Source organism: Paenarthrobacter sp. NCHU4564 (assembly GCF_052156435.1).
GTDB lineage: Bacteria > Actinomycetota > Actinomycetes > Actinomycetales > Micrococcaceae > Arthrobacter.
On the sequence record NZ_JBQLIS010000001.1, the window covers coordinates 286,319 to 343,989 of the forward strand.

Consider the following 57,671-nt stretch of genomic DNA (forward strand, 5'->3'; position numbering starts at 1 on the left):
CATCGTCGTCGGCGTCATCGCCTGGTTCTACCTCGCTGACAACCCCTCCAAGGCCAAGTGGCTGACCGCCGAGGAAAAGACCTGGCTGACCGGCGCCTTGGAAAAGGAAAAGGCGCAGACCGCAGCCAGCAACAAGCACGTCAGTGTCCGCACCGTGTTCGGCAACGGCCGCGTCTGGATGCTCTCCCTGATCTACTTCGGCTTCATCTACGGCCTCTACGCCTTGGGCTTCTTCCTTCCGACCATCATCGCCGGCTTCGAAGGCCTTTACGGCGCCAAGTTCGACGTCTTCCAGAAGGGCCTGATCACAGCCATCCCGTACCTCCCGGCAGCGTTCGCCCTGTACTTCTGGTCCAAGGACGCCACCAAGCGGGGCGTGAAGACCTGGCACATCGCCCTTCCGGCACTCATCGGCGGCCTCAGCATCCCGCTGGCCCTCTTCGCAGGCTCCCCCGCAGCGACCATCGCCGTCATCACCATCACGGCCATGTCCATCTTCGCGGCCCTGCCGAACTTCTGGACCGTACCCACCCAGTTCCTCACCGGCGCGGCAGCTGCCGCAGGCATCGCCCTGATCAACACCGTGGGCAACCTGGCAGGGTTCAGCGCCGGCTACATCACCGGCTGGCTCAAGGACTTGACCGGCAACTACACGGTTCCCATGTTCGTGGTGGGCGGCTTCATGTTGCTCTCCTCGATCCTCATGGTGGTCCTCAGCCGCCAGGGCAAGACTTCAGAGGGTGTAGCCGCCGAGGCCCTGGATCCCCAGGGCGCCGGGCACCACGTCGAGCCGTAGCCGCCCCACAAGCCGGGGCGCCCTCCCGAAGGGCGGGCGCCCCTCTCCAACCACACGCATTTTGCAGACCAAGAGCTCCAGGAGCCCCGCATGACCCGCTTGTTCAATGAACCCGCAGCTTTTGCTGACGAGATGATCGAAGGGTTCGTCGCATCGCACGGCCGTTGGGTGCGTCGCGTCTCAGGTGGTGTCGCCCGGAGCACGCGTTCGACGCCGGAGACGGTCGCCTTGGTGATCGGGGGCGGCTCCGGGCACTACCCTGCGTTCGCGGGTTTGGTGGGTCAGGGTCTGGCCCACGGCGCTGCGATGGGGAACCTGTTCGCCTCCCCGTCCGCGCAGCAGGTGTACAACGTGGCCAAGGCCTCGGATAACGGCGCGGGTGTTTTGCTCGGTTACGGCAACTACGCCGGCGACGTCCTGCACTTCACCCAGGCCCAGGACAAGCTCCGGGCCGAGGGCATCGATTGCCGCAGCATCGCCGTCACGGACGACATCTCGTCGGCACCACTTGCGGAGAAGCACAAGCGCCGCGGGATCGCCGGCGACCTGACCGTGTTCAAAGTCGCCGCCGCGGCCGCCGAGGCCGGCCATTCCATGGACGCCGTGGTGGAGATCGCCCAACGCGCCAACGACCGGACCCGGTCCTTCGGTGTCGCCTTCACCGGTTGCACGTTGCCGGGCGCGGACCAGCCGCTCTTCTCCGTTCCGGCGGGGCGAATGGCGGTAGGCATGGGCATCCACGGCGAACCTGGCATTGGAGAGACCGACATCCCGACAGCGGATGAGCTCGCCGAACTGCTGGTCAAAGACCTCCTGGCCGAGGTCCCGGAGGGCGTAATCGTCCAAGGCGCCCGGGTGGTGCCGATCCTCAACGGCCTGGGCAGCGTGAAGTACGAAGAACTTTTTGTGGTCTACCGCCGCGTGGCCCAGCTGTTGGCGGAAGCCGGGATCGAGGCGGTGGACCCGCAGGTCGGCGAGCTCGTGACCAGCTTCGACATGGCCGGAACTTCCCTGACCCTGTTCTGGCTCGACGCCGAACTCGAGGAACTGTGGCTGGCCCCGGCGGATGCCCCGGCTTTCCGACGGGGTGCCATCACCGCAAAGGCGCTCGACGCCGACGAACTCGCCTTCGACGCTGAGCAGCTGGCCGTGATCCCTGAGGCCACGGACGAATCCCGCTCCGCCGCCCAGTCCGTGCTGGCCGCCCTGGATGCAGCCAAGGCCGTGATCGATGCGAACGTGGCCGAGCTGGGCAGGATCGACGCGATCGCCGGCGACGGTGATCACGGTATCGGCATGGAGCGCGGCATCCACGCCGCATCAGCTGCCGCGGCAGACGCCGTCGTACGCGGTGCCGGCGCCGGAACCGTACTTAACCTGGCCGCCGATGCCTGGGCCGACAAGGCCGGTGGCACCTCAGGTGCGCTGTGGGGCATGGCCCTGCGCGCAGTCGGAGCCGCCGTCGGTGATCACGAGGCACCGAACGCCACCGCGGTCGCCGCCGGAGTGGCCGAGGCGAAGCGCTCCATCATGGACTTCGGTAAGGCCAAGGTGGGCGACAAAACCTTGGTGGACGTGCTGTCACCGTTCAGCGATGCCCTCACTGCACGGGTGAACGACGGCGGCTCCCTCCGGGACGCGTGGGGCGCAGCCGCGACCATTGCCGAACAATCCGCCGAAGCCACAGCGAACCTGCTGCCCCTTATGGGCCGGGCACGCCCGCACGCGGAAAAGAGTCTGGGAACCCCTGACGCCGGTGCCATCTCCATGGCGCTGATCGTCCGGGCGATCCACAACACCCTCATTGGTGAAACCACCGCTAAGAACACTGTTAAGGAGAACGCATGAGCGCCGCACTGCGCCTGGTCATCGGATCGGACGATGCCGGATTCGAGTACAAGGAAGCCCTCAAGGCTGATCTGGAAGCGAACCCGCTGGTTGAATCGGTAACCGATGTTGGGGTGGACGCGACCTCCCACACCCCATACCCGTCCGTGGCCATCGCCGCCGCTGAACTGATCGCCGCCGGCAAGGCTGACCGTGCCCTGCTGGTCTGCGGCACCGGGCTCGGTGTGGCGATCGCAGCGAACAAGGTCCCCGGTGTCCGCGCCGTCACCGCCCACGATTCCTTCTCGGTGGAGCGTTCCATCCTTTCCAACAACGCCCAGGTCCTCACCATGGGCCAGCGCGTCATCGGCCTCGAACTCGCCCGCCGCTTGGCCAAGGAATGGCTGACGTACACGTTCGACGAAAGCTCCGCCTCGGCAGAGAAAGTCACCCTGATTAAGGACTACGAGGGTGTCACGTCCTGCTAACGCTGTAGCTGCAAAAGCGGTGATCGGCGTGAGCCTGAAAATGTACTTCGGGTATCAGCGCTCCGTGGATTACTGCCGCGATATCGCCACGATTGCCGTGAGGCACCCGGCCGTGCAGAGCGGTGACATTGAGCTGTTCGTCCTGCCGATCCTTCCAGCCCTCCCCGAGGCCGCCCGTATCCTGGGCTCTGCGCATGTGGGCACGGGAGCGCAGGACATCTTCTGGGAAGACGAAGGCGCCTACACCGGCGAAGTCGGCGGCAAGACCGTCGCCGAGCTTGGCGGACGGTACGTGGAAGTGGGGCACGCGGAACGTCGCCGGATCTTCGGCGAGGACGATCGCGTGATCGGACTCAAGACCGCGGCGGCCTACCGCAACGGCCTCACCCCGGTGCTTTGCGTCGGCGAACTGACTGCGGGCTCACCCGAGGAAGCCGTCGCACAGTGCATGGCCGAGATCGACGCCGCGATCAACCGCGCCGGATCCCTCGGCCCCACCGGCCGGACCATCGTGGCCTACGAGCCGCAATGGGCCATCGGCGCACCCGAACCAGCCACCCCGGAGTACATCAGCGCGGTCGTCCGCGGCCTCGATGAGCACCTGAAGTCCCTCCCGGGCCAGGAAAACAGCCGGGTCATCTACGGCGGCAGCGCCGGACCGGGCCTGATCACGGAACTGGACACCGCCGTCGCCGGTTTGTTCCTGGGCCGCTTCGCGCACGACCCCGCAGCGCTGAAGACCATCCTGGACGAAACCGCCGCGCGCCTCGCCGCGCAGGAGGTGGCGGCATGAACGGCGCTTCCCAAAGCAAAATAGGGCTCAGCAGCTACGCCTTCTTCTGGCAACTCTCGGACCAGGTCAGCACGCCGCTGAGCATCCACGACGCCCTCCGCCGGGCCGCGGAAATGGGGGTGGACCTCTTCCAGATCTGCGACTACGCACCGTTGGAGGACATGAACGACGCCGACCTCGCCGCCGTCCGCACGACGGCCGACGAGCTGGGCATCACCCTGGAAGTCGGGACCAAGGGCATCCGCCCCGAACACCTGCGGAAGTTCCTGCACATCGCACACCTTCTGGGTTCGGACCTGCTGCGGACCATGTTCAACGTCCCCGGCCACGCCCCGGACAACGACGAAGCCGTGGGGATCTTCACCGATGTGCTTCCCGAATTCGAAGCAGCCGGGGTGCGGATCGCCGTCGAGACCTATGAACAGGTCCCCACGGAACGGATCCTGGACGTCGTCAAGCGCGTCAACAGCCCGTACCTCGGTATCTGCAGCGACCCCGCCAACACCGTGGCGGCGCTGGAGATGCCGCGTGAGGTGATTGACGCCGTCGGGCCGTATGTCCTGAACATGCACATCAAAGACTTTGCGTTCAGCCGCAAGCAGGGATGGGTCGGGTTCACGTACTCGGGCGCACCCCTCGGCGAGGGCCTTCTCGACTACGACTACATGGTCGGGAAGATCCAGCCCAAAACCAGAAACATCAACCAAATCGTCGAGCACTGGCTGCCGTGGCAGGACTCCGAAGCGGAGACCATCCGCCTCGAAAACCAGTGGACCCAACAAAGCCTCGATTTCCTAAGGAGCAAGTGAAATGTCAGCAGAAACTTTGACCGTCGCCGTTATCGGAGCCGGTGGCAAGATGGGGATGCGCGTTTCGCGCAACCTCCAGAAGTCCAATCACACCGTCTTCTACAGTGAGAACTCCCCCGCCGGCCAGGAACGCATCCAGGCCGAAGGCCGCGAAATCACCGCAACCGACGACGCCGTCAAGGGCGCCGACGTCGTGATTCTCGCCGTGCCGGACACCGTCCTGGGCATCGTCTCCGAGGGCGTGGTCCCGCAGATGAAGGCAGGCTCCATCCTCCTGACCCTTGACCCGGCCGCCGCCTACGCCGGACTGCTGGCCAAGCGCGAGGACGTCGTCCAGGCCGTCGCCCACCCGTGCCACCCCTCCGTGTTCCTGGAGCGCACCACCAAGGAAGAGTGGGCCGACACCTTCGGCGGCGAAGGCGCACCGCAGAACGTGGTCGCAGCCATCGACGACGACGCCCCCACCGCCACCCGCGATGCAGCCGAAGCCGTCATCCGCACCATCTACGCACCCGTCATCGACGTCCACTGGGTCACCGTCTACCAGCTCGCCGTCCTCGAACCCACCCTCGTGGAAACCGTGGCCTGCATGATCGGAACCCTCCTCAACGAAGCACTGCACGAGACCGTCCACACCGTCGGCGTGCCCGAGGAAGCTGCCAAGGCCATGCTGTTCGGCCACGTCCAGATCGCCCTCACCAACGCCCTGCGCGGTTCCAACCCGTTCTCCGAAGCCTGCGAAATCGCCATCCAGTACGGCAAGGACACCATCATCAAGGACGATTGGAAGAAGATCTTCGACGACTCCGAACTCGACAACGTCATCGCCAAGATGCTCAAACTGGAAGCTGTTAAGCGCTGATAGTGCCCATCCAGACGTAACGAGAGCGGGCCGCGGCGATTGCTACGGCCCGCTCTTGAAGTCCCCACGATGGTCAGCTGAGTTTCGGGTGAGGAACTGCGCGAGGATGACCCGAACCTGCCACGGTCCAGGCTACTCACGTCAAGGGAAGCGGGGCCTTCGTGAGTTCTCGCGTCAGCTCCCAGATTCGCCGCCCGTCTCCAGGGCTTCGCAAGCTGGAGAACAGTTTCCGTTCCACGGGGAGTCCGCCAAGCCCCCCGATGCCCCGCGGGCCGAAGAGCTTGCCTCCGTGTTCGCCCGGTGTAGTGGCGGCCATAAGGGCGGACTGGCCGGCGCTCACAACTGTGCCCAGGATGCCGAGTCGGGAGAGAGCGCTGATGAGCCGGCGTGCGGGCACAGCGTCAACGCGGCCGATCTCGGGGCGGGCGGCGAGCAGGTTGGTGGGAGCGACTCCGGGGTGGGAGAGGTTGGCGGTTATGCCCCAGCCCTCGGCTTTGCTGCGTCGGTCCAGTTCCAGGCCGAACAGGCCGTAGGCAATCTTCGAGTGAGAATAGGCGGCCATGCCGTCGTAGGAGCGCTCCCCATTCAGGTCGTCCCAGTTCACCGCACCGCGGTTAGCGGCGATGCTGAGCTGCAGCGTAACGCGCGCGCGTCCTTCCTGGAGCAGCGGCAGAAGATGACCGATCAGCGCTGCATGGCCTAGATGGTTGGTGCCGAATTGCAGCTCGAACCCATCGACGGTGGTCTGCCGGACGGGCGGATTCATGACACCGGCGTTGCCGATGAACACATCGATTGGCTTGCCTTCCTCACGCAGCGTTGCACCCAGTGAGGCAACGGATTCGAGCGAGGAAAGGTCCAAGGAGCGAAGTGAGACATCGGCTTGCGGAGCCCACACACGGATAGCTGCGAGGGCTGCCTCGCCCTTTTTGGGGTTCCGGACAGGGAGGACGAGTTCGGCTCCTGCAGCGGCGAGCCGGGTAGCAATGGAGAGTCCCATGCCGTCGCTGCCGCCGGTGAGGACGACGCGTTTGGCGCTGAGATCGGGGACGGTGATGTCGTTGGGACGGCGTACCACGATGGCTTGCTCCTTTTTCCAGGTAAAGAGGTCTGCACCCAGCATCAGGCATACCTCCTGAACCTATCCACGGCCTGACGATCCGTGGCTCAGAGTCATTGGCTACGGTACAAAGGGTGTAATAAGGAGGGGCATATGCTGATCGATAGGGCCGGGCTGGCGGCGTTCCTCCGCCACCGACGTGCGGCACTTCAACCTGAAGACGTGGGGCTTCCTCGCGGGCAGCGCCGGCGAGTCGAGGGACTGCGTCGCGAGGAGATGGCGGCGCTGTGCCACATGTCGACCGACTACTACGCCAGACTCGAACGCGGCCGCGGCCCGCAACCCTCCGAACAGATGATGGCAGCGATCGCCCTGGGTTTGCATCTCGGGCTCACCGAACGTGACCACCTGTTCCGGCTGGCTGGGCATTTGCCGCCGGTCCGCGGTGCATCGCGGGAGGAATACATTGCCCCGGGGTTGCTGCGAATCCTCGACCGCCTCGACGACACGCCGGCTGAGATCGTCACCGAGCTCGGTGAGACGCTGCGCCAAACACGGATGGGGGTTGCCCTCACCGGCGACCTGACCAGCTTCCGTGGCCCCGCCCGAAGCATGGGCTACCGATGGTTCACCGACCCATCCACCCGAGACCGGTACGCGCCAGACGACCATGACCAGCTCTCAAGGGTGTTCGCCTCGGGGCTGCGTGAGATCGTCGCCAAGCGGGGTACCCGATCGCAAGCGGAACGCCTCGCAGGACTGCTGCTCAAGGAAAGCGAGCTGTTCCGCAAATACTGGGATCTGCAGGAAGTGGGGGTCCGGCCTTCGAAGGGGAAGCGCTTCCTTCATCCGGAGGTAGGACTGCTCGAACTGGAGTGCCAGACACTCCTTGACCCCGACGAATCCCACACCTTGCTCGTCTACACCGCAGAGCCCGGCGGCGACAGCTACGAGAAGCTCCAACTCCTCTCCATCATTGCGGGCTCCCTGCCCTGAGCCACACCAATGCGGTGGGGGTTAGCTTCCTTGGGCATCCTGCCGGGCTGTCCCGGCCCTTGAAGTCCAAACTGCTCCCAAGCGGCCCGTTGCTGTCATGCGCAGTCTCTGCGGCGACAGTCACCTGCCCGTCAGGCTGGTGGCGCTCCGGTGGGCGGGGTTCCACCCGATCCGCCGCCTGGTGGCATTCCCCCACTTGGGGGGCCGCCAGCGCTTGGGGTGGTGGCTGTATCTACGGGGGCGGTGAGTGCGACGTGGTAGCCGGAAGAGGTGTCGCCGGTAACCTGCGCGAGTTGCAGCGCACCCCCATCGTCGCCGAAGACGTTGTCCGAGGTCAGGAGATTCTGAAGCTCGTCGCGGACTTTCAATTCCCGCACATCCGCGATCAGCTCATGGCCGACTTCCCCGGCATCGACGAACCACCCGAACACGTGCACTTCGCCCTAACCAATACAGGACCAAGCTGGTCACGCATCGAATGGGCTAAACAACTACTCACCCATGCCTACACCCTGACGCGTCCGGAGCACGCTGCCCCCATTCTCACCGCCATCGGCTACATCAACTGGTGGGAAGGCCGAGGATCCAAAGCCCACCAATACCTCCAACTCACCCTCGTCACCGACCCCGGCTACCGCTTCGCACGCCTCACCGACCACATGCTCGGCGCCGGCATCATCGCAGGCTGGAACACCAACAAAAACACCGCATACAAAACCAACCTCAACATGCCGTGACACCTCGGCAAGGCGGCGTCAGCCGATCTTCCGTGCGTTCCTCTCCTGCGATCAGACGCTGTTCCGGTCCGACGCATCGTCCAGATGAAGCGGCTGTCGGCGGCCATCGGGACACCCCTGTCAAGACGGGCCGTCGAAGACATAGTGGGAACTTCGGCGGCCCACCGCACCGGCTAGAGCCGGACGGTGGACGACGCCTGATCGTAGATGTCCAGGGCCGCTTCGATTTCTTCGGCAGTGACGACGGCGGGTGGGCAGCAAATCACCGGACTCTGCCGGTTCCGCTCATTGTCCGGCGTTTGCGGGGAAGACCAGGACAGGGCGTTCAGGAGGCGGCTACGCCCCGGAAAAACCCCGCCAGCTAAAACGGATTGCGCTCGTCCGACCCGGCGCCGTTCTGCTCCGCTGCCGGGCGTCATGCCTGCTACGTCGGCGGGCTTCGTATTTCATCTCAGCCGTTAGCTCGTCTGCCCTCCTGACGTCTTCGACCGGAACCTTCGAGAACCACGCTCGTGAAGCGTCACGCCACGACACTTGACGGCACTAACAGGTAGCGAACTATCAAATTTCGCCGCCAACGGCTCCGACGCCACTACGGCGGCGCTCCGGCACCTAAAACACACGGAATGAGGGAAAGATGCGGGGAACGAACTGTTTCAGCAAGAAGACGAATCGCAAGAAGGTGCTGTTGGCCGGCCTAGGGTTCGTGCTGGCTTTGGCGCTTATGACTCCAGTGCCGGCAACGGCTGCCACGCATGAGGCCACATCACCGGGGGAATCCCGAGCCAAGGCTTCCAACGAAGGCACCGCGTATCTCTCCTCCTCTATGGAGACGATCCAAGGCCAAAAAGTCATTCGATTGAGCGCCATCCGCGCGAAGTTCGACATAGCCTCAGACGGGACGCTGCTCGCAAGAGATGCCCGGGGCAATGTTCTGGAAAGGACCAGCGCTAAGGCTAGTGTGGCCGGCGTCGACTACACGTTGTCGTTCAAGCTCTCATCGAACCGGAAACAAGTAGATGTCTACTTTCAACCCGCCAATGGCGCATCCCCCGAAGTCCCAACGCTCAGGATTAATCAGGGATGTGCTTTCAATAACCTCCTCTGGGGGCTGTGTACTGGAGCCCTCACCGGGGCTGGCGCGGGAATCCCTGGGATGTTTATTGGCGGTTTGACCGGAGCAATCTTCTCTGGAATTCAAAGTGCAACAAGCTGTTGAGATGTCCGACCGCGGCACGAACATGGCGAAACAGCGTGCGCTCTGGCTTGGTTTCGGGCTCCTCGTGGGATTAATAAGCCTCGGAATCCGATACTTGCTCGGGGACTCGCAGAACACGCTCAGCGCCACAATAACTGTGCTGATTCCCGTAGTCGCTGCGCTCTTCGCGTCGTTCATCGTGAGGAACACCGACCGCTAGAAGCGTTGCAACGGCCTCCAAACAAGAACAGTAAGCGGTGCCGCCCGGCTTGGGCCTCATGAGTTCTGGGGTCTCGCCAGCGGGCCATGAAGGACTGGGATCCGTCCTTTTTGGTTCGTGTGGAGATGCTGGCCATGCATAAACGCTACGCCGCAGAACACGCTTTAGGGGCTTGTCCCCAGTCAGGGGCCATATAGGCCCCTGACCTGCAACAACGTCGTGCCCGAGGTGGGACTCGAACGGGATTCCAAGGCTTGCAAACACTGGGAAGTGGCGGAAACATGCGGAATCCGGGCCAGTTCAACGGGTGTACGCGGCAGTCCGAGGTGGAAAGGGTGGACATTGTCCACACCTCCTTTTGCCCCTGTCGGCGGTTGTCGGGTCGCCGTCCACGGCTGAGGAAACGAAATGCAGAACGCAGCAGGCGCCGGGCAACCCCCCTAGTCGGAAGTGCCTGCGTGCACTGACAAGACTTCATGAATTCCTCCTTTCTAAACCTTCATGAATTTTCGAACAGGGGCCGACATGACTTGCAGTGACCGGGTACCGCCCATTAGTCAGAATGATGGAGCGGGATCCGCTGATCGGCGGTTTTGACCTTTCGGAGCACCTGCATTGTTGGGACGAGCTCAGACATCCTCAAACTTCAGCATGACCATTCCGGCACCTGTTCACCTCGCGGACGAACGAGGCAGCCGCGATGGCAGGGGCGCTTCTGACAAGAAGCTTACAGAGAGGAGGAACTCTAGATGATGCGGTTCTGGTTCTGTCCTCGATCTACTGCACCAGTTCACCCTCAGGTTCACCGCTTGCGCCTTCGTGTTCGGACATCACTGAGCGCGCGGTACGCGGGTCGCCTTGTCCATCTTGATAAGAGAGCTTCTCAAGTACTAACAGGCCGTCAAGGCGCGTCTTGAATTCCTCGTATTGAGCAACCTGCTCTTGAGGCCTCCGACCATCCAACTCAAAGTCCCGTTCGATAGAGCGAACATCCATAGCGATGGAGTCTGAGTACTGTGAGTCACCAAGAGCAGCCTGGATCTCTTGTAGTAGTCGTTTGGCTTTGAACTGCATGACGCCACCGGGAAAGTCCCGTTTAAAGGATGAGACAAGTCGCTTGATTTTGTTGTCGCTCCGGCGTTGATCCTCATCCTGTTTGGCCGCACGAAGAGTCTGGGCCAAGTGTCGAGTCAGCTGTCCGAACCTGTCCAAGAACAATACCGACTGCGAATCTTCTGGATTCTCCGCAACGCGCCGTATTACCTCCCGAGCCAAACCAACCTTCTCTATGTGTTCGCCGACAAAGGCAGTTTGATAAGTGGCGCTAAGACCCTCCCAAGCATTTCCGTTCTTAGTCCCCACCGATTTGATCACGGCGTCCAGCGAAAGTGCGTTCACATCGATCTCCTCTGGCGAAAGAAAGCGCTCCACATAAGCTAAGGCAGCTTCGCGTAGCAAAGGGATAGGGACCAGATCCTCGATCTCACTGAAAACCACCCCATCCTCGGCCACGAGACCGGCCGAGCTCGCCCATGAAGCGATCTCCACGATGCAGGCGTCAGGCAGAACCCGCTTCTTTCGGGCCTCCCCACGACGAAGAACACGGGCCGCCTCTTTGCCGGCATTGTCTCCATCGAGCAACGCGACGCAAGGAGGCTTTACAGAGTCACGCCCTCGCGCAAGGTAGACCATGTAGGGAATTGAATCCGCCGAGCCCGCAGCCACGATCGTGACGGTATTGAGATCGAGTACTTCATCAGGAGCCGCATTGAGCCGGATTAGGTGTGCTGATGCTCCCGCGAGATAAACCTGGTCGGCCATACCTTCCACAAAGAGGTTTGCACCTCCAATAAACGCCGTTTCAGCCACATACGCACCAAGGGAGGACCGCAGCGGCTCGTACCTGTTGTTCGCAGCATCTTTAACGACTTTGGTTCCCTCGTCTTCGGCTCCCTTGTCCAACACCCTGATCCGGTGGGGCATGTTCTTGTTGATGAGAAACGGTGAGTGGGTCACGTAAACCACCTGACCGGATGGTCCACCTTCTTCTGGGAAGGCATAGTTTTCCAGAACACGCAGGAGGTCCTGTTGCCCAACACTAGAGAGGTACGCGTCCGGTTCGTCCAGAACAAGCACGTCTGGCTCGTGGTTGTTGAGCCGGTGTGCAGTCAATTGAACGAAGTAGCTGAGAAAGAATCGCAAACCCTGACTTCGTTCGTCAAAAGAGTAGCTTGCCGCCGTTCTATCTCGAATAGTGAAGGCCAGTTCATGCTCACGAGCCTCAACTACCAAGTCAAAGGCCTTGTCTTGAGTCCACCAGCGCTGGAAGTTGAGCCGTTCCCTGAGAGCGCGATTGATTCCGCCGATGACGCCCGCGACTTGACCCTCGCGTCCGGCACCAATAGCTTCCAAGAGCTCTTGGAACGCTCGTTCATCCACACCCGCCACTTCGACCAGGAGCTTGCGGGCAAGCTCGAACTCGGTCTCTCGGCGTTGATCCAGGGGCTTGAGATGCTCTCCGGCTTGCGAGTAGTGGGGGTACACATCAGTGGCGAACGACCCCGCATCTGTGTAGGCGTTTTCGGCAAGTATCTCCAAGAGATTGGTTCGCTGCCTTCTGTCAGCGAAGCGGCTGCGCCCCCTGCCGGCCAATTCGCGGATCGAAACACTTTCCGGGAGCGCCACAGCCGTTTCAAGCCGAAACACCTTAGGAAGCCTTAGTTGAAGACCCGCCAATTCCTCGGCGTCAAGGTTATGCCGTGTCTGCCCTACAACGACGTAGGCCGAGTCTGGCGAAGTGCGGTACAGCGCGAAGACATCATCAAGCCCAACGTTTAACTTCGTAGGCATGGCACTTACGTCTTCAGCCGAGGTCAGCCTCAGAACAGCCCCGAATTCAGGGAACCGATACTTGCCAGACTGGACTGAGTACAGCTCGCTGTAGCGACAAAAGTCAGCCCGTGCTATGGGTGCACCGGTCAAAGAAGCTTCGACGGCTGCTAGCAACTGACTCTTTCCAGATTCATTAGCGCCCACTACGGCAGTAATTGACTCGTCGAGAGGGACGCGGACAAACGGAAACCAGCCTTCTACGGTATCTTCCCAGCTCTCAGGCTTTTTTTCAGGCCTAGCCTTTCGCTCAAAATCAAAATTGAAAGACCTGAAAAACCTGACATCAATACGTTCCAGACGCACGAGCAGTTCCCCTTCTGACGTGATCGAAAGCAGCCGACCGGCCACCACGAATGACGCTACTCGAAGCGGCCGACATTATTGGTAACCGCCTGCACAACACCGCGCACCCAACGGCCTTGAAAAGGCGTCCTCAGCCTGCAGTTGCACGGACGTGACGAACCGTGAGCACCGGGAACGACCGGTATCACTTCTTGGATCTCCTTGAAGGACAAAGGATTAGGAGCAACCGCCTACAAAGCATCCGCCGGTTCTCAAAAAAGTGCACTTGTGTCCGCTACTCCCAGGTGTGCAAAAGGGGTCGCCGGGCTGCGCCATAACGCAGAGCTGGCCGATAACGGCGCATATGTAGTCACCAAAGCGATTCGCCGCTGGGCACTCATCGCTTGCCCGGTTGGAAAGCGCTTCCGAGGTCCCACAACGAAGTCCACTTCGTGTGGATCCGAAGATGGCGGGCCCAAACGCCCCACCCGGGTTAGCCATCTGCCGGCGTGGGGCGTTGGGAACCCATCAGCAAACTCAGACCGCAACGCCCAACCGACGGTTCGCCAGAACCGGGATCACCTGGCGGGCTTTCTCCACGGCCGCAACGTCTAACGTGACATCCAACTGACCGACCTTTTCGTCGAGTTCTTGCAGGACGACACCCATTGGGGAGACCACCAAGCTGTGACCCACGCCGAAGCGGGGGCCCGTCGGTTCTTCAATGCCGGCCGTGGAAGCATCCGCCTGGTCGCAGGCCACGACCCAGGTGGTTGAGTCGATGGCGCGAGCCTGGTTGAGCAGTCGCCACGCATCGATCTTCCCGTCCCCGGCGCCCCAATGGGCGGTGACGATGATGACTTGGGCGCCACGGTCGGCTAGTTCGCGGAAGAGTTCCGGGAAGCGGACGTCGTAGCAGGTGGCTACGCCTACCGTGACGCCGTCCACCTCAAAGGTGAAGGGTTCGTTGCCGGGTTCCACGTCGGCTGATTCTGAAAACCCGTAGGCGTCGTAGAGGTGGATCTTGTCGTATCCGGAGTGGATGTTTTCACCGGTAACGAGGATGGTGTTCCGGACGCGTCCATCAGCTGCTGGCTGGAAGGTTCCAACCAGGACAATGACGCCAAGGTCCTTTGCCAGTTGCTGGACAGCCGATGCCCATGGCCCGTCGATGGGTTCGGCATGTGCTGCAGGAGCGGCGCCGAACCTCACCAGCGAAGCTTCGGGGAGCACAACGACACGGGCGCCGGTTTCCGCGCCGCGGCGAACTGCGTCGAGGACGAGTTCAAGGTTTCTTGCTGGATCAACGGTGGTAGCGAACTGCTGGACGGAGATGGAGAGGCTTGCAGAAGACATGGGTGTTCCTTTTCTGAATGAAGGGGGTGCGAATCAAGTGCGGAGCTGGCAGGTCAGTAGATCGAGTGTCCAGCGATCTCCCGGGAATCGGGGTTCTTCGCGAGGCTCACTCCGACCAGGGTGATGACGGAGACGACCACGATGTACAGGGCCAGGGGCAGCCAGGTCCCGTACGTCCCCAGCAGCCAGGTAAACAGGAGCGGTGCGATGGCGCCGCCGAAGACACCGCCGATGGTGTAAGCGAGCGAGCTGCCTGCGTACCGGAGCCGCGGGCTGAACTGTTCGGAGACGAGAGCAGCCTGGGGTCCGTACATAAGGGAGTTGCAGAGCAGGCCAAAGATGACGGCCAGCACTACTCCGAGGAAGCCGATGCTGATGAGCGGGAAGAAGATGAACGGAAACGCGATCGAACATGCTGCGCCGATGGCGGTAACGAGTCGCCTGTTCATACGGTCGGAGAGGTGTCCGGCGGCCGGCACCATGAAGACCTGGAAAGCAGAGCCAATCACGACGGCCAGGAGTGCCTGCCCCGGCTGGAGCCCGAACTGACGGGTGGCATACGTAAGGATGAAGACGGTTGAAAGCGCGTACATCACGTCGGGCGCAATCCGGGACATGGTGGCCGCCAGCAAGGCCCGGCGTTCGGTCCGGAACACCTCAGCCAACGGTGATTTCGGGGTAAGGCCTTGTTCTTTGATGGCTTCGAAGACAGGGGTTTCTTCAATTTTGAACCGGATCACCAAGCCAACCACAACCAGCACTGCGGAGAACAGGAAGGCAACGCGCCATCCCCAGGACAGGAAGTCCTCCTTGGGAAGCAGCGCGAGGAGCGCCAAGGCGCCGTTGGCCAGCAGGTTGCCAAGTGGCGGGCCGATCTGGGCTGCTGAGCCGAACAGGCCCCTCTTCCCGGGATCTCCGTGTTCGCTGGAGATGAGGACTGCTCCTGCCCATTCACCGCCGACGCCGACTCCTTGGCATAGCCGGAGGAAGACAAGGGCGATAGGTGCGGCAACGCCGATGGTGTCATAGCCCGGCAGCAGACCTACCGCGAAGGTGGCGATGCCAATGAGGAGAAGAGTCCAGACGAGGACTTTCTTACGGCCGATGCGATCACCTAGTCGCCCGAAGAGGACGCCGCCCAGGGGCCTGGCGACATAGCCGACAGCGTAGGTGGCAAAAGCTGCCAGCGTGCCGGCGAGGGGGTCATCGGAGTGGAAGAAGACCTGGCCGAAAACCAGGGCCGAGGCTGCCGAGTAGATCGCGAAGTCATACCACTCCAGGCTTGTCCCGGTCAGGGCGACAATGAAGCCCCTTTTGCCTTGGCCGGGCCTTGCCGGAGTTTTATGTTGCGAAGTGGATATCTGTTCAGTCACGAGATGCCTCCTGAATAAGAGTGCCTTGAACGACAGAGCGCCGGAAGGGCGAATGTCCTGTCACAAGCTGCTTCTTTGCCGAATCCCAGTAGCGTATGGGTTGCGTATACAGAAGCGTATGGGCTGTGTATACTCACACTATACTGTGATGCAGATCGCAGCAATACCCAGCCAAATCAATTGTTTGAAGGAGTCCTCATGTCCTTGCAGTTCACTCTCCCCAGTGGTGAATCCCTCGATGTCGACGTCATCCACCTCCTGAACGGTGGATATGCAGGCCGCCACCAGGAACACGTCCGCGCCCATGTCGAGGAGCTCGCGCTGCTGGGCGTTCCGGCCCCCACGGTCACCCCAACCATGTACCCGGTCTCGCCCTACCTGGCTCAGCAGGCGAGTGTCGTTCCGGTCCAGCACGGCAAGACTTCCGGCGAAGTGGAGTGGGCCATCGTCGTCGCCACAGATGGGCGGATTCTCCTGACCCTCGCGTGTGACCACACCGATCGCGAGCTTGAAGTCCACGGAATCGCGTGGTCCAAGAACGCTTCACCGGACGTTTTGGCGAAGGACGCCTGGCTGCTCAGCGAGGTGGAGGACCACATAGATGACTTGACGCTGACCGCATGGGTTACCAACAACGGAGTGGAAGAGCAGATCCAGAAGGCCACGCTTGGCGACTTACTCCCACCGGCGCACTGGGTCGGCGTACTCAAGGACCGGGATTTGCTCAACCCCGGCACTGTGCTTATTTCGGGCACCGTCAACATGGTGGAGGGCGTAAACCAGTTTGCCGATGGCTGGCGGGCGGAACTGACCGATCCAGTCCTGGGCCGGACCATCAGCCTCGCCTACGATGTAGTGCCGATGGCCACCCCGATCGGCTGACTATCCGGTGGCGGCGGGGCGCGGCTCCATCTGGCGGCACGCGCCCCGCCGCTACTACCAGCCGGTCCCACCCGAATGTATGCGGAGAGTATACTTTGACTATGCAGACGCCAAGCCAGTCCAATCGCGACAGAGTGTACGACTACATCCGCGACACCATCCTCCCGGACGGCGCCTACCACGGCAGCTTCCTCACTGAGGAACAGGTGGCCGAAAAAGTCGGAGGAACCTCCCGCACACCCGTCCGGGAGGCTTTTCTTCTCCTGGCTTCCGAAGGGCTGCTGCAACTGGTTCCACGCCACGGAGCGTTTATCCCGCCGGTCACCCGACAGGAGATCAGCGAGGCCCTTGAGTTTAGGACAGTATTGGAAACCAACGCCGCCGAAGTTGTGATGGAACGCGGCACCGCCCCACTCGACGCGATGAAGCTGGCGCTGAAGCACCAACTGGAAAGCTCCGACGCCGGCCACGAACGCGAGTTCGTTGACTGGGACAGTGAATTCCACATCGCCTTGGTCAGGGCCGTCGGCAACTCCCTCATGACCAAGTCGTACACGGACCTTCGCGCCCGACACATCCGCATTGGTATCCGGGCGCTCATGAACACCCCCGCCCGGCAGGCCGCCGTCATCGCAGAACACCAGGCAATCGTCGATGGACTGGAATCCGGAGATCCCGAGCTGGCCAAGGCCGCACTTCGCAGCCACATTCGAACCACCGCATCAGGTCTCTCGGAAATCTGACCTACGAAAGGTTCCCATGGACCAGCCCTCCCCTTCCGGGCTCACGGCACCAGAAATTGCCTACCAATGGATCACCGCTTTCATTTCCGGTCTACCCCGGGACGAGGAGACCTTCCTGAACGAGGCCACGCTGGCCCAAGCCACGGGCACTTCCCGAACACCGGTTCGGGAGGCCCTTCTACGACTTGAAGCCGAGGGATTCATCAGGCGCGTCCCCCACAAGGGCGCTTACGTTCCACCCATCACGGACCAAGAGGTCCGGGCTAACCTCCAAGCCCGCTCCGTGGTGGAACGCTGGGCCGTCGACACCCGAGGGCACTTCGATCAGGCCACCCTGGATGTTCTGCAGAGCCTCATCGACCAACAGCGACTGGCCGCCTCCGATCCCGGCAGATTCATTGAGCTGGATACGGAGTTCCACAACACCATCGTCAGATCAGCCGGCAATCCAGTACTCTCGGATTTCTACTCCTCCTTGCGGCAGCGGCAGCTAAGAATCGGGATCCAGGCCATCACCAGAGGCGGCAGCCGAACGGACGAGGTTCTGTCCGAGCACCAAGCCATCGTGAACAGCCTGGGCGGTGCAAGCCTGACCGCCACCTGCGCAGCCATCGATTCGCACCTGGAGGCGACCCGACGAGCAACCATCGGCTACTGAAGCGCGATAGAACCGCCTTGGAGAATACTCAGCCAGAGGGCTGCTGTGAGGCAGCCCCGCTGGTCTCCAACTCAAGTTTCCAGCTGACGCTGCTCCCCCGGAGCCCTGGCATGACGACACCCTTTTGCACGTAGCGGAACGGCACTGTTTCGCCGTCGGGCCGCCACCACCCGCTGACAGGAGCGCGATGCCCCGTCAGGACGAGGGCGGGTACGGTGGCGGCTCCTGGATAGCGCGATGTCACGGCGTACTGTTTCCCGCTGGTGCCCGGCCCTGATCGATCGCCGGACGATTCGCCAGCACGGGAAGGTTCCCCGTGTAGCCTTCGCGTTCCTTGGCCGCGGCAGCTATTCCCTCCCGGGCGGCGAACCAGCCGCCGATTAACAGCGGAACCAGCACCAGTAGCGAGGCCAGGACCCAGCGGCCCGTTTCGGAGAAGCCCATGGAGACCAGAACGAACACCAGGAACGTTAAGGTTAGGTAAGAGGTATACGGCGCACCGAACAAGCGGAACGCCGGGCGCTTAATCAGGCCGGAACGCGAGAGCTTGTGCAGTTTCATCTGGCACAGGATGATGGTGGCCCAGCAGCCGATGATTCCGAGCGCGGAAATCTCCAGGACGATCTCGAAGGCCTGCGACGGGACGAGAGCGTTGAGACCGATGCCAAGCAGTGCCACCACTGTGGTGAACAGGATGCCGCCGTATGGGACACCTTTGCTGTTCATCCGTCCAGAGAATCGTGGCGCGGATCCATTGACGGCCATGGACCGCAGGATTCGGCCCGTGGAATAGAGGCCTGCGTTCAGGCTGGACAGGGCCGAGGTCAGTACCACGAAATTCATGATGGATGCGGCCGTTGCACCCGCCTGCGGGTCACCGAGGTGCGAGAAGAACGTGACAAACGGTGACTCACCGCCCTTGTAGGCAGTGAACGGCAAGAGCAGGGAAAGCAGCAGGATGGACCCGACGTAGAACACGGCGATCCGGAAGACGACACTGTTGATCGCCTTGGGCATGACCTTGGCTGGTTCCTTGGTTTCACCGGCGGCCGTGCCGATCAGCTCGATGCCGGCGTAGGCGAAGATGACCCCGCTGGCGGCGAGCAGCGGAGCTATGCCCCCGTTGGGGAAGAACCCGCCGTTGTCCGTGAACAGGACCAGGCCTGTGGGGCCGACGTCGGTGGCGGCACCGCTGAGGAGGAAGACGACGCCGACCACCAGGAACGTGACCAGGGCAATGACTTTGACCAGCGCGAACCAGAACTCCATTTCGCCGAAGAGCTTCACCGAAACCAGGTTCAGGGACAGCACCACCACCAGGGCGATCAGGGCCAGCAACCACTGAGGTGTTTCCTGCAACGGCGGCCAATACGGTGCCCAGAATTTCAGGTACAGGGCCGCCGCGGTGACATCCACAATGGAGGTCATGGCCCAGTTCAGGAAGTAGAGCCAACCGGCCGCGTAGGCCATTTTTTCACCGTAGAACTCCCGGGCGTAGGAAACGAAGGAGCCGGACGATGGCCGATGCAGGACCAGCTCCCCCAGCGCCCGGAGAATGAGGAAGCCGAAGAAACCGCAGACGGCATAGACCAGAACCAGTGCCGGCCCACTTCCGTTCAGGCGGGCGCCGGCTCCCATGAACAGGCCTGTACCGATGGCTCCGCCGATGGCAATCATTTGGATCTGCCGCGGCTTCAGCGACTTGTGATAACCGTGCTCCTCGCTGGAGAAGTCCCGGACGGCTGAGGCAACATCGCCTATCCGCTCGCGTTCGTTTTCCAGTTCATCCGCGCGGTCGTGTGCGGGTTTTTGCATGTTTTTCTCCAGGGGAACGAACCGCACGTCATCGTGCGGCTGACAATAGGCCGCCCGGAGCGCCGGGCGGGTAGCCACTCAGCTAGCTGCTGACATTGGCCGAGGGTTTGGTGCGGAACTGCAGGTCCCGGGGACTGATCCAGACCTCGTAGCCTTCCTTGCGGACGAAGGCCCGGCGCGGCTGGACGCCGTTGCTTCTTAGCCAGAGCGTGGATGAGTCGGCCATGGCATGGTCCACGATCCCGGAGTGAACCGGTTCCCCGTGCTTGCGGATTTGCACGTGTCCGCCGATCAGGGCGGTCCAGTCGTCGTACCGGATGAACTGGGGCGCGTCCCGCCTTTTCATGCCTGCTCGCTGCCCAGGAAGAATGCTGTGAGGCGGTCCCACATTTCAGTGGCGTTTGAGTACATGGGGAAGTGCCCGCTGCGGGAGATCTCCGCGAGTTCCACGCCCTTTTCTGCCAGCAGGGGCAGGTAGCTCAGGGTGTTGTTCTGGACGCCGAACATGTACATCCGGGGAAATGGCAGCGCCAGGAATCGATCCATGAGGCCGCCGTGATCGGACAGTTCCACCATGGATTCGAAGATGGGCCGGACCGCCCCGGGCCGGACCTTGTGGGGAAGGCTCGCTGCGTAAAGGCTGCTGGAGTAGAACCGGGACTTCCAGACCCGGTCCTGGAAATCCTTGAAGAAATCCTCGGGATCCGGGTGTGAGTGGCTGATGATCTGCCGGCTCAGGAAGCAGTCTTCCGGGGCCACGTTTCCTTCGATATCGGCGAAACTGAGAACGCGGGCTGGGTTCTGGTCCGCCAGCAGGAGGGCTGTGAGCCCGCCCATGGAATGGCCCACCAAGTGAAAGCGGTCGATGTTCTTCGCGGCCAGGACTTCCTTGGCGACCTGAACGAGGAAGTGCACTGAAATGGCGTTCAGGTCCGGGCAGATACTCGCGCCGCAGCCCGGGGCGTCGTAGGCCAGGACCGGGCGGCCAGCGAGAGCATCCTGCTGGATGACGTCCGCGTAATCTTCCTTGGTGGAGCCGAAGCCGTGCAGGAATACCAGCGGCGTACCGGAGCCGGCACGGTACATGCCGGCGATCTCGACGTGAACTCCGTCAATGTCGAGCGGGAGAGTGAAAGGCTCAAGCTTGGTCAGGCCAGGCAAGGAGTCCTCCTATCGGTTCATTAGGGTGGAGGGAATCATGCTTGTGGGGTGACCCATGCATGATGGTTCTTAATGTGTCTCTGGTTGGTACTGGCATGTGACTGCTGGTAGGTCCTGCCCGCGTCATACACAGCCAACTGGCGCCCCCTAACGGCCAGGGCTTCTTCGATGAGGTCCAAAGACCCCTCGCCGAGCCCGATGACCTGCCCCAGCAGTTCCGACCGGGACCACGTGACAAGCACCTCGACGCTCCGGATACCATGCCGTGCCAAAGCATTCTCAGCCCGGGACGGCAACCCCAAGCCGGAGACCGCAATTGTCAGTGCCGCCGTCGTCATCGCGGGAAGTCCACGATAGTTGCGACAAACCGGTCAAGACCTTCCTTCAGGGTGGCGATGTCAGTGGCGAAGGAAAGCCGGACGTGTCCTTCGCCGGAGGGACCAAACTCGCTTCCGGATCGGACCAGAACACCGGCCGCAGCGAACCGGGCCACCATCTCATCTGAACTCAATGAGGTGGATATCCGGGGAAACGCGTAGAAGGCGCCTTGGGGCGCCAGGATTTCTACGCCGGCAACTCCGCCCAGTGCCTCCAGCACCAGATCACGCCGATCCTGGTAGGACGCCGTGAGGACTCGAAGATCCTCTTCCGGTGTCTCCAACGCTGTCAGAGCAGCATCCTGAACGAAGGTGTTCAACGGACCGTTGATGGTGCGGTGGATGAGGTTGATTTTGTCAGCGAGTGGGCCGGAGGCAACAACGTATCCAAGGCGCCAACCGGTCATGGCGTAGGTCTTGGACAGTGTGCTGCAGTACACCACCTGGGAAGAGACGTCGCTGAGGTCCAGGGCTGAAGCAAACGGGAGCTGGTCGAACACGATGCTGCCGTAGGCCTCGTCGGATAGGAGCAACAGGTCCGGGTGCTCCCCCAACAAGGCGCCGACACCGGCGAGGTCTGCCGCCGAATAGATCCGGCCTGTGGGGTTGCCCGGGTTGCACAAAATAATCAACCGAGCCGTGGCAGCCTCATGCTGGAGCGCATCCAGGTCCAGCGACCCATCAGTGCGCGCTGCTATCCAGACCACGTCCGCGCCGACCATGGCGGCATGGTCGGCGTAGAGGGAGTACGTCGGTTCAGGGATCAGTACCCGATCCCCGGGCTGGACGAGGGCAAGCATTGCAGCGGCCAACCCGGCGCTGCCGCCGTGCGTGAGCACCACCTCGCGCGCTGTGGTGGGGCGGGGGTGCCCGGCGGAGATTTTCCGCGCGAGCACCTCCCGCAGTTCCGGTGCTCCGGTCATGGGCGAGTACCGGGTCCGTCCCTTCACCAGGGAACGGACGGCAGCGTCGACTACCGCGGTGGGGGTCCCGGCGTCGGGCTCCCCCATCGCGAGTGAGATGGTGCCTGGTGCCGCCGCGCCCAGGGTGGCGGGGCGGCGGCTGGAGGCGGCGATCCGTTCAGGAGCGCCCAACTTTAGAGAGGACAAGGCTGTCATCGGTTCTTCCGTCTAAAAGGAGTACAACTCGAGGGTGGATTTGCCGTGGCGGATATCGTCGAGGATCCGCTGTTCGTCGGCGACGCGCTGGTCTGCCTTGTCCAGGACAGAATCCACGGCGTCGCGTGGGAGGACCACGACGCCGTCGGAGTCGCCGACTACCAGGTCCCCCGCGCGGACGGTCAGGCCGCCCACGCGAACGGGCGAGGAGAAGTCGCCCGCGTAGTCCTTGGCGGTTCCGACGACGGTTACGCTGCGCGAGAAGACCGGGAAGTCCATCTCCGCCATTTCCTCGGTGTCACGGACGCCGCCATCGATCACCAGTCCGAGTATTCCGCGGTGCTGGGCGGCTGCGGCGAGGATTTCGCCCCAGTGCCCGTGCTCGGCGCCTTGCATGTCTACCACCAGGACGCTGCCCGAAGGCGCGTTCAGGACGGCGTGGTGCAGGGCGAGGTTGTCGCCGCCGACTCCGCGGACGGTGAAGGCTGGACCGGCCACCTTGGCTCCGCGCCAGGCCGGCTTCAGGCCGGGATCGCAGGCGCACGGGAGTTTGGCGGCTTCATAAAGGGTGGCGGAAGAGTGCCCGCGGGCGGCGTTGCTCATTTTTTGCCCCACTGGAGGTCGTGGTAGCCGAGGTCCTTGCGGGCCTGGACCAGGGTGGCACCGGCTTTCACGGCCGCGACAATCTTCGTTTCTGTGTCCTCGATCTTCTCAGCGCGGGCAGCGACTTCTTCAGCACGGGCGCTGGGCACTGCGAGGGCACCGTCCGCGTCGGCGCAGATGATATCCGCCGGCGAGATGCGGACATCATTGATTGTCACCTCGGTCTGGACTGCCACGAGTTGTACACGGTCCTTGCCGGTGCGCATGAACTTGCCGCGGCTGAACAGCGGGTAGTTCTGCTGCAGGGATGTAGAGATGTCACGGCAGACGCCGTTGATGACGGTTCCGGCGATGCCGCGTTCGGCGGCGACCTCGGTCATGATGCCGCCCCAGACGGTGACGTCCGTGCGTCCTTCGTTGTCAATGACAATCACTGCGCCGGCCGGGACGTCGTCGAGGAAGTCCCCGACGCTTCCGCGGGACTCGCCGGCCGGTGCGTACTGCACAGTGAATGCAGGTCCGGTGGCACGGAAATCATAGGTCAGCGGAGACAACCCGTGGAGGGTCCCGTGTAGGCCGAGGGCGTCCATGGCGTCCGAAATAGAGGCGGTGGGCAGAGCTGCCAGACGTTCGATGACGTTGGTTTCAGTGGTGGTGTGCATCAGTGTTCCTCGGTGATTCCAGCCAGGCGCGCGTCGCGCATGGCTTCGTGAAGGGCGACGCCGGCGCGGAGATCGGCGGCGATGGATTGTTCGCGTGCGGCCACGCCCTGGGCGCGTTCCAATACCTCGTCGAGGTGGCTGCTGGGGACAACCACGACGCCGGTCTCATCTGCCAGGACCAAGTCACCCGGTGTGACGGTTACGCCGCCCAGCTGGACAGGTTCGCCGGTGGAGCGCTGCTGCAACCGGCCGCGGGCCGTGGCCGGGATGCGGCCCTTGGCGAAGACGGGGAAGCCGATCTCGCGGGCTTCGTGGACGTCGCGACAAGCACCGTCGGCCACCACACCGCGCACGCCGTTCAGTGATGCACCCAGGCTGAGTAGCCCACCCCAACAGGAGACGTCGGTGCGTCCTTCGTTGGCCACGACGATGACGTTGCTGCTGTTGGCGTCGGCTACCGCGGTGGCGCCGATGTGTGCGCCGGAGGGACCCGGGATGTAGGGCTCAAGCTGGACCGTCACGGCGAAGCCGACGATCTTTGGGGTTCCCCAGACGGGGAGGAATCCGGCTTGCCCTGGAGGGAGGTCGAGGGCGTCGAGGGCGTCTGACACGGCGGCTGAATCCAGTGCTGTGTAGTGCTCCAGGAGTGTTTTTTGGGAAGTCATGCTTCCAGTAGAACGTTCTCGATCGATATAGTGAAGGTCTGGTTAGCTATAGGTGGAAGAGGTTTTGCGACTCAATGATCGAGGTACGCCAAGCCCGGTACTTTGTTGCTGTGGCGGAGGAACTGCATTTCGGCCGGGCCGCCGAGCGGCTCACCATGTCACAGCCACCCCTCAGCCAGGCCATCCTGCAACTGGAACGGCAGCTCGGGACCAGTCTGCTGACCCGTTCCAGCCGCTCGGTTCTTCTCACGGATGCGGGGAAACTCTTTCTGGACGAATGCCGTCTGTTGGTCCAGGCGTCCGAGAGGGCGGAGGAGGTGGCCGCCCGGGCGAAGTCGGGCAGGGCAGGGACATTGCGCCTCGGGTCCGTCACTTCTGCCTTCGATGGTCTGCTCCCCCACGTCCTGGACAGGTTCCGGAGCGCCTGGCCGGCGGTGGAGTTGGAAGTTTCGGAAATCGACACCCATCACGGACGCGACCGGTTGCTGCGGCGGGAACTGGACGTCGCCATCATCCGCCAGCCCGGTTTCGACAAGGGGCTCCGATCAGTTCCCCTGCGTCGCGACCGCTTCGTCCTGGCACTCCCGGGGACGCACGCCACGGCCACAGACCAAAGACCGGCGGATCTCGCACAGTTCAGGGACGACAGCTGGATCTGGCTTCCACGCGCCATTTCGCCGGACTATCACGACGAGATGGTGGCAGCCTGCCGGCAGGCAGGATTCAGCCCGCAGGCCAAGCACTTCGCGAACTCCATCCAGTCCCAGCTGTCCATGGTTGGCTGCGGCCTGGGGGTCACACTGGTGCCGCTGTCATCCTTGGGCGCTCGACGAGGCGTGGTGGCATTGGAGTTGTCGCAACGCGTGGACCTCGTGGAACTATCACTCGTTAGCCGGGCCGGCACCTCGGAGACCATCGCGGACCATTTCATCGAGTGTGCCAGGGTGGCCGCTGACAGCGATTAAGCCGCCAAGGCGAACGGACGACGGCGGGAGGTAACCGCCGTCGTCCGCTCGCCTTGTGTTGGTGCCCGGCTGACGTTACTCGACCGTGAGTCGGCCGATATCCTCCCCTGTCTTGACCGTGCTTCCTGCCGGGGCCAGGACCGCAGTAAGAACACCAGACTCCGGCGCTGGAACAACGTTTTCCATCTTCATGGCCTCCAGGACAACCAGCGGCGCACCTTCTTCGACTGACGTGCCGGCGTCGACAAGCCACTTGACCACTTTGCCGGACATGGGCGACTGGACCAGCCCTGGATCCACAACTTCCTCATAGCTTGCTGAGTCGCCCTCACCCGCAGATTCCAGGCCAGCGGCGCCCAGCATGAGTGCCAGGTTTCCCGGGAAGCCGACCATCACGCGCTTGCCGTCGATGTCCAAGGGGACGGACACGGTCCCTGGAGGCCCGGGATGGTTCGGATCATAGGCCGGGTCCGGGGTGATGCCGTGTCGAAACTCTGTCTCGATCCATCGGGTGTGGATGGCGAACGAGTCTGTGAAGTCGGGCGATTCCAGCACTGCCCGGTGGAAGGGCACGAGGGTGGGCAAGCCGGAGATGGTGAAGGTCTTCAACGCCCGGCGGGCCCGCCGAATAGCCTGCTGTCGGTCCGCTCCGGTGACGATCAGCTTGGCCATGAGTGAGTCGTAATATCCGGAAATCTCCGAGCCCGCAGCGATCCCGGAGTCCAGCCGGATGCCGGGACCGGTGGGGACGGTAATGGCCTCCACGGTCCCGGGCGTCGGCAGGTAGCCGCGACCCACGTCCTCGGCGTTGATCCGGAATTCGAAGGAGTGGCCGCGGGGTACTGGGTCTTCCGCGAGGGAAAGCGGCAGTCCTTGGGCAATCCGGAACTGTTCCTGCACCAGATCCACGCCGGAGGTTTCTTCCGTGATGGGATGTTCCACCTGAAGCCGGGTGTTGACCTCCAGGAAGGCGATGGCGCCGGATTCGGACACGAGGAATTCCACGGTTCCTGCACCGGTGTACCCCGCCTCCGAACAGATGGCCCGGGCGGCCTCATGGATGGTGCGTCGTTGCTCGTCGCTGAGGAATGGGGCCGGGGCCTCTTCCACGAGTTTCTGGTGCCGGCGCTGCAGGGAGCAGTCCCGGGTCCCCACCACGATGACCTTGCCGAAAGTATCGGCAAGGATCTGAGCTTCGACGTGCCGGGGGCGGTCAAGGTACTGCTCTACGAAGCATTCTCCCCTGCCGAAAGCCGTGACAGCTTCGCGGACTGCTGAGTGAAAGGCTTCCTCCACGCCGTCCAGGTCCCGCACCACTTTCAACCCGCGCCCGCCGCCGCCGAAGGCAGCCTTGATAGCGATGGGCAAGCCCACGTCTTCGGCAAACCTCCGCGCTTCTGCGGCGTTGGCAACGGGTCCCTCGCTTCCGGCCACGAGCGGCGCTCCCGCACGGACTGCTATCTGACGGGCGGTGACCTTGTTGCCCAAGGCCCGAATGGCGTCGGGGCTGGGTCCAATCCACGTCAGCCCGGCGTCCATGACGGACTGGGCAAAGTCGGCGTTTTCGGAGAGGAAGCCATAACCGGGATGGATCGCGTCCGCCCCGGAGCGCTTGGCGATGTGCAGAATCTTGTCGACGTCCAGGTAGCTCTCCGCCGGTGTCCGGCCCGTCAGGCTGTAAGCCTCGTCGACGGCGGACACATGTAGCGCGTCGGTGTCGCTGTCCGAGTAGACGCCGACAGAGGCGAATCCTGCGTCGGTGCAGGCCGAAGCGACGCGCACGGCGATTTCTCCGCGGTTGGCAATCAGGATCTTGCGCATTGGTAGGAACTTTCTGTGGTGGGTGGTGCGTACTTGAAACGGACCCGGCCTCCGGCGGGGATTTGGGCTGCTTTGTCCAGGTCTTTTGGGGCTACGACGGCGATCACCGGGTAGCCGCCGGTGACGGGGTGATCGGACAGGAAGACCACCGGCTCCCCCGTGGGCGGAACCTGGATCACTCCGCAGATGGTGCCCTCGCTGGGCAGCTCGTCATGCCTGATCCGCTCCAGCGGTACACCGGAGAGCCGCATGCCGATCCGGTTTGAGTCGTTCGTAACTGTCCACTCCTGCGTCACCAACGACTCCAAGGCGCCGGGCGAAAACCAGTCCATCCGCGGACCAGGTCCGAGCTCCAGTTCCACCGTTTCGTCCTCAGGAAAGACAGGCTGCGTTTCCGGGAGGCCGACAGCCTGTGCAGGTGGTGGTCCGACTACCAGGAAGTCCCCCGCTGCCAGCGGTTTGGAGCCCAACCCGGCGAGAGTGTCCGCAGAACAACTGCCCAGCACTCCTTCCGCGTCAATCGCGCCCCGAACCGCTAAATAGCTGCGTACGCCAACCGAGGGCGCCGAAAGCGTCAGCACCTCACCATCCATCAGCGCAAAAGGCGTGGCCACCTTAGCTGACCGTGAGCCGGACTCGGACGTGATTCGGTTTCCCGCCGGTGCTCCGGCGATGGCAAGCAGCTGGTCGCCTACAGCCTGAACGGTCAGGCCGCCGTCGACGATTTCCAAGGCAGCGGCGCCCTCGGCGTTGCCAACGAGGCGGTTGGCACGGCGAAGCGAGCCTTGATCGAGCGCCCCGGAACGCGAGACGCCAATGGCGGCGTGACCGGGTCGGCCAAGGTCCTGGACCAGGGTCAGCGGGAGGCTTCGGAGCACTCTTAGTCCGGCGCCAGCGCGGTTGTCATCTGCACGTGCCGTCGGCTCATTGACGACAACCTTGTCCCGCACTGCCCGGTAGCGGACGCTGGTACCGGGACTGACCAGCGCCGGTTCGGTGCGATCGCTGTCCCACATGGCGCAGCCGGTGTGGCCAATGATCTGCCAGCCGCCCGGCGATTGCCGAGGGTACACACCCGTATAGCTCCCGCCGAGAGCCACCGACCCCGCATCAACACTGGTTCTTGGGCTTGGCCTGCGCGGAACAGTGAGGCTGTCATTTTCTCCCCGCATGTAGCCAAACCCGGGGACGAAACCCGTAAAGGCCACTGTCCACAGTTGTCCCGTGTGGGCGGCGACAACTGCTTCAACACTGATTCCGGCAAGATCGGCAACGTCCCGGAGGTCCTGACCGTCGTACACGGTGTCGATGTCCACAAGCTTCTGGCCGCTCTGGTGATACGGCGGAATGGCAAGCTTCTCCACCTCGGCTTTGATCCGCAACATCGCAGTGGGGCTTTCAGCGGTGATCAGCACGGTCTCGGCGGCCGGAACCACTTCCCGCTGACCCGGGAACGGGTTGCGCTTGAGCATCTCCGTCAGCGCGAGGACATCCTCGGGGGCGCTGAGTTCGGCAAGGACGCCGCGCTCCCCCACGGAACGCACCGCAACCACCCGCGAAGCCGTGCTACTCAGCGTTTCAGGCATTGACTTCACGGATGAGCCTCAGGTCTTCTTCGGGCTTGGGGTCGCGGCCGAGTGCGACGCCGACGATTGTCACCGCGGCACACACGGCAAGGTAGACGGCGATCAGGTACCAGTTGCCGGTTGCTGCATACAGTCCCGTGAAGATCAGCGGTGCGATGGCGCCACCGATGACTCCGGCCAGCGTGTAGGCCAGAGAGCTGCCGGCGTAGCGGAGGCGCGCCGGGAACTGCTCGGTGATGAAGGCAGCCTGCGGGCCGTACATGAGGCCATTGAAGATCAGCCCGCCCACCACGCCGAGGGTCAAGGTCACCACCGAACGGTCCTGGATCATGATGAAGAACAGTGGAATGTAGATGGCGCTGCCGGCCGCCGCGATGCCGTACAGAAGGCGGCGGTTGAAGCGGTCGGTGAGGGCGCCCGCCGTTGGAATGATGAAGATCTGCACCGTTGAACCGACCAGGATGGCGGTGAGAACGTTGCCCGTGGTCATGCCCAGTTCTTTGGTGGCGTACACAGCCACATAGACGGTGAACATGGAGTAGATGACATCCGGGCTGATGCGGGACAGGGCCGCTGCGATGAGGGCGCGGGGTTCGGTGCGGAAGACTTCACGCAGCGGTGCTTCGGAGCGTTCATTGTTTTCCACCAAGGCCTTGAAGACCGGGGTTTCTTCGAGCTTGAGACGGATGACCAGGCCGAAGACCACCAGCAGCGCCGAGGCGAGGAAAGCAACGCGCCAGCCCCAGGAGAGGAAGGCCTCGGTGCTGAGGGACGCGGCAAGGATCGCCAGGACGCCGTTGGCCATGAGGTTGCCAGCGGGCGGGCCGATCTGTGCCGCTGAGGACCAGAAGCCGCGCTTGTTCGGGTCACCGAATTCGCTGGACAGCAACACGGCCCCTCCCCATTCACCGCCGACGCCGATTCCCTGCGCCAGTCGCAAAAGGACGAGGATCGCCGGGGCGGCCGGGCCGATCGCGTTGTAATCGGGTAGGACGCCGATGAGGATGGTGGCCGCACCGATCAGCAGGAGCGTAACAACGAGGACGTGTTTGCGACCCAGCCGGTCACCCAACCGGCCGAAGATCACGCCGCCCAGGGGGCGTGCCAGGTATCCGACAGCGAATGTGGAGAAGGAGAGCAGCAGGCCGACGAACTCGTCGTTTCCGGGGAAGAAGATCTTGGGAAAGACCAGGGCGGACGCCACGGAGTAGATGGCGAAGTCGTAGTACTCAAGCGATGTCCCGCTCAGGCTGGCGACATAGGCTTTGATGGCGCTTCGCCTGCGGAGGCGGTTTTCGCTGGCGGAAGCGGACATTGGCTTCTCCGGTTCGGAATGGTGGGCCAGGGCGTTCTCTTGGTGCGTCACTGGACAAAACTCCTTACGGCGATGCCGGCTGATTCGAGGGATTCCCGGACTGCGGAAGCGATCTGGACGGCACCGGCAGTGTCTCCGTGGACGCAGATACTTTCAGCATGAACGGTGATATGTGAGCCGTCTATGGTCTCGATTTTGCCCTCGCTCACCAAACGGACAGTGCGCTCGGTGATGGCCTGGGGGTCGTGAAGAACCGCACCTTCGAGGCTTCTTGGGGCAAGGGCGCCGTCGCGGGTGTAAGCGCGGTCAGCGAAGGCTTCAGGTACTCCACGCAGCCCTGCTTTCTCCGCCCGGAGCAGGACTTCCGACCCTGCAAGGGCCAGAATCGGCAGCGAGGAGTCCACCGAGCGGACGGCGTCGACGACGGCCTGCGCTTGGGCGGGATGGTGGACGATTGCGTTACCCAGGGCGCCGTGGGGTTTCACATACTTCACTGTCGTGCCGGCGATCGCCGCCATTGCCTGCAGGGCTCCGATTTGGTAGGCAACATCGTCGGCGAGTTCGTTGGGGGCAATGTCCATGAACCTGCGGCCGAAGCCGGCCAGATCCCGGTATCCGGGATGGGCGCCCACGGTGACGCCGCGCCGCGCAGCGAGTTCGCAAGTTGCCCGCATGACGGTTGGGTCTCCGGCGTGGAAGCCGCATGCAACGTTGGCGCTGGACACGGACCGGAAGACGGCGTCATCGTCGCCCAGGCTCCATCGCCCAAAGGACTCTCCGACGTCGCTGTTCAAGTCGATCTGATGCATTGTGATCCTCATCTCAGGGAAAGGTGATGCACCCATCATTGCTTAACTTCGGGAATCGTTCAACGATTCTCAGAATGAAAGATGTTGAGAGAGTGTAGATTTCTTCTTATGGAAGCAGCTGGGGAACTCTTGGACGACGCGCACTACGAGCTCGGCCCCGCCGCAAGGCTCCGGGTTGCAGTTCCAGCCGTCGCATTCCGCGTCGCGGCCGAACTTCGCCGCCAACTCATCACAGGCAAGTGGGTTCCCGGCATGCGCCTCAACGAGCCCACGATCGCAGAAGAACTCGGAGTCTCCCGCAACACGCTCCGAGAAGCATTTGCTGAACTGGGCGCCGAACGATTGGTGGTCCGCCTCCCCAACCGGGGCGTTTTTGTGGCCGCGCCGGGCGCCGACGACCTCCGCGATTTCTACACCGTCCGCCGCGCGATCGAAGTCAGCGCAGTCCGGAACGGCGGCTCCGCAGAACGCATCGCGGCCATCCAGGAAGCCGTAGCGGAAGGCAGAAAGGCCGCGAAAGCCAAGGACAAGGAGCGCCTGGCCGATGCCAATCTCGGGTTCCACCGCGCCATCGTGGAGATGGCCGAAAGCCAGCGACTCAACACCCTCATGAACCAAGTCCTCGCAGAGATGCGGCTGTTCTTCTTCAAGGAGCCGGTAAACGTCGAGTTCTACTCAAGGTATGTGGAAGAGAACGCAGAGATCGCCAAGGCACTTGCCGAAGCGCGCTTCGACGAGGCTGCTTCCCTCCTGGCTGACTACCTCGACCGATCCGAGCAGCACCTCTTCGAGATCTACGACGCTTCATAACTGAATTCGGCACGGGGGCTAGGCGTGTACTGCAAGGTCGGCCTCCGGCACCGGATGGAACGTTCGGACTTCGCCGAAGTTTGTCTGATCGGACAAAAATGAACGCGACAATTGTTGCTGACAACATCCGGCGCGGTGGCGAACCATTGGATGATGAGGGCAAATCCCTGACTGGAGGTCCTCTTGCCTGCTCGACTTACTGATGTTTTGTCCCCTCTTCAGCCCCGAATGCTGCGGGACTTGGAACTGCTTGTATCCTCGGAATCGCCCTCCGAGCAGCGCACACACCTCGGTATGGCCGCGGACGCTGTTTCTGCTGTGGGGAAGAGCCTTCTGGGCAGTGAGCCAGTTTTTATTTCCGGCGAGGGATGTGATCACCTGCTGTGGCGCTTGGGCAAAAATCCCCGAGTACTCATCCTCGGACACTACGACACCGTTTGGCCGCTGGGCACTATCCAGCGGTGGCCTTTCTCTGTGGATGGCGATAAAGCCACAGGGCCTGGTTCCTTCGACATGAAGGCCGGGCTGGTTCAGGCCTTCTACGCTATTCACGCTTTGGGCTGCCCGGATGGAGTACAGATTCTTGTGACTGGAGATGAAGAGATCGGTTCTCCGTCCTCCCGCGTTTTGATTGAAGAAGTAGCGTCCGGGGTGGAAGCGGTACTAGTCCTTGAAGCAAGCCTGGACGGCGCCCTTAAGACGAGCCGCAAAGGGTGCGGCATGTATCAACTTCACATCCAGGGGCGCGCGTCGCATGCGGGCCTCGATCCGGAGGCCGGAATAAACGCAACCTTGGAGGCAGCGCATCAAATCCTTGTTGTCGATGCCCTTAAGGACACTTCGATGGGTACGTCGGTGACATCCACCACGCTGCGCTCCGGTGAAGCGTCCAATCAGGTCCCGGCGTCGGCCACGTTGGACATTGACGTCCGAGCTGCCTCAATAGCTGAACTTGAACGGGTCGACGCCGCCCTCAGGCGCTTGCAGCCGATGATTGAGGGCGCCACCCTCAAACTTCAGGGCGGGATCGACAGGGGTCCACTTGAGCAAACCATGGCCTCGGCTCTCTATATGCGCGCACGGGAAGTGGCCGGCAATTTGGGGTTGCCTCCCCTTCTCGAAGCGATGGCAGGTGGAACTTCCGATGGAAATCTCACCGCTGCCCTGGGGATTCCCACTCTGGATGGGTTGGGTGCAGTTGGAGCCGGCGCACATAGCGAGGGAGAATGGGTCCAAGTCAGCGCCATGCCCCAGCGGGCTGCATTGCTGGCGGGGCTCGTTGGCTCGCTATTGGTAAGCCCCATCGACAGCGCTGGAACCCTGTAGGAGTCCTTGCTATGAACGGACCTGCTTCATCACCCTCATTCGTGTCGCTGAGCGAGCTGCTGGAAAGACTCGGTCCGCTGCTGATGAGGGCTCATCGCGTCGGCGGTGACCTGCCATCAGTAGATCCCAGGGTACGGGCCGCTGTTGTATGGGATCCTTCGGAAACGGTCCCGCCTACTAAGGGCGGTGTTCTCCTCCTGACGGGGGCATCCCTCATGCCAGGATCGGCATCGTCAGCTATCCGCCAAGCGGCGGCGAGTGGGTACGCCGCCGTCGTCATGAAATCCCGCGACCTGGCCGAGGACGCAATCGACGTTTCAAGCGCGGAAGAGGTGCAGATACTCGTTGCCCCGAATGACGTCTCTTGGAACTCGTTGCATGAGCTGATCAACGACGCCGTTTCCACGACACCGGAAACAGCACCTGCGGCTTTGACAGGCATCGCACCGGGCGACCTGTTCAGCCTGGCAAATGCAATAGCAGCCGTGGCGGGGACGGCCATCACCATTGAGAACGTCAACCGTGAGGTGGTGGCGTATTCGAACATCGCCGATCAAGGGACGGACGATAGCCGACGGGATGCAATCTTAGGCCGTGCGGTGCCGGATCTACCTTGGTATCTGGCGCGTTACAGGGCTGTGGCCATGGCGACCCAACCAATTTTCTTTGGGCAGGAAAACGGCGCCCTGGACCGGGTCGCAATGCCGGTAAGAGTCGGATCCCGACTGGTGGGCTCTCTGTGGGCTTTTGACGAAGGCGGCACTAGGAGCGATGACATCGCGAGAGTTCTCGCCGATGCTGCTCCCGTCACTTCTCTTCATCTCCTCCATGCCGACGGTGCGTACAACTTGCAACGCCACCGGCGTGGTGAGTTGCTGACGGCCGCACTCGGTGGCGGGCCGCTGGACCCCGGCGTCGCCCAGACACTGGCCAAACATATGCCGATGGTGCTCATCGGGCTGGCACACTCCGGCGAAGCCGGGACAGATATTGACTTGGGCAGGGCTGCCGACATTGTGGCGTTGAACGCTGAAGCTATCCGAAGGACAGCGTCCTGCACGGTCATGGGGAACCGGGTCTTTGTGCTTATACCTGACGCGGAACAGTTGACGGATGAGCGAATCCTAAGCTTCCTGAATTCCTGTCAGCGTGCAGTTGCGGGCGCTGCGGGAATTCATCTCCGAGGCGCATACTCAGGTCTACTAAACGCTGTGTCCGACCTGAAGGGGGCCCAAACTGACATCGAGACAGCGTTCCGCTTTCAGAACGGCAAAGCTTCCGACGGTTCTCTCTCTGTGGCAAAAGACCGCCATAGGGTTCTTCTGCAAGAGCTCTCCGAGGGCACAGTTGCCGCCCCTGGACGGTTGCTGGAGTCTGTGCAAATGATGCTTGATTACGATGCTGACAACGGCACCGAATATGCCGGGACTTTGCTGGCGTACCTGAACGCCTTTGGTGATAACCGCAGGGCGGCAGAGGAAATGATGGTTCACGAAAATTCGCAACGCTATCGCATGCGGCAATTGAGCAAAAAGTTCAGAATCGAAATGGACAACCCTGAGCAACGTCTCATCATCTGGCTGCAACTGCACCTGCAAGGGCGGAAAGAGCGCTAGGCGCCCTCCCCGCCTTTCGCAAATCCCTTCAATGTCCTACTCGGACATATTCATGGTCGACAGTGACCGACTCCAGGTAGTCAATATCCAGAACCACACCCGTACCCGGGCCTTCTGGAACCTTGATGGTTCCAGACTCCAAGTGAAACTCCTTGCCAATGTCCTTGTGGTAGTAACGCTTAGTCGCTGAAATATCCGACGGAAGAGTAAACCCTGGCAATGATGCCAACTGCAGATTCGCCGCCCGGCCAATCGCGGTCTCCAGCACTCCACCACACCAAACGGGAATACCCTGAGCCAGGCAGAGATCATGGATTGCCCGCGCTTCGAGGTATCCACCGACCCGGGCCGGTTTGATATTAATGACTTGCGCGGCGCCCATCTGCAGTGCTGTAGCCGCCGACGCAACGGAAGTCACAGACTCATCGAGGCAAAGGGGTGTTTTCACGTTCGATGCGAGCTTGGCGTGGCCTGACAGGTCTTCAGCGGCAAGCGGCTGCTCCAACAACAGCAGGTCGTAGGCGTCCAATCGCCGAAGTGTGTTCATATCGGCGCTCGTATAGGCCTGATTAGCGTCGACCTGAAGCAGCAGGTCGTCTCCGAACTCGCGTCTGACGGCACGGACAGGTTCCAGATCCCACCCCGGCGCTATTTTCAGCTTTACCCGTGAATATCCTTCCTGCAGATACCCTTCAACTTCACTCATCAGCGCACTCACAGACTCGAAAATGCCCACCGAAACACCCACCCTGACCTTCTGACGGGAGCCACCAAGATAGGACTTCATGGACATGCCGTGTGCACGCAACTCAGCGTCAAGGATGGCGCTCTCAAGCGCCGCCTTGGCCAACGGGTTCCCTGGGACCTTTTTCATCTCAGTATGGGCAGTAGCCGCGTCAATCTTGGGCATCTTCGAGATCAGCGGAATCAAGACCTCTGCAATGAGCAGCCGTGCTGACTCAAGCCGTTCCGGGAAATAGACGGGATCGGCATCTGCTGCGCATTCGGCCCAACCTTCTGAGTCTTCGGTGATCCACCGGACCAGAAGCATCTCCCGCACCGATTCACGTCCCCGGGAAGTCCTGAACTCCCCGGCCAACGGCATGCGTACCCTTCGCAGTTCCACCTTGAATGGAGCGCTCACGCGGCGCTCACCTTATCCAGCACGTAGAACCCGGAAGCGGATACCGAAACTGGTACCAGCTTGTGGGACTCGGCCTCCTGAAGCACCTCCGCCATTGACACACGCCAACGCATTGCCAATTCGATGTCCTGAACGCGCATCGCCTCGATGTCACTGGGAATCCAAACCCGCATGCCGGGCTGCGGGTCGATACCGGTCAGCTGAGGGTTGCCGTTCTCCCCAACGCCAAGAGCGACCGGCCCATCGTCGATTGCCGGCGACTGCTGGGCCGCCGTGGCAAGATTCCAGCTCACGCAAATGCGGTCCGTGCGGTCCGCCCTGTTAAGGGAATCGTGCATGGGTGGGTAGAAGTCCGGAACGTAGTCCTGGACCTGCGCTCCCAAGCGAACCAAATTGAAGTGGGCATTCCTTCGGATGAGTGGGTCGTAGGTCCACAACATCCGTTGCGCACCCCTTTCGAGCGACCAAACACGCTGGGCGTATTTGAGGGCGATGCCCACCCCCCTGCCCGCAAAGCTTGGCTTTACTCCTGCAATGAGTGAATACATCACTTCAGACATAGGAGGGCCAGAGATCGCGACGGCCACGCCTACCACTTCGTTACCGGCGATCGCTCCGGTTACACAGGCGTCAGCGTGGCTCAGGCTACGGAGGAGATCAGAAGTGAGCGGAGAAGCGTCACGGCGGGTGCCCCAGATGCCAGCCAAAAGGTCAGAGGCGGCCGCGAATTCATCTTTGGAGGAGAGCGTACGCAAGGTCGTCGCTGCCCTGTCGGCCGATTTCGCCGCAAAGGCACGAGCAGATGCCAGAGGTTCCAAAACAGTTGTCATGGACCCAATGCTCCAGCGTGGCACCAGATGTTCCTTTGTCGTCCACGACTAATTTCTCGTCGATATTTGTTCCGCAGAACCACAAAACCGAGTTCCTCCGGTGTCAAGCTCAGTTGCAACCGCACCATTAGTGGCCCAAGTCACCCCAACGCATGGGAGTGAAGAGGACCACCTTTTCAACGAATTCTCGCGGGTCCACATCACGAAAGGTTTATTCGATGCGACTTAGCAAAACACCAATGGCGCTGCTCACAGCTGCCCTGGTTGTCACGACGATCAGCGGGTGCACGACAGTTTCCCAGGGCGAAGGTACGACGCAGAGCGCGGCAGCAGGCCCTGCCTCTCCAGCCCCCGCATCCGGTGGCGTCAATGAGGAAGCCCGTGCCCTTCTCCCCCAATCCGTGCGCGACAAAGGCACCTTGGTGCTGGCCACAGACCCCACCTACCCCCCGTTTGAGTACTTCGACACCGACAACAAGACGGTCATCGGTTGGGATGTGGATATGGGCAACGCGCTGGCGTCAGCCCTCGGGCTGAAGGCGGAATACGTGCCCACAACATTCGAGACGATCCTGCCAGGTCTGGCGTCGAACAAGTACGACGCGGGCATGTCAGCTTTCAACGTCACCGAGGAGCGTCAAAAGGTGGTGGATTTTGTCCCCTATATCTCCGGGGGATCCGGTATGGCCGTTCTGCCCGGCAACCCCGCGAAGCTGTCGATGACAGCGGCCTCACTGTGTGGAAAAAAGATAGCTGCCCAAAAGGGCACCCACGAGTCCCAGGACATCCTGCCTACTATGTCGCAGGAATGTACGAGCAGTGGTTCGCCGGCCATCGACCAAGCCGTGTTTCCCACCCAAACAGACGCAAATCTGGCGCTGATCTCGGGCCGTGTTGACGGCGTAATGGCGGATAGCATTCCCTTGGCCTACCAGGGAACCCTGGCTGGGAACAAGTTCGAATTGGCCGCAGGCGGAGACTTCGAGCCCCGCCTTTCCGGAATAGCCCTGAACAAGGAATCGGGTCTACGACCGGCCATCACGGCCGCGATGAAGGCGATCCTCCAGAGCAGTGTTTACTCCGATATCAACAAGCGCTGGGGAATTCCCTCCGCGTCCAGCATCACCGCTGATCAGATCTCCGACTAAAAGTCTGGCAGACAAAAGGGAAAATCAATGGCTACAACAACTATGGTGGAAAAGCCTCGTAAGGCTCCTGATGAGTACACCACAGTCAAGGCAAAGTACCTCGGGCGCTGGATCTCGGGAGCTATTATCCTGGTTCTCGCGGCCTTGGCGCTGCAGTCAGTAGTGACCAATCCCCGGTTCGGGTGGGAAACGGTCGGGAAGTACATCCGTGATGTCTCGATCGTCAATGGCATTGCCGTCACTCTTATGCTCACGGCAGTTTCCATGGTGATAGGTATCGCCCTGGGTGTCCTGATGGCCGTGATGAGGCTCTCCGGCAACCCGGTTGTCCGGGCCGCGGCCTCGGCCTACGTAAACTTTTTCCGCGGTACTCCGGTGTTGGTTCAATTGCTGTTCTGGTACAACCTCGCGGCGCTCTATCCAGTCATCAGCCTGGGCATCCCCGGGGTGGCACTTGATGCCAACCAGTTCATCACCCCGATCACGGCAGCAATACTCGGACTTGGACTGAACCAGGGAGCGTACATGTCCGAAATTGTCCGCGCAGGAATTCTTTCCGTAGACACCGGCCAGGCTGAAGCCGCCGGCGCCCTGGGAATCAGCCGATTCCGCACCATGCAACGCATCATCCTGCCGCAAGCCATGAAGGTCATCATTCCACCGACAGGCAATGAAACGATCGGGATGCTCAAGACCACGTCGCTGGTGTCCGTGATCTCGGTGCCCGAGCTCCTGTACTCCTCGCAAATCATCTATGCCAGGACCTTCGAGACCATCCCGCTGCTGATGGTGGCCAGCATCTGGTACATCATCATCACCTCCATCCTGAGCGTCGGCCAGTATTACCTCGAACGGCGCTATTCCAAGGGCAATCACCGTAACCTCCCCCCGACACCGTGGCAAACCATTGCCCGGTTCTTCAGCACCCACCACCGGCTGACGCGAAAAGGCGCTACACAATGACCATCACCGCAGCTCCAGACGTAACAAGCACCCACACCGGCACCATGGTCAAAGCCGAGCAGGTCGACAAACATTATGGGCCGCTCCACGTCCTGAAAGGAATCGACCTCGAGATCAACGCGGGCGAAGTCGTCTGCCTGATCGGCCCCTCCGGCTCAGGCAAAAGCACTCTGCTTCGCTGCATCAACCACCTGGAACGAATCGATGGCGGCCGCATGTGGGTGGACGGGAAAGTTGTTGGGTACAACATCAAGGGCTCAAAGCTTCATGAGCAAAAGGACGCAGAAATCCGGCGCAGCCGCGCGGACATCGGCATGGTCTTCCAGCACTTCAACCTTTTCCCGCACATGACCGTGCTGGAGAACCTCACAGAAGCTCCCCTGCAGGTTCTCAAACAGAAAAAAGCCGACGTCACACCACGGGCACTGGAGTTACTCGAACGGGTAGGCCTCGCGAGCAAAGCCGGCGCCTACCCACGCCAACTCTCCGGAGGCCAGCAACAACGCGTGGCCATCGCCAGGGCCCTGTGCATGGAACCCAAACTCATGCTCTTCGACGAGCCCACCTCCGCACTGGACCCCGAACTAGTGGGCGAAGTCCTTAAAGTCATGAAAGACCTCGCACAATCCGGCATGACCATGGTGGTAGTCACCCACGAAATGAACTTCGCCCGCGACGTCGCCGACCGCGTCGTCTTCATGGCAGACGGCACCATCATCGAACAAGGACCAGCACAGCAAATCATCGGCAACCCGCAGAATGAACGCACCAAGTCGTTCATCAACTCCGTCCTCTAGATGGTGCGCGCCCCTGCGACACAAGGAAAGGGTGACCACCCGTTTCTTGTTTAGCAGCCGCGGGCGCTGGTCGGTTGTCCAGCGCCCGCGCCTGGGCCCGCTTCTGGGCCCGCTTTTGGTAGCGATGTCGATTCGTTAGCATCCCCTTTGCAACCGGGAGAATCCGAAAGCACACGGCCGGGAGGTTCGTAATGCCTCGCGTGCCGGGATACTGGTGCCGTATCCACCTAGCTCAACGGGTGCCTCCACGCAATCATCGACCACCGCCAATCTCCGCGGCGCCATCGACTTCCAGCGGCCAACTGCGGGTGTTGCGACAACCCTGCATGTCCCTCTGCTCGGCGTCGGCTGTAACGGCAGTGTCCAGCGCCACCGTAACGGCATCAGTGGTCATACCGCAGAGCACAGCGTCGATGACCGCAAGCAGCTCATCGCCATAGGTGACTCGAAGACTGTTGCTCAAGAAACGGGGATCTTTGCGAGTTCGGAACTACACAGCACCTAATCGCAAAAGGTTGCCCATTCCCGCTCGATCTGAATCACCAGAAAACGGGGCCTTCCCCACCCACCTTTTCTGGCCTGTAACGTGATCCGGTGACGCTCAGCAGACTGTACTCACACTGGTGCGGAGGTCGTAAGCCTTCTCTTGTTCGTGTAATGCCCCGCGCCCATAGACGGAAATGGAGACGTGGCTGAGCTTCGGATTCAGGCCAGGGCATCATCCGGCCCGTACCCAAGTCGTTCCACCGCACCGCCCCGCTGGGCTCAGTCGGTCAGTTCTCGGGCGCCGCGTTCGAGTACGGCTAAGGACTTGGCCTGTAGTTCAGGCGTGAAGCGGGCTGTGGGTAGATATATGGCCAGCATGGCAACAAGCTGTCCCTCGTTCCGGACAGGATAACCGAGGCCAGCAAGTCCTTCTTCGAGCTCGTCCACCACCACCACGTACCCGCGCTTGCGGATGTCTGCGATGACTTGGCTGAGCAGCGCCCGGTCCGCTGTGGTTCCTGAGGTGTGATGGACAAGGTCCATCCGGCTAATGATCTTGTCGGATTCCGCCTCGGGTAGCTCGGCTAGTAGAAGCCGGACGAAGCCAGAGGCTGAAGAGCTGATCGTTTCACCGGCCCACGGATCGAAGACGCCGACAAGTTTTCGCCCTCGGACTTCGTCGATGACCCGTGCAGTTGCCGGGCCGGTGGGTACGGCCAGCATCGAGGTCTCGCCGATCTCGGCGGTGATCCTCTCGAGTACGTCACGGCTGCGTTCCTGCAGGCCTGCAAGAGGCGCGACGGCGTTGGTGAGCCGCATGATCGTAGGTCCAAGCACCCATTTGCGGTGATTGCCAGGCCGGGAGACAGCGCCTGCGTCAAAGAGCGAGGCAAGCAGCCGGGACACGGTAGAGCGCGGGAGATCCGAAGCGCCGCAAAGTTCCGCTATAGAGGCACCTTGGGGGTGCCGCGCGAGCAGCTCGAGCAAGTCAAAGGCACGCCGCAGGGACTCATTGCGGCCGGTCCCTGGCAGCAGGGGATTTGCCACCGTCGTACTGCCGTTCGCACCCGTCATCAGTTCGACCCCTCGTAAAGAATTTGCACTGTTCCGAGCATAGTCGATCCATATTCGACCTAATAGTGGTTGCTTTACAACCGCTAAGCGGTCATTATGATTATGAGTTGAATCACATTCCAAGCTTTCAGCAGGTCCGCCACCAAAGTGGCCAGCCTCCCCATACGACACCCGACGGGGCCGACCGCAGTTCGTCCCCTATCCCCTCGCAGCGAAGCTGGGGATCATTAGATCGAGGAGCAAACTCAATGCAACAGGAAACCGGCCCTTCGTCTTCCGCCGAGCCCACTTCCAGGCTCGTCGAGAAACGCGCCATCGAATACATCCCGCTCCGGGAGCGCCACGGCAAGGCGTGGCACGTCACGCCCGTGTGGATAGCCTGCTCAGCAAACCTGACAGGCCTGGCCATCGGCGGGATCGGCATCGCCAGCGGACTCAATCTCGGCTGGTCGCTGCTCGCGATCATCGTCGGCGGCTTCGTCGGAACCTTCTTCGCCGCATTCCACGGCACCCAGGGTCCCCAGCTTGGTATTCCCCAGATGATCCAGTCCCGACCCCAGTACGGCTACGTGGGCGCTGTGCTTATCTACATCGTCGCGGTGCTGGCATACCTGGGCATCAGCATGTTCGCGATCCTACTCATGGGTCAGGCACTGGGAACACTCCTGGGAATCAGTCCGGAGGTCGGCATGGTGGTGATGACGGCATTGGCCACCGGGCTGGCGATCGCCGGCTACGACCTAGTTCACAAGTTTTCCCGCTGGTCGACCATCGCCTTTGTCGTGGCGCTCCCGTTGCTCGCAATCGCCACGCCGTTTGTCACCAACCTCTCCACCGGAAGCGCGGCGTTGAGCTCGGACGGATTCAATGGGACCGCCTTCATGATGGAAGCCAGCGCGATGGCGGTGGGCACCCTCTCTTGGGCTCCGTACGTCTCGGACTACACCCGTTACCTTCCCCGCATGAGTACGAAGGCCGCTTTCTTCGGCACGTACCTAGGTATGTCCATCACAGGAATCGTTGTCGCGAGCGTCGGGGCCCTTCTGGCCGCAGGTCTGCCCGGGGTTGATCTCGGGCAGGCACTGGTCACGGTCGGCAATGGGGTCTTCAATGGCCTCGGCAGCATCCTGCTGATCATCACCCTCGTCGGCACCGCTGTCCTTGTCTGCATGAACACTTACGGCGGCGCGCTGACCGTGATGAGCATCGCCGACTCCGTCAGGCCCAGCAAGCCCCGTCCGATCGTGCGCCCAATTGTTGCCACCGCCTTCGGCGCTACTTCACTGATCCTGGCGCTCCAAGCCACGGGAGCGTTCGCGGCAAACTTCTACAACTTCCTGACGATCCTGTTCTACGCCCTCGCCCCTTGGACGGCGACCAACCTCGTCGATTATTTCTTTGTCCGGCGCGGACACTACTCCATCCGCGAAATCTTCAATCCGCGAGGGATGTACGGGCGTTGGAACTGGCGAGGCTACACCGCGTACGGCGTGTCCTTGCTGGCCATGGCTCCGTTCGCCCTTACTGCCTGGTGGTCGGGACCTATCGGCAGCATGCTCGGATTCGACATCGCTCCGTTCGTAGGTATGGCCGTGTCGGGCCTCGTCTACCTCGGCCTCGCGCGCAGCCTCGACCTCGAGGGAGAGCGCCGGAAGATTATCCAGGCAGACACCGGCCTCGAGGACTGGGCCGAGACGAGAACGCACAACACGGCGGAAAATACAGGTCTGGCTTTGGTCATCAAGAAGGAAGGCATCTGACCGTGGAATCCATCAAGCTACGCTCCCTTCAAACCGGCTATGACGTCGCTGGCAGCGGACCTACGATCATCTGGGTCTCCGGCGGGGGCGGAGCAGCTGCGGACTGGGCCGACTACCTCACTGCCTTCTCCGACTGTTACCGATCAATCGCCTTCGACAACCGGGGAACGTCCGGCACATCCTGCACGCAGCCGCTCCCGTGGACAATCGCGGACATGGCCTGCGACACGGCCGAGCTTATCGAGGAGCTCTCAGACGAGCCCGTGGTCGTGGTCGGCCACTCCATGGGAGCGATGATCATGCTCCAACTCGCGACCGACCGGCCCGATCTGGTCCGGCTCGGCATCTCGCTCGCGGGCGCCGCTCGGGGCGATCAGGGATGGGTCGGGGACTACATGAGGGCGGAGATCGAACTACGCCAACGGGGCCAGCACCTCGACCCCGCGTTCTCGGCGGTGCACTACGCCGCCATGATGTATCCGGCGAAAGTGCTGCAGGACCAGCAGATGTGGAATGCTATTCGCCAGAGCCTGGGGTCCGAAGCGGTCGCCCAAAACACCGAGGACACAGTCATCGCGCAATGGCAGCCGTGCGTGGAATTCAACCTGGCCGCCAAGCTGCCATCGGTGACAGTGCCACTGGAGGTCGTGTGCTTCTCTGAGGATGTGTGCTCACCTCCGGCGTACAGCGCCCAGATTGCCGTACTCGCCCCGAACGCCAGACTCCACGAACTGGAGGGAATGGGGCATGGATCGCTGTTCGGCCACCGCCCGGACGAGGTCGCCGCGTTCATCCGAACCCTCATCGACGAGCACTTTGCCGGCACGCACCATCAGCCCTCTGTAGATAAGCAGTCTTCCTCCCGGCTCGCTTTCTAACCTTGCTCGCAGGCGGGCGGCGCCCTTGCGAGCCAATTCCTTAGCCGAGGACGTTGTGCCCGGGTTCCAAGCATCACGTCCTTGTAGTGTCCAGCTTCATCGTGCAACGGTCCCCTGCGTCCACGGCGGCAGGGACCCATCGAGATGCATTCACGAGACTCCGGCCCTTCAACGTGCGCCCGCATACCGTCTTTAGCGGCTGTTACCAACTCCAAATCGACCACAATATGGTTGAACTTAAACCGATATACGGTCACAATTAGGATGAGCTGCATCCTGGCAGGACGCGGTGACCCGCCACGACAGATCCTTGGCTGGTCACCTCATACGCCACTAGTCCCTTGACCGCGACGACTCCGATGTACCCGAATGGGTCGGAAAGCAGAACCTGAAAATGAATCAGAACCAAGCCGTCCAAGGCACGAGCCCCGCCAACCCCCAGTGGTTCCGCCAAGTCATGGGCCGGTACCCGACCGGAGTCGCCCTGATCTCTTCCACGGAAAACGACGGCACGCCGATTGGGATGGTCGTGGGCACCTTCACCTCTGTCTCACTCGACCCACCACTGGTCGCGTTCCTCCCTGCCCGCACCTCCACGTCGTGGCCCCGAATCCGCGCAACGGGTCGATTCGCCGTCAACATCCTGGGCGCTGGACAGGAAGACGTGTGCCGGGCGTTCAGCAGCAAGACGGGCAGCAAGTACGAAAACATCCCGTGGCACCCGTCCGCTTCAGGCGCGCCCTTCCTCGAACAGGCCGTGGCCTGGCTCGACTGCACCATAGAGTCCGTCATGGACGCCGGCGACCATGAGATCGTCCTGGGCCGTGTCGAGGCCATGGATATCGCCTCCCTCGACCTGCCTCTGCTGTTCTTCCAAGGCGGCTACGGACGATTTACACCGCACTCGATGGCGGTAGCGGGTCCAAACCTTGGCCGCGAACTCGCCCTCGTTGACAGCGCCCGCCCAGACATGGAAACCCTCGCGGGAAGGCTCGGATGCGATTGTCTCGCCGGAGCCCGGTCTGGGGAGGAATTCGTCATACTGGCCAGCGCCGGCCCCGGAAAGACCCAATGGATCTCCTCGGCCGTCGGCCAGCGCGTCCCGGCCGCTGCACCATTCGGCCGCACTGCCATGGCCTGGGCCCACGACGCGGACATCGAACGCTGGATCGCCACCTCCGATACGCTCACCCGAACGGAGGCCTACGCCATGCTCGACCGGATCCGGGCCAGAGGCTACTCCGTCAGCGTCGGCACGAGCGAGTTCGGCACAGCAGCTCCTTCAAGCGCCGTACGCGACGCCATGGATCCAGGGTCTGAGGCCCTCGGCGAGCGCGCCGAGGAGAAGGTCCATTCCATCTCGGCCCCCGTATTCGGCCCCGACGGGACCGCAGCCCTCGTCCTCTCGCTCTACGGACTCCCGCCGGAGCTCGACGCCGGCGGGGTAGAGCGGTGCGCCGCCGAGTTACTGGCGGCCACCCGACAGATCTCCGACGCCGCCGCTTACCAGACGCTCTGAACCACACGCCGAAACATTCACTGCACCGACTCCAGAACGGAAACATCATGGACACCAACAGCACTGCCGGCCGCCAGATGGTCCTTGGACTTCTGCTCTCGCCAGCCAGCTCACACATCGCCGGATGGCGCCACCCCGACGCGATCTCCAACGCAGGCTGGGACTTCTCCGACGTGCTTGGCGTCGCCCGCTCTGCCGAAAATGCCAAGCTCGACTTTGTCTTCCTCGCAGACGAACTATGCGCCCCCGAGGGCAACGCGCAAACGCTGAGCCGAGATCCCGTGGTCTACCGCTTCGAACCCCTCACCCTCTTGGCAGCCCTGTCCGTCAGCACAGACAGGATCGGGCTCGTCGCCACCCAGACCACAACGTATAACGAGCCATATCACATCGCCCGAAAGTTTGCCTCGCTGGACCACCTCAGCCACGGCCGGACCGGATGGAACCTCGTCACCTCATATGTTGAGGCCGAAGCCCGGAATTTCAGTAGCTCCGAACATCTGAAGAACGCCGACCGCTACGAGCGCGCGGAAGAGTTCTTCCGCGTGGCCGCTGGATTGTGGGACAGCTGGGACGACGACGCCTTTGTCCTGGACAAGAGCTCCGGCCGTTATTTCGACCCGGAGAAGATGCACGTACTAAACCATCACGGCAAGCACTTCTCGGTCCGGGGACCGCTGAACGTACTCCGTCCTCCACAGGGCCGCCCCGTCCAAGTCCAAGCCGGCTCCTCCGAGGCCGGAAAGGAGCTCGCCGCACACTATGCCGAGGTGGTGTTCACCGCCCAGAACAGCCTCGAATCGGCCTTGGCCTTTACCCTCGACCTCAAGGACCGCACCGAAAAGGCCGGCCGACCACGGGACAGCATACGAGTCATCGCCGGAGTGCAGACCATCATCGGTGACACCATCGAAGACGCCCAAGCCAAGTACCGTCAGATGCAGGAGCTCATCCACCCCGAGGTAGGCCTGGCCAGGCTCTCGCAACTCCTCAGCTTCGACGTGACCGCGCTCCCCCTGGATGAGCCACTCCCTGAGTACATACCCGAGACCGAGGCCTACAAGAGCCGCCAGCAACTCATCATCGACACCGCCAAAAGGGAGAACCTGACATTGCGCGAGCTCTATCGCCGAGTTGTAGGCGCCTACGGGCACCGCGTCGTCATCGGCACCCCCGACTCCGTCGCCGGAGAGCTTGCCGCCTGGTTCGAAGCGGGCGCCGTCGACGGCTACATCCTCTCGCCCGCGTACCTACCGGAGGGATTCGAGGAGTTCCAGAGCCGGGTCCTGCCTCTCCTCCAGGAACGAGGACTGTTTCGCTCTGAATACACCGGTACGACCTTCCGCGACCATCTCGGCCTTCCAAAGCCGGAACGCGACCAGGTCCAGGTCCAGCACCCGGCACAAACCGCAGCAGCAGTGTGATCCAGGGGGATCTTCCGAGTGTTGCGGCCAATCATGAGTACGCACGGGCCACACGCTCATCAGATTCCACCGCCTAATGGGGAGACTTTGCCGACTGTGTCCAGCGCGGTTGCCGAGGCTCTGGTCGAACGCGCAGGACAACTCTTCGGCCTGATGAGCAATGGCAAGGCCCACCTGACCGGCCGGGGGTTGCCATTCACCTCTGCCCGGCACAAAGCCGCAACCGCGGCCATGTCGGACGCCTACTATCGCGCCAACGGCAGAATATCCGCCCCTTCAACTACGGATGGGCGGGATTCACCAACCCGTCCATTTCGCATCCCGGAGCCCCGTCCGATTTCACACCATCACCGGCCTGGAGTAGCTGCTCGAAGCCCGTCGAGAAGAGCTCTGACCGGACCCACGCCATGTTCCGGAGGCACCAATGGGATCAGTCATCTAAGTCGGGCCCGCGTCCGGCTTGATTTCGCCGTGCGCCTGCGTTGACACGGCCAATGCCCATTTGATGGCACTCGGCCGACCGTGGCCGCCCAAGGAGGGAAGAGCCAATGGCCGCAAGTAGTCACGATAAAGAAGATTTAAGTGTGGACAATGTCCACACCCCCTTTGGCCTGACAAAGCAGCCACCATCAACGTCTTCTCACTCGAGGAACAACCCAAAGTCAAGCTCGTTGACCAAGGATCCAGACGTCATGTCGTGCCCAGTCCTCCTACGCATGAAGAGGTGTAGGACAACCAGGACCTACCGGACGAACCAGGAGAGGACCGCATAACCCAAGTTCAGAGCAAGCGGAGGGCCCACCAGCCACGACCCTGAAACCGCTCCCCCACTACCAAACAGGCGACCCGCGGCGCCAGGCACACCCCGCGGCCAGTATCAGAGGGACCTAACCAACCAGAATGTACACACGTTAAAGCAAAAACCCCCTCCGTAGAGGGGGTTTGCTGTGCCCGAGGTGGGACTCGAACCCACACACCTTTCGATACCGCATTTTGAGTGCGGCGCGTCTGCCAATTCCGCCACTCGGGCGCGGATTACCGGGAGATCAGGGGCTACATTTCTGTGACCAACGCGATCGTTCCCAGCACGCGAAACTACTCTACATGCAGATAGGCTGATTCGAAGAACCGGGCGCGCCGGGTGCAACAAAACCTGCGCAGGAGGCGTCCGCACTAAGATGGACATGAACCCGCCGAACCTTTTCAAGGAGATCCCGTGACCGAACAGACGGAGTCCACCCCCGCAGCCCAGCCGGCCCGACGCGTCGTCGTTGCCGAGGATGAAACCCTCATCCGCCTGGACATTATCGAGATCCTGAAGGGCGAAGGGTATGACGTCGTCGGCGAGGCCGACAACGGCGAGAAGGCAGTGGAACTGGCTGAGGAGCTCAAGCCGGACCTCGTGCTCATGGACGTGAAGATGCCCGTCATGGATGGCATCTCGGCAGCTGAGAAGATCGTCAAGGCCCGCATCGCCCCTGTTGTCCTGCTGACGGCCTTCAGCCAGAAGGAACTCGTGGAGCGTGCCCGCGACGCCGGCGCCATGGCGTACGTCGTCAAGCCCTTCACCCCGGCCGACCTCGTGCCGGCCATCGAGATCGCACTGTCCCGCCACGAGGAGATCAAGGCCCTCGAGAACGAGGTCTCGGACCTCCAGGAGCAGTTCGCCACCCGCAAGCTGGTGGAGCGCGCCAAGAGCCTCCTGACCACCAAGATGGGCCTCACCGAACCCGAGGCTTTCCGCTGGATCCAGAAGACCTCCATGGACCGCCGCCTCAGCATGCGCGAGGTCGCAGAGACCATCATCAACCAGGTCAACTAGCAGCAGCCAAAGGGCGGCAGTCCTCCACCAGGAGAACTGCCGCCCTTTAGCGTCCCCACAACAACCACGACGCCGGTCCTCGCCTTCAGCTCCCCGGCACCATCCGCCGTCGTGCTTTAAAGCCAAAGCGGGCCCCGCCAACCGGCAGGGCCCGCTTCAGTGAACAGGAATCAGTTCTTGTTCTTGGACTTCTTCTTCTCGGGCCAGGGGCCAACCTTTTCCTTGCGGGTGCTGCTGACCTTGGAGGTGTCGGCGAGGTCGCCCACCTTGTGGACCTTGAGCGAGTTCGTCGAACCCGCCTGTCCTGGAGGGGAACCGGCAGCGATGACCACGAGGTCGCCTTCATCCACGAGCTTCATGTCCAGCAGGCTGCGGTCAACCTGTGCGGTCATCTCGTCGGTGTGGCCCACCATGGAGACCAGCACGGGACGGATGCCCCAGGTGAGGGCGAGCTGGTTCCAGACGTGTTCCACCGGCGTGAAAGCGAAGACGGGCTTCACCGGACGGAGGCGGGACAGGCGTCGGGCAGAGTCACCGGACTGCGTGAACGTACAGATGTACTTGGCGTCCAGCTGGTCGGCGATCTCGACGGCGGCACGCGTGATGGCGCCACCGCGGGTCTTGGGCTTGGTCCCCAGCGGGGGGACGCGCTCCAGGCCGTGTTCCTCGGTGGATTCGATGATCCGTGCCATGGTCTTGACCGTCTCGATCGGGTACTGACCCACCGACGTTTCACCGGAAAGCATGACCGCGTCGGCACCGTCCAGGACTGCGTTGGCGCAGTCGGAAGCCTCGGCACGCGTCGGGCGCGGGTTGTCGATCATGGATTCCAGGACCTGCGTGGCCACGATGACCGGCTTGGCCCAACGGCGGGCCAGTTCGATGGCACGCTTCTGGACGATCGGCACCTCTTCGAGCGGCAGTTCAACACCGAGGTCGCCACGGGCAACCATGATCGCGTCGAACGCGTCAATGATCTCGTGGAGCTGGTCCACGGCCTGGGGCTTTTCGATCTTGGCGATCACCGGAACCCGGCGGCCTTCTTCGTCCATGATTTCGTGGACGCGCTTGATGTCGGAGGCGTCACGTACGAACGACAGCGCAACCAGGTCAACACCGCGCTTGAGGGCCCAACGGAGGTCGTCTTCATCCTTTTCGCTCAAGGCGGGGACGTTGACGGCAACACCGGGCAGGTTGATGCCCTTGTTGTTGGACACCTTGCCGCCAACGGTAACCGTTGCGACAACCTTGACGTCGTCAACCTCAGTGGCACGCATGGCCACCTTGCCGTCGTCGATCAGCAGTGTGTCGCCAACACGGACGTCCTCGGTGAGGCTCTTCAGTGTGGTGGAGCAGATGTCTTTGGTACCGGGAACGTCCTCGGTGGTGATGGTGAACGTGTCACCAACGGCAAGCTCGTGCGGACCATCCACAAAGCGGCCCAAGCGGATCTTGGGTCCCTGGAGGTCGGCCATGATGGCCACGGGCTTGCGAAGCTGGGCGGAAGCCTTGCGGACGTTTTCGTAGGTGTTGTCATGCACGGAGTAGTCACCGTGGCTCATGTTCATGCGCGCAACATCGACGCCGGCTTCCAGCACCGCGAGGGTGTTGTCGAAGCTGGAAATAGCCGGGCCGAACGTTGCCACAATTTTCGCGCGTCTCATATACCTACCCTAAGTAGTGTGCTGGTGTTTGAGTAAAGAAAAGGTCCTGCCCGCGCTATAAGACCGCGATCGCCCGGTCTGTGGGGGCGACCGGTGCCGGGAGGATTGTGCTTCCCATGAGGAACTTGTCCACCGCGGCCGCGCAGGCGCGGCCTTCCGCGATGGCCCACACAATCAGGGACTGGCCACGACCGGCGTCACCGGCGACGAACACACCCTCTGTGTTCGTCATGTAGTAGCCGTCGCGGGCCACGTTGCCCCGACCGTCAAACTCTGCACTTACTTGTTCCGTGATCCCGGCCGGCTCGGCTCCGGTGAAGCCCAGGCTGAGGAAGACGAGATCCGCGGGGATGACCCGCTCGGTTCCGGCCTTCGGCAGGCGCCTGCCCTCCACGAATTCCGTTTCAGCCACCTTGACGCCGGTGAGCTTGCCGTTCTCGCCGACGAACTCAACGGTGGATGCCAGGTAGGTGCGCTCTCCGCCTTCTTCGTGGGCGCTGGCGACCTCGAAAAGGGTGGGGAACGTCGGCCACGGCTGGTGTGCGGCGCGCTCCAGCGGAGGCTGCTTGCCGATCGCCAAAGTGGTCACGGATGCGGCCTGCTGGCGGTGCGCGGTACCGATGCAGTCCGCACCGGTGTCGCCGCCGCCGAGGATGACCACGTGCTTGCCACGGGCATCGATGTGGTTTTCGGGGCTCTCCCCTGCCACCACACGGTTCGACGGAACCAGGTAGTCCATGGCGAAGTGGACGCCGTCCAGGTCGCGGCCAGGGATGGGCAGGTCGCGCGGCAGCGTGGCACCGGTGGCCACTACGACGGCGTCGTAACGGCGGCGCAATTGCTCCCACGTGACGTCGGTACCCACTGCGACGCCGGTGCGGAAGCGCGTGCCTTCAGCTTTCATCTGCTCCAGGCGGCGGTCGACCTGTTCCTTCTCCATTTTGAAGTCAGGGATGCCGTAGCGGAGCAGTCCGCCGATTTTATCGTCGCGCTCGTACACGGCAACCGTGTGGCCAACGCGGGTCAACTGCTGGGCAGCAGCAAGGCCGGCGGGACCGGAACCAACCACGGCCACCGTCTTGCCTGTCAGGCGGGTCGGGGGCAGAGGCTGGACCCAGTTGTTGTCGAACGCTTCGTCAATGATGGAAACCTCAACCTGCTTGATGGTCACAGCAGGCTGGTTGATGCCCAGAACACAGGACGCTTCACAGGGAGCCGGGCACAGGCGGCCGGTCCACTCCGGGAAGTTGTTGGTGGCGTGGAGGCGCTCAATGGCCTCTTCACCCTTGTCCCGCCACATGAGGTCGTTCCACTCGGGAATGAGGTTGCCCAGCGGGCAGCCCTGGTGGCAGAACGGGATGCCGCAGTCCATGCAGCGGCCCGCCTGGCTCCTCAGGACACCCTTCTCCTGGGCTTCGTACACTTCCTTCCAGTCCATGATGCGGACCGGGACAGGACGGCGTGGCTGCGTCTCGCGCTGCCGGACTTTCAGAAATCCGCGTGGATCAGCCACCGGTTACCTCCAGGATTCGAGACCATACTTCTTCGCCATCGGGGTCGAGTCCCTCTTCGATGGCGTCGAGACGGGTTTGCAGGACTGCGGCGTAGTCGCGCGGCAGTACTTTGGTGATGCGGGCGGCAGTGTCGTCGAAGTTTTCGAGCAGACGGCCGGCCAGGACGGATTCGGTTTCCTCCACGTGCTTGGTGAGCAGGCCGTGAACGATGTCGCGGTCTTCGGCATCCAGTTCCAGGAGCTGGAGTTCGCCGGAGTCGAGGGCCTGCTTGTTGACGCGCTCAGGCTGCAGGTCAAGCACGTAGGCGGTTCCACCGGACATGCCGGCACCGAAGTTGCGGCCGGTGCGGCCGATGATCAGCGTCTGGCCACCGGTCATGTACTCGCAACCGTGGTCGCCGATACCTTCGACGACGGCCGTGGCACCGGAGTTGCGGACCAGGAAGCGTTCGCCGACCTGCCCGCGAAGGAACATTTCACCGCTGGTGGCACCGTAACCAATGACGTTGCCGGCAATGACGTTACGCTCCGCCTGGAAGACGTTGGTGCGGTCCGGGCGGACGATAATGCGTCCACCTGAGAGACCCTTGCCGACGTAGTCGTTGGAGTCGCCGAACATGCGCAGGGTGATGCCTGCGGGCAGGAAGGCGCCCAGGGACTGGCCGGCGGTGCCGTTGAGGGTGACATCGATCGTGTCGGTTGCCAGTACATCCGTGCCGAACGTCTTGGTCACCACATGGCCCAGCATCGTGCCCACGGAACGGTCGGTGTTGATGACGTCCAGGGTGATCTTGACCGGCATGCGGTCGCTGAGGGCTTCCTGGGCCATGGTGATCAGGCGCTGGTCGAAGTGCTTGTCCAGCTCATGGTTCTGGCCCACCATGTTGCGCAGCGGAACGTCGTCGTCGAACTCAAGGCCGTGGAGGATCGGATCGAGGTCCAGTCCTTCTGCCTTCCAGTGATCGATAGCCTCACGGGTATCCAGCACCTCTGAGTGTCCGATTGCCTCTTCAAGGCTGCGGAAACCGAGCTCGGCCAGGATTTCGCGGACTTCCTCGGCAAGGAATTCGAAGAAGTTGACCACGAACTCGGGCTTGCCGGTGAACCGGGCACGAAGCTCCGGGTTCTGCGTGGCAACGCCCACCGGGCAGGTGTCCAGGTGGCACACGCGCATCATGATGCAGCCTTCAACCACCAGCGGAGCAGTGGCGAAGCCGTATTCCTCGCCACCCAGCAGGGCAGCGATGACAACATCGCGTCCAGTCTTGAGCTGGCCGTCCACCTGAACCACAACACGGTCGCGGAGGCCGTTGAGCATCAGGGTCTGCTGGGTCTCGGCCAGGCCAAGTTCCCAGGGCACGCCCGCGTGCTTCAGCGAGTTCAGCGGCGAGGCGCCGGTACCGCCGTCGTGACCTGAGACAAGCACGACGTCGGCCTTCGCCTTGGTGACGCCGGACGCCACCGTGCCGATCCCGACTTCCGAAACGAGCTTCACATGTACCCGGGCCGAAGGGTTGGCGCGCTTGGCATCGTAGATGAGCTGCGCCAGGTCCTCGATCGAGTAGATGTCGTGGTGCGGGGGCGGGGAGATGAGCCCGACGCCAGGGGTTGAGTGGCGGGTGCGGGCTACCCAGGGGTAGACCTTCTGGGCCATGAGCTGGCCCCCTTCACCGGGCTTGGCGCCCTGTGCCATCTTGATCTGGATGTCGTCGGCGTTGGTCAGGTACAGGCTGGTGACACCAAAGCGGCCGGATGCGATCTGCTTGATGGCGGACCGGCGCTCGGGGTCAAGGAGACGCTCCACGTCTTCGCCGCCTTCGCCGGTGTTGGACTTGGCGCCCAGGCGGTTCATGGCGATGGCGAGTGTTTCGTGGGCTTCCTTGGAAATGGAGCCGTAGCTCATGGCACCCGTGGAGAAACGCTTGACGATGCTGGATACCGGCTCGACTTCCTCCAGCGGAACTGCCGGGCGGATGCCGTCCTTGAACTTGAGCAAACCACGAAGGGTCATCAGGTTCTGGGATTGGTCGTCAACGCCCTTGGTGTAGGACTTGAAGATGTCGTAGCGGCGTTCCCGGGTGGCGTGCTGCAGGCGGAACACCGTCTCCGGGTTGAAGAGGTGCGGTTCGCCGTCGCGGCGCCACTGGTACTCGCCGCCGCCAAGCAGCGGGCGGTGCGGGTGCTCGATGCCACCTTCCGGGTACGCCATCTGGTGGCGGGCGGAAACTTCGGCGGCGATAACGTCCAGGCCCACGCCGCCCAGCTGGGAATGCGTGCCCGAGAAGAATTCGTCAACGAGCTCCTGGGAAAGGCCCAGTGCCTCGAACGTCTGGGCACCCGTGTAGGAAGCCACCGTGGAGATGCCCATCTTGGACATGATCTTCAGGACGCCCTTGCCCAGGCCCTTGATGAGGTTGTAGACACCGTCTTCAGGGGTGACACCTGCGACGTCACCCTCTGCGATCAGCTGTTCCACCGATTCCATGGCAAGGTACGGGTTCACTGCCGAGGCGCCATAACCGATGAGTACTGCCACGTGGTGCGTCTCGCGGACGTCGCCGGCCTCGACCACCAGCGCGGTCTTGGTGCGGTTGGCGCTGCGGAGCAGGTGGTGATGGACGGCGCTGACCAGCAGGAGCGACGGAATGGGTGCCCACTGGGCGTTGGAGTCGCGGTCGGACAGCACGATGTACTGTACGCCGCGGTTGATGGCGCCGGAAACCTGCTCACAGATTTCCGTGAGGCGGGCACGCAGTGCTGCTTCGCCGCCCTCGGGGCGGTAAAGGCCGCGCACCTTCATGGCGATGCGGTCGCCGTCGGCGTTCTCGATGTTGGCGATCTTGGCGAGCTGGTCGTTGTTGATCACAGGGAAAGGCAACGAGATCTGCGGCTGGCGGACCTGCTTGCCGTCAAGGAGGTTGCCGTTGGGCCCGATGGCGCACTTCAGTGACGTGACCAGTTCCTCGCGGATGGCATCCAACGGCGGGTTGGTGACCTGCGCAAACGACTGCACGAAGTAGTCGAACAGCAGGCGGGGACGCTTGGAGAGCACGGCGACCGGAGTGTCGGAGCCCATGGCACCCAGCGGTTCTGCACCGGTACGGGCCATCGGTCCGATCAGGATCTTCAGTTCCTCCGTGGTGTAGCCGAAGGTCCGCTGCCGGATGTTCACCGAGGCAGCGGTGTGGACCACGTGCTCACGCTCGGGAAGCTCGTTGATGTCGATCAGGTTGTCCTTGAGCCATTCGGCCCACGGGTTGGCCGCTGCGACCTCGGCCTTTACCTCGGCGTCGTCGATGATGCGGCCGGCTTCGGTGTCCACCAGGAACATCTTGCCGGGGGCCACACGACCCTTCTTGACCACGTTGGACGGCTCAATTTCGATCACGCCAACTTCGGACGCGAAGACGATCAGGCCGTCTTCGGTGATCCAGTAGCGACCGGGGCGCAGGCCGTTGCGGTCCAGGGTGGCCCCGACGAGGTTGCCGTCGGTGAAGGACACAGCGGCAGGACCATCCCACGGTTCCATGAGCAGCGAGTGGTACTCATAGAACGCACGGCGTGCCGGATCCATGGTGGCATGGTTTTCCCAGGCCTCCGGGATCATCATCATGATGGAGTGCGTGATGGGGCGGCCGGAGAGCCACAGGAGTTCGGCAACTTCATCGAAGGACGCCGAGTCGGAAGCACCGGGGGTGCAGATCGGGTACAGCTCTTCCGGGGTGTCTCCCAGCAGCGGGCTCGCAAGCTGGGATTGGCGTGCGCGCATCCAGTTGCGGTTGCCTTTGACCGTGTTGATTTCACCGTTGTGCGCGATCGTGCGGAAAGGCTGGGCCAACGGCCAGGAGGGGAACGTGTTGGTGGAGAAACGCGAGTGGACGATCGCAAGCTTCGTCTTGAAGCGCTTGTCCGAAAGGTCCGGGTAGAACGGCTCCAGCTGGGCCGTGGTCAGCATGCCCTTGTACACGATGGTGCGGGAGGACAGGGACGGGAAGTAGACGCCGAACTTGTTCTGCGCGCGCTTGCGGATGCGCCAGGCGCGGGAATCGAGTTCGTTGCGCTCCAACTGCTCACCGGTGGCGGAGGCAAGGAACGGCTGGGAGAAGTACGGCATGCACGCACGGGCCATCGCGCCCACGAGGTCCGCAACCACCGGAACTTCGCGCCAGCCAAGGACCGTCAGGCCCTCATCCGCGGCGAGTGCCTCGATTCCGGCCTTGGCCGTGGAAGCCTCACGCGGCTCGGCGGGGAGGAAGGCGGTGCCTGCCACGTACTGTCCGGGGGCCGGCAGCTCAAATTCAGTGACTGCGCGGAAGAACTCATCCGGAATCTGCATCAGGAGGCCTGCGCCGTCACCGGTGCCCTCGTCGGCGCCAACTGCGCCGCGGTGTTCCAGGTTGCGGAGGGCGGTCAGCGCCGCTTCGACGATGTCGTATCCCGGTTCGCCGCGAAGCGTGGCAATGATAGCCAGGCCGCAGGCGTCCTTCTCCTTGTCCGGGGAGTAGAGTCCCTGTGCCTCCGGCAGCGCGGCGAAGCGCTTGAACGGAGACGTGGCGCCCTGAGGTTCGATGTTTTCGGACCAACCGGGGTTATGAAGATGGGTCATGGGAGACGTCCTTCCTCGTGATCGTGCGTATGGAAGGGACAACGTTGGCCCCACCTTGCCTGCCCTTGTGATGGGCACAACAAAGCGCTAGTTAGTGGAAATTGTAGGCCAGCCGATCATGCGCAACGAACAGTTACGCAGACCTCTGGCCCCGGCAAGACCGGTGAACATCGGTATGCTGCGATCCGGTTTCCGGGGTGCCACGACGCTGTGGACTGGGCCCTCCGAGCGGTGACTCTGTTGCCCCTTTACCTGCGGTGACTACTTGGTGTCGTCAACCGCCGGCGAGGATCCGGGGGCCTTCCTTGCGGCAGCCGCAGCAGAGTCAGATCCGGCGCTGGCCTGGGTGCCTTTGGCCGGATCCCCTGCTGCATCCTGCGGCTCGTCAACGTGGCCCGGATCGCTTTGGTTATCTGGGAGATTACCACGGGAACCACTATCCGAGACAGATGGGTCCGCATCATGACTGGTGACGCTGGTCACGGGAGAGGTTTCACCCGCGGCTGCAGCTTTGGGCTCGCGTCCTGGCAGATACGCGCTCTCCCGCTCATTTTTGCCGCCCCGGCCCAGCACGATGAAGAGGGCCAACGCAAGGAGGAACACGAGGATACTCGTCCAAACATTAAGCCGCGTGGTGATGCCGAAGAGGCTGATCTGCTCGGCGTCGTCTATCCTGAGCGCCTCGATCCAGACCCGGCCCAGGGTGTAGTACATCGCGTACAGCCAGAACAGCCGGCCACGGCGGAACGAGAACCTGCGGTCCAGCAGGAGGAGGATCGCCACGCCCAACAGGTTCCACAGGAACTCATAGAGGAATGTGGGGTGGAACAGCGTGTCTGCGGGCATGCCGGCCGGGAAATTGGCATTGGCCGGATCGATCTGCAGGCCCCACGGCAGGGTGGTGGGAGCGCCGAACAGCTCCTGGTTGAACCAGTTCCCCCACCGGCCGATCGCCTGGGCGAGGAGCAGCCCCGGGGCGGCGGCGTCCAGGAACGCAGTGAGCTTGACGCCTGCCCTGCGGCAGCCTATCCATGCGCCCACGGCACCCAGGAGCACCGCACCCCAGATGCCCAGGCCGCCACGCTGGATCTGGGGTATCAGCGACAGATCCCCCGTGCCGTCAAACCCCGGACCGAAGTATGCGTCCGGCGAAGAGAACACGTGGTAGAGACGGCCGCCGATGATGCCAAAGGGGATCGCCCAGATGGCGATGTCCCAGAGGCTGCCCTCGGGGGTCCCACGGCGCTTCCAGCGGGCGGACGTCAGCCACAGGCCGACCACGATGCCCGCCAGGATGCAGAGGGCGTATGCGTGGATACGCAACGTCCCCCACGGCAGTGGAATGTCGAAACCGGACCAGGTGGGGCTCGGAATGCTCAGGGGAACCATTGCCGCTGCGTGGAGGACGGTCTGCATGGGGCT

Annotated in this window: 48 protein-coding genes and 1 tRNA gene (1 of these 49 cut by a window edge); 24 read left to right on the plus strand and 25 right to left on the minus strand. The window is 62.4% G+C overall.

All coding sequences use genetic code 11. The annotated features are described in order from the left end of the window. From ACSVIE_RS01295 to ACSVIE_RS01320, 6 genes are all read left to right on the plus strand, one after another. A protein-coding gene (locus tag ACSVIE_RS01295) for an MFS transporter (RefSeq protein WP_442422779.1) crosses the window boundary here: on the plus strand, positions 1-796 show its 3' portion. The gene continues 572 nt to the left of window position 1, outside the view; only the last 796 of its 1,368 coding nucleotides appear in the window; its start codon lies off the left edge, out of view; the stop codon is at positions 794-796. 90 nt (positions 797-886) lie between these two features. Then, positions 887-2,644, plus strand: a complete 1,758-nt coding sequence (locus ACSVIE_RS01300) for a dihydroxyacetone kinase family protein (RefSeq protein ID WP_442422780.1) — start codon at positions 887-889, stop codon at positions 2,642-2,644. Continuing rightward, positions 2,641-3,111 carry a ribose-5-phosphate isomerase gene (locus ACSVIE_RS01305; RefSeq protein ID WP_426007374.1) on the plus strand — a complete coding sequence of 157 codons (471 nt, stop codon included), beginning with the start codon at positions 2,641-2,643 and terminating at the stop codon, positions 3,109-3,111. Before ACSVIE_RS01300 ends, ACSVIE_RS01305 begins: the two co-directional genes overlap by 4 nt. Further along, a complete protein-coding gene (locus ACSVIE_RS01310) occupies positions 3,095-3,904 on the plus strand; it encodes a triose-phosphate isomerase family protein (protein ID WP_442422781.1) in 810 nt (269 codons plus the stop codon). Before ACSVIE_RS01305 ends, ACSVIE_RS01310 begins: the two co-directional genes overlap by 17 nt. Then, positions 3,901-4,713: a sugar phosphate isomerase/epimerase family protein gene (locus tag ACSVIE_RS01315; RefSeq protein WP_442422782.1), complete on the plus strand. Its 813-nt coding sequence runs from the start codon at positions 3,901-3,903 to the stop codon at positions 4,711-4,713. The genes ACSVIE_RS01310 and ACSVIE_RS01315 overlap by 4 nt, the downstream gene beginning before the upstream one ends. A gap of 1 nt (position 4,714) precedes the next feature. Next, positions 4,715-5,575, plus strand: a complete 861-nt coding sequence (locus tag ACSVIE_RS01320) for a phosphogluconate dehydrogenase C-terminal domain-containing protein (RefSeq protein ID WP_442422783.1) — start codon at positions 4,715-4,717, stop codon at positions 5,573-5,575. A gap of 136 nt (positions 5,576-5,711) precedes the next feature. Here ACSVIE_RS01320 and ACSVIE_RS01325 read toward each other — a convergent pair whose 3' ends face one another. Further along, positions 5,712-6,698 (minus strand): SDR family oxidoreductase, encoded by a 987-nt coding sequence (locus tag ACSVIE_RS01325; RefSeq protein ID WP_442422784.1) that lies wholly within the window; start codon positions 6,696-6,698, stop codon positions 5,712-5,714. A gap of 93 nt (positions 6,699-6,791) precedes the next feature. Here ACSVIE_RS01325 and ACSVIE_RS01330 point away from each other — a divergent pair, with 93 nt between their 5' ends. The 3 genes from ACSVIE_RS01330 (at position 6,792) to ACSVIE_RS01340 (ending at position 9,587) form a co-directional block, all read left to right on the plus strand. Then, entirely contained in the window at positions 6,792-7,631 is an 840-nt protein-coding gene (locus tag ACSVIE_RS01330) for a helix-turn-helix transcriptional regulator (RefSeq protein WP_442422900.1), read from the plus strand. 293 nt (positions 7,632-7,924) lie between these two features. After that, the gene (locus ACSVIE_RS01335; RefSeq protein ID WP_426007368.1) at positions 7,925-8,368 is read left to right on the plus strand and encodes a DUF4192 family protein; all 444 of its coding nucleotides are present in this window, start codon (positions 7,925-7,927) and stop codon (positions 8,366-8,368) included. Between the two features lie 637 nt (positions 8,369-9,005). Further along, positions 9,006-9,587 carry a hypothetical protein gene (locus ACSVIE_RS01340; RefSeq protein WP_442422785.1) on the plus strand — a complete coding sequence of 194 codons (582 nt, stop codon included), beginning with the start codon at positions 9,006-9,008 and terminating at the stop codon, positions 9,585-9,587. A 976-nt stretch (positions 9,588-10,563) separates the two neighbouring features. On the opposite strand, the gene ACSVIE_RS01345 is transcribed toward ACSVIE_RS01340, so the two are convergent. The 3 genes from ACSVIE_RS01345 to ACSVIE_RS01355 form a co-directional block, all read right to left on the minus strand. Then, positions 10,564-12,981, minus strand: a complete 2,418-nt coding sequence (locus tag ACSVIE_RS01345; RefSeq protein ID WP_442422786.1) for a hypothetical protein — start codon at positions 12,979-12,981, stop codon at positions 10,564-10,566. A 516-nt stretch (positions 12,982-13,497) separates the two neighbouring features. Then, positions 13,498-14,316, minus strand: coding sequence for a carbon-nitrogen hydrolase family protein (locus ACSVIE_RS01350; protein WP_442422787.1), 819 nt, complete (start codon positions 14,314-14,316; stop codon positions 13,498-13,500). Positions 14,317-14,369: 53 nt separating this feature from the next. Then, positions 14,370-15,689 carry an MFS transporter gene (locus ACSVIE_RS01355; protein ID WP_442422788.1) on the minus strand — a complete coding sequence of 440 codons (1,320 nt, stop codon included), beginning with the start codon at positions 15,687-15,689 and terminating at the stop codon, positions 14,370-14,372. Between the two features lie 198 nt (positions 15,690-15,887). Here ACSVIE_RS01355 and ACSVIE_RS01360 point away from each other — a divergent pair, with 198 nt between their 5' ends. The 3 genes from ACSVIE_RS01360 to ACSVIE_RS01370 all read left to right on the plus strand — a co-directional run bounded on the left by ACSVIE_RS01360 (position 15,888) and on the right by ACSVIE_RS01370 (position 17,972). Next, positions 15,888-16,571 carry a DUF2848 domain-containing protein gene (locus ACSVIE_RS01360; protein ID WP_179018238.1) on the plus strand — a complete coding sequence of 228 codons (684 nt, stop codon included), beginning with the start codon at positions 15,888-15,890 and terminating at the stop codon, positions 16,569-16,571. Positions 16,572-16,672: 101 nt separating this feature from the next. Beyond that, positions 16,673-17,314, plus strand: coding sequence for a GntR family transcriptional regulator (locus tag ACSVIE_RS01365; RefSeq protein ID WP_131134350.1), 642 nt, complete (start codon positions 16,673-16,675; stop codon positions 17,312-17,314). 16 nt (positions 17,315-17,330) lie between these two features. Beyond that, complete coding sequence (locus ACSVIE_RS01370) at positions 17,331-17,972, plus strand: GntR family transcriptional regulator (RefSeq protein WP_442422789.1); 642 nt, start codon at positions 17,331-17,333, stop codon at positions 17,970-17,972. Positions 17,973-18,212: 240 nt separating this feature from the next. Here the strand turns inward: ACSVIE_RS01370 and ACSVIE_RS01375 are convergent, their stop codons facing one another. From ACSVIE_RS01375 to ACSVIE_RS01410, 8 genes are all read right to left on the minus strand, one after another. Further along, complete coding sequence (locus ACSVIE_RS01375) at positions 18,213-19,787, minus strand: amino acid permease (RefSeq protein ID WP_442422790.1); 1,575 nt, start codon at positions 19,785-19,787, stop codon at positions 18,213-18,215. Positions 19,788-19,869: 82 nt separating this feature from the next. After that, positions 19,870-20,133 carry a hypothetical protein gene (locus tag ACSVIE_RS01380; RefSeq protein WP_442422791.1) on the minus strand — a complete coding sequence of 88 codons (264 nt, stop codon included), beginning with the start codon at positions 20,131-20,133 and terminating at the stop codon, positions 19,870-19,872. Then, the gene (locus ACSVIE_RS01385; protein WP_442422792.1) at positions 20,130-20,948 is read right to left on the minus strand and encodes an alpha/beta fold hydrolase; all 819 of its coding nucleotides are present in this window, start codon (positions 20,946-20,948) and stop codon (positions 20,130-20,132) included. Before ACSVIE_RS01385 ends, ACSVIE_RS01380 begins: the two co-directional genes overlap by 4 nt. Before the next feature lie 35 nt (positions 20,949-20,983). Next, positions 20,984-21,286, minus strand: a complete 303-nt coding sequence (locus tag ACSVIE_RS01390; RefSeq protein ID WP_442422793.1) for a DNA-directed RNA polymerase subunit alpha C-terminal domain-containing protein — start codon at positions 21,284-21,286, stop codon at positions 20,984-20,986. Beyond that, positions 21,283-22,443 (minus strand): pyridoxal phosphate-dependent aminotransferase, encoded by a 1,161-nt coding sequence (locus tag ACSVIE_RS01395; protein WP_442422794.1) that lies wholly within the window; start codon positions 22,441-22,443, stop codon positions 21,283-21,285. Before ACSVIE_RS01395 ends, ACSVIE_RS01390 begins: the two co-directional genes overlap by 4 nt. Positions 22,444-22,455: 12 nt before the next feature. Beyond that, the gene (locus ACSVIE_RS01400; RefSeq protein ID WP_442422795.1) at positions 22,456-23,046 is read right to left on the minus strand and encodes an RraA family protein; all 591 of its coding nucleotides are present in this window, start codon (positions 23,044-23,046) and stop codon (positions 22,456-22,458) included. Next, positions 23,043-23,708 carry an RraA family protein gene (locus tag ACSVIE_RS01405; protein ID WP_442422796.1) on the minus strand — a complete coding sequence of 222 codons (666 nt, stop codon included), beginning with the start codon at positions 23,706-23,708 and terminating at the stop codon, positions 23,043-23,045. The genes ACSVIE_RS01400 and ACSVIE_RS01405 overlap by 4 nt, the downstream gene beginning before the upstream one ends. Then, entirely contained in the window at positions 23,708-24,373 is a 666-nt protein-coding gene (locus tag ACSVIE_RS01410) for an RraA family protein (protein ID WP_442422797.1), read from the minus strand. Before ACSVIE_RS01410 ends, ACSVIE_RS01405 begins: the two co-directional genes overlap by 1 nt. Before the next feature lie 74 nt (positions 24,374-24,447). Here ACSVIE_RS01410 and ACSVIE_RS01415 point away from each other — a divergent pair, with 74 nt between their 5' ends. Beyond that, the gene (locus tag ACSVIE_RS01415; RefSeq protein WP_442422798.1) at positions 24,448-25,338 is read left to right on the plus strand and encodes a LysR family transcriptional regulator; all 891 of its coding nucleotides are present in this window, start codon (positions 24,448-24,450) and stop codon (positions 25,336-25,338) included. 75 nt (positions 25,339-25,413) lie between these two features. Here ACSVIE_RS01415 and ACSVIE_RS01420 read toward each other — a convergent pair whose 3' ends face one another. Genes ACSVIE_RS01420 through ACSVIE_RS01435 form a run of 4 tightly spaced genes read right to left on the minus strand, consistent with a single transcriptional unit; the run spans position 25,414 to position 30,869 of the window. Continuing rightward, a complete protein-coding gene (locus tag ACSVIE_RS01420; protein ID WP_442422799.1) occupies positions 25,414-27,159 on the minus strand; it encodes an acetyl/propionyl/methylcrotonyl-CoA carboxylase subunit alpha in 1,746 nt (581 codons plus the stop codon). Beyond that, positions 27,144-28,745 (minus strand): 5-oxoprolinase/urea amidolyase family protein, encoded by a 1,602-nt coding sequence (locus tag ACSVIE_RS01425; RefSeq protein WP_442422800.1) that lies wholly within the window; start codon positions 28,743-28,745, stop codon positions 27,144-27,146. The genes ACSVIE_RS01420 and ACSVIE_RS01425 overlap by 16 nt, the downstream gene beginning before the upstream one ends. Next, a complete protein-coding gene (locus ACSVIE_RS01430) occupies positions 28,738-30,060 on the minus strand; it encodes an MFS transporter (protein WP_442422901.1) in 1,323 nt (440 codons plus the stop codon). The genes ACSVIE_RS01425 and ACSVIE_RS01430 overlap by 8 nt, the downstream gene beginning before the upstream one ends. Positions 30,061-30,107: 47 nt before the next feature. Next, positions 30,108-30,869, minus strand: coding sequence for a LamB/YcsF family protein (locus ACSVIE_RS01435; protein WP_442422801.1), 762 nt, complete (start codon positions 30,867-30,869; stop codon positions 30,108-30,110). 108 nt (positions 30,870-30,977) lie between these two features. Between ACSVIE_RS01435 and ACSVIE_RS01440 the strand changes: the two genes are divergently transcribed. From ACSVIE_RS01440 to ACSVIE_RS01450, 3 genes are all read left to right on the plus strand, one after another. Further along, the gene (locus ACSVIE_RS01440; protein ID WP_442422802.1) at positions 30,978-31,679 is read left to right on the plus strand and encodes a GntR family transcriptional regulator; all 702 of its coding nucleotides are present in this window, start codon (positions 30,978-30,980) and stop codon (positions 31,677-31,679) included. 240 nt (positions 31,680-31,919) lie between these two features. Continuing rightward, positions 31,920-33,005, plus strand: coding sequence for a M20 family metallopeptidase (locus ACSVIE_RS01445; protein ID WP_442422803.1), 1,086 nt, complete (start codon positions 31,920-31,922; stop codon positions 33,003-33,005). Between the two features lie 11 nt (positions 33,006-33,016). After that, positions 33,017-34,621 carry a PucR family transcriptional regulator gene (locus tag ACSVIE_RS01450; RefSeq protein ID WP_442422804.1) on the plus strand — a complete coding sequence of 535 codons (1,605 nt, stop codon included), beginning with the start codon at positions 33,017-33,019 and terminating at the stop codon, positions 34,619-34,621. A 28-nt stretch (positions 34,622-34,649) separates the two neighbouring features. Here ACSVIE_RS01450 and menC read toward each other — a convergent pair whose 3' ends face one another. Continuing rightward, positions 34,650-35,765 carry an o-succinylbenzoate synthase gene (menC, locus tag ACSVIE_RS01455; RefSeq protein WP_442422805.1) on the minus strand — a complete coding sequence of 372 codons (1,116 nt, stop codon included), beginning with the start codon at positions 35,763-35,765 and terminating at the stop codon, positions 34,650-34,652. Continuing rightward, positions 35,762-36,595 carry a GNAT family N-acetyltransferase gene (locus tag ACSVIE_RS01460; protein ID WP_179018254.1) on the minus strand — a complete coding sequence of 278 codons (834 nt, stop codon included), beginning with the start codon at positions 36,593-36,595 and terminating at the stop codon, positions 35,762-35,764. The genes menC and ACSVIE_RS01460 overlap by 4 nt, the downstream gene beginning before the upstream one ends. Before the next feature lie 218 nt (positions 36,596-36,813). On the opposite strand from ACSVIE_RS01460, the gene ACSVIE_RS01465 reads away from it, so the two are divergent. The 3 genes from ACSVIE_RS01465 to ACSVIE_RS01475 are packed head-to-tail and all read left to right on the plus strand — an operon-like array spanning position 36,814 to position 39,503. Further along, positions 36,814-37,743, plus strand: coding sequence for an ABC transporter substrate-binding protein (locus ACSVIE_RS01465; RefSeq protein ID WP_179018255.1), 930 nt, complete (start codon positions 36,814-36,816; stop codon positions 37,741-37,743). A gap of 27 nt (positions 37,744-37,770) precedes the next feature. Then, positions 37,771-38,706 carry an amino acid ABC transporter permease gene (locus tag ACSVIE_RS01470; protein WP_442422806.1) on the plus strand — a complete coding sequence of 312 codons (936 nt, stop codon included), beginning with the start codon at positions 37,771-37,773 and terminating at the stop codon, positions 38,704-38,706. Beyond that, complete coding sequence (locus ACSVIE_RS01475; protein ID WP_442422807.1) at positions 38,703-39,503, plus strand: amino acid ABC transporter ATP-binding protein; 801 nt, start codon at positions 38,703-38,705, stop codon at positions 39,501-39,503. Before ACSVIE_RS01470 ends, ACSVIE_RS01475 begins: the two co-directional genes overlap by 4 nt. A 253-nt stretch (positions 39,504-39,756) precedes the next feature. On the opposite strand, the gene ACSVIE_RS01480 is transcribed toward ACSVIE_RS01475, so the two are convergent. After that, a complete protein-coding gene (locus tag ACSVIE_RS01480; protein WP_442422808.1) occupies positions 39,757-39,966 on the minus strand; it encodes a hypothetical protein in 210 nt (69 codons plus the stop codon). Between the two features lie 302 nt (positions 39,967-40,268). Further along, the gene (locus tag ACSVIE_RS01485; RefSeq protein WP_442422809.1) at positions 40,269-41,063 is read right to left on the minus strand and encodes an IclR family transcriptional regulator; all 795 of its coding nucleotides are present in this window, start codon (positions 41,061-41,063) and stop codon (positions 40,269-40,271) included. Positions 41,064-41,311: 248 nt separating this feature from the next. Between ACSVIE_RS01485 and ACSVIE_RS01490 the strand changes: the two genes are divergently transcribed. From ACSVIE_RS01490 to ACSVIE_RS01505, 4 genes are all read left to right on the plus strand, one after another. Next, entirely contained in the window at positions 41,312-42,823 is a 1,512-nt protein-coding gene (locus ACSVIE_RS01490) for a purine-cytosine permease family protein (protein WP_442422810.1), read from the plus strand. A 2-nt stretch (positions 42,824-42,825) separates the two neighbouring features. Next, the gene (locus ACSVIE_RS01495; RefSeq protein WP_442422811.1) at positions 42,826-43,701 is read left to right on the plus strand and encodes an alpha/beta fold hydrolase; all 876 of its coding nucleotides are present in this window, start codon (positions 42,826-42,828) and stop codon (positions 43,699-43,701) included. 394 nt (positions 43,702-44,095) lie between these two features. Next, a complete protein-coding gene (locus tag ACSVIE_RS01500) occupies positions 44,096-45,220 on the plus strand; it encodes a flavin reductase (RefSeq protein ID WP_442422812.1) in 1,125 nt (374 codons plus the stop codon). 47 nt (positions 45,221-45,267) lie between these two features. Beyond that, on the plus strand, positions 45,268-46,644 hold the full coding sequence (locus ACSVIE_RS01505) for an LLM class flavin-dependent oxidoreductase (RefSeq protein ID WP_442422813.1): 1,377 nt from the start codon (positions 45,268-45,270) through the stop codon (positions 46,642-46,644). Positions 46,645-47,592: 948 nt separating this feature from the next. Here the strand turns inward: ACSVIE_RS01505 and ACSVIE_RS01510 are convergent. After that, a tRNA-Leu gene (locus ACSVIE_RS01510) sits at positions 47,593-47,674 on the minus strand. 186 nt (positions 47,675-47,860) lie between these two features. On the opposite strand from ACSVIE_RS01510, the gene ACSVIE_RS01515 reads away from it, so the two are divergent. Continuing rightward, positions 47,861-48,466, plus strand: coding sequence for an ANTAR domain-containing response regulator (locus ACSVIE_RS01515; protein WP_426007187.1), 606 nt, complete (start codon positions 47,861-47,863; stop codon positions 48,464-48,466). A 170-nt stretch (positions 48,467-48,636) separates the two neighbouring features. Here ACSVIE_RS01515 and pyk read toward each other — a convergent pair whose 3' ends face one another. The 4 genes from pyk to lgt form a co-directional block, all read right to left on the minus strand. After that, positions 48,637-50,130, minus strand: coding sequence for a pyruvate kinase (gene pyk / locus ACSVIE_RS01520; RefSeq protein WP_426007186.1), 1,494 nt, complete (start codon positions 50,128-50,130; stop codon positions 48,637-48,639). A 55-nt stretch (positions 50,131-50,185) separates the two neighbouring features. Next, positions 50,186-51,643, minus strand: a complete 1,458-nt coding sequence (locus ACSVIE_RS01525; protein WP_426007185.1) for a glutamate synthase subunit beta — start codon at positions 51,641-51,643, stop codon at positions 50,186-50,188. Then, on the minus strand, positions 51,636-56,249 hold the full coding sequence (gltB, locus tag ACSVIE_RS01530; RefSeq protein ID WP_442422814.1) for a glutamate synthase large subunit: 4,614 nt from the start codon (positions 56,247-56,249) through the stop codon (positions 51,636-51,638). The genes ACSVIE_RS01525 and gltB overlap by 8 nt, the downstream gene beginning before the upstream one ends. Positions 56,250-56,510: 261 nt before the next feature. Continuing rightward, complete coding sequence (gene lgt / locus ACSVIE_RS01535; protein ID WP_426007183.1) at positions 56,511-57,665, minus strand: prolipoprotein diacylglyceryl transferase; 1,155 nt, start codon at positions 57,663-57,665, stop codon at positions 56,511-56,513. Positions 57,666-57,671: the final 6 nt, after the last annotated feature.

What these genes read in the sequence shown, in the direction of transcription:
- ACSVIE_RS01300 (WP_442422780.1), top strand. Translation starts at nt 887, where the DNA reads ATGACCCGCTTGTTCAATGAACCCGCAGCTTTTGCTGACGAGATGATC.
- ACSVIE_RS01305 (WP_426007374.1), top strand. Translation starts at nt 2,641, where the DNA reads ATGAGCGCCGCACTGCGCCTGGTCATCGGATCGGACGATGCCGGATTC.
- ACSVIE_RS01315 (WP_442422782.1), top strand. Translation starts at nt 3,901, where the DNA reads ATGAACGGCGCTTCCCAAAGCAAAATAGGGCTCAGCAGCTACGCCTTC.
- ACSVIE_RS01320 (WP_442422783.1), top strand. Translation starts at nt 4,715, where the DNA reads ATGTCAGCAGAAACTTTGACCGTCGCCGTTATCGGAGCCGGTGGCAAG.
- ACSVIE_RS01325 (WP_442422784.1), bottom strand. Translation starts at nt 6,698, where the DNA reads ATGCTGGGTGCAGACCTCTTTACCTGGAAAAAGGAGCAAGCCATCGTG.
- ACSVIE_RS01340 (WP_442422785.1), top strand. Translation starts at nt 9,006, where the DNA reads ATGCGGGGAACGAACTGTTTCAGCAAGAAGACGAATCGCAAGAAGGTG.
- ACSVIE_RS01350 (WP_442422787.1), bottom strand. Translation starts at nt 14,316, where the DNA reads ATGTCTTCTGCAAGCCTCTCCATCTCCGTCCAGCAGTTCGCTACCACC.
- ACSVIE_RS01360 (WP_179018238.1), top strand. Translation starts at nt 15,888, where the DNA reads ATGTCCTTGCAGTTCACTCTCCCCAGTGGTGAATCCCTCGATGTCGAC.
- ACSVIE_RS01365 (WP_131134350.1), top strand. Translation starts at nt 16,673, where the DNA reads ATGCAGACGCCAAGCCAGTCCAATCGCGACAGAGTGTACGACTACATC.
- ACSVIE_RS01370 (WP_442422789.1), top strand. Translation starts at nt 17,331, where the DNA reads ATGGACCAGCCCTCCCCTTCCGGGCTCACGGCACCAGAAATTGCCTAC.
- ACSVIE_RS01375 (WP_442422790.1), bottom strand. Translation starts at nt 19,787, where the DNA reads ATGCAAAAACCCGCACACGACCGCGCGGATGAACTGGAAAACGAACGC.
- ACSVIE_RS01380 (WP_442422791.1), bottom strand. Translation starts at nt 20,133, where the DNA reads ATGAAAAGGCGGGACGCGCCCCAGTTCATCCGGTACGACGACTGGACC.
- ACSVIE_RS01390 (WP_442422793.1), bottom strand. Translation starts at nt 21,286, where the DNA reads ATGACGACGGCGGCACTGACAATTGCGGTCTCCGGCTTGGGGTTGCCG.
- ACSVIE_RS01395 (WP_442422794.1), bottom strand. Translation starts at nt 22,443, where the DNA reads ATGACAGCCTTGTCCTCTCTAAAGTTGGGCGCTCCTGAACGGATCGCC.
- ACSVIE_RS01400 (WP_442422795.1), bottom strand. Translation starts at nt 23,046, where the DNA reads ATGAGCAACGCCGCCCGCGGGCACTCTTCCGCCACCCTTTATGAAGCC.
- ACSVIE_RS01405 (WP_442422796.1), bottom strand. Translation starts at nt 23,708, where the DNA reads ATGCACACCACCACTGAAACCAACGTCATCGAACGTCTGGCAGCTCTG.
- ACSVIE_RS01410 (WP_442422797.1), bottom strand. Translation starts at nt 24,373, where the DNA reads ATGACTTCCCAAAAAACACTCCTGGAGCACTACACAGCACTGGATTCA.
- ACSVIE_RS01415 (WP_442422798.1), top strand. Translation starts at nt 24,448, where the DNA reads ATGATCGAGGTACGCCAAGCCCGGTACTTTGTTGCTGTGGCGGAGGAA.
- ACSVIE_RS01420 (WP_442422799.1), bottom strand. Translation starts at nt 27,159, where the DNA reads ATGCGCAAGATCCTGATTGCCAACCGCGGAGAAATCGCCGTGCGCGTC.
- ACSVIE_RS01425 (WP_442422800.1), bottom strand. Translation starts at nt 28,745, where the DNA reads ATGCCTGAAACGCTGAGTAGCACGGCTTCGCGGGTGGTTGCGGTGCGT.
- ACSVIE_RS01430 (WP_442422901.1), bottom strand. Translation starts at nt 30,060, where the DNA reads ATGTCCGCTTCCGCCAGCGAAAACCGCCTCCGCAGGCGAAGCGCCATC.
- ACSVIE_RS01435 (WP_442422801.1), bottom strand. Translation starts at nt 30,869, where the DNA reads ATGCATCAGATCGACTTGAACAGCGACGTCGGAGAGTCCTTTGGGCGA.
- ACSVIE_RS01440 (WP_442422802.1), top strand. Translation starts at nt 30,978, where the DNA reads ATGGAAGCAGCTGGGGAACTCTTGGACGACGCGCACTACGAGCTCGGC.
- ACSVIE_RS01450 (WP_442422804.1), top strand. Translation starts at nt 33,017, where the DNA reads ATGAACGGACCTGCTTCATCACCCTCATTCGTGTCGCTGAGCGAGCTG.
- ACSVIE_RS01460 (WP_179018254.1), bottom strand. Translation starts at nt 36,595, where the DNA reads ATGACAACTGTTTTGGAACCTCTGGCATCTGCTCGTGCCTTTGCGGCG.
- ACSVIE_RS01465 (WP_179018255.1), top strand. Translation starts at nt 36,814, where the DNA reads ATGCGACTTAGCAAAACACCAATGGCGCTGCTCACAGCTGCCCTGGTT.
- ACSVIE_RS01470 (WP_442422806.1), top strand. Translation starts at nt 37,771, where the DNA reads ATGGCTACAACAACTATGGTGGAAAAGCCTCGTAAGGCTCCTGATGAG.
- ACSVIE_RS01475 (WP_442422807.1), top strand. Translation starts at nt 38,703, where the DNA reads ATGACCATCACCGCAGCTCCAGACGTAACAAGCACCCACACCGGCACC.
- ACSVIE_RS01485 (WP_442422809.1), bottom strand. Translation starts at nt 41,063, where the DNA reads ATGACGGGTGCGAACGGCAGTACGACGGTGGCAAATCCCCTGCTGCCA.
- ACSVIE_RS01490 (WP_442422810.1), top strand. Translation starts at nt 41,312, where the DNA reads ATGCAACAGGAAACCGGCCCTTCGTCTTCCGCCGAGCCCACTTCCAGG.
- ACSVIE_RS01500 (WP_442422812.1), top strand. Translation starts at nt 44,096, where the DNA reads ATGAATCAGAACCAAGCCGTCCAAGGCACGAGCCCCGCCAACCCCCAG.
- ACSVIE_RS01505 (WP_442422813.1), top strand. Translation starts at nt 45,268, where the DNA reads ATGGACACCAACAGCACTGCCGGCCGCCAGATGGTCCTTGGACTTCTG.
- pyk (WP_426007186.1), bottom strand. Translation starts at nt 50,130, where the DNA reads ATGAGACGCGCGAAAATTGTGGCAACGTTCGGCCCGGCTATTTCCAGC.
- gltB (WP_442422814.1), bottom strand. Translation starts at nt 56,249, where the DNA reads ATGACCCATCTTCATAACCCCGGTTGGTCCGAAAACATCGAACCTCAG.
- lgt (WP_426007183.1), bottom strand. Translation starts at nt 57,665, where the DNA reads ATGCAGACCGTCCTCCACGCAGCGGCAATGGTTCCCCTGAGCATTCCG.